Origin of the sequence: Micromonospora sp. DT229, from assembly GCF_049844505.1 — a bacterium.
Lineage (GTDB): Bacteria > Actinomycetota > Actinomycetes > Mycobacteriales > Micromonosporaceae > Micromonospora.
This window is the reverse complement of sequence record NZ_JBNCLD010000021.1, coordinates 8,874-60,792: the sequence shown is the minus strand read 5'-3', so window position 1 is coordinate 60,792 and position 51,919 is coordinate 8,874. Positions and strand designations below refer to the sequence as shown.

48 protein-coding genes are annotated in these 51,919 nt (G+C 71.3%); 30 read left to right on the top strand and 18 right to left on the bottom strand.

Translation table 11 applies throughout. The features are described 5' to 3' along the window. Window positions 1–100: 100 nt before the first annotated feature. The 4 genes from ACLQ2T_RS25345 to ACLQ2T_RS25330 form a co-directional block, all read right to left on the bottom strand. Entirely contained in the window at window positions 101–1,720 is a 1,620-nt protein-coding gene (locus ACLQ2T_RS25345; protein ID WP_425768863.1) for a cytochrome b N-terminal domain-containing protein, read from the bottom strand. Further along, complete coding sequence (locus ACLQ2T_RS25340; protein ID WP_425768862.1) at window positions 1,717–2,793, bottom strand: ubiquinol-cytochrome c reductase iron-sulfur subunit; 1,077 nt, start codon at window positions 2,791–2,793, stop codon at window positions 1,717–1,719. Before ACLQ2T_RS25340 ends, ACLQ2T_RS25345 begins: the two co-directional genes overlap by 4 nt. 70 nt (window positions 2,794–2,863) lie before the next feature. Continuing rightward, window positions 2,864–3,703, bottom strand: a complete 840-nt coding sequence (locus tag ACLQ2T_RS25335; protein ID WP_425768861.1) for a cytochrome c — start codon at window positions 3,701–3,703, stop codon at window positions 2,864–2,866. A gap of 67 nt (window positions 3,704–3,770) precedes the next feature. Then, the gene (locus tag ACLQ2T_RS25330; protein WP_327024767.1) at window positions 3,771–4,370 is read right to left on the bottom strand and encodes an aa3-type cytochrome oxidase subunit III; all 600 of its coding nucleotides are present in this window, start codon (window positions 4,368–4,370) and stop codon (window positions 3,771–3,773) included. A 108-nt stretch (window positions 4,371–4,478) separates the two neighbouring features. On the opposite strand from ACLQ2T_RS25330, the gene ACLQ2T_RS25325 reads away from it, so the two are divergent. The 4 genes from ACLQ2T_RS25325 to ACLQ2T_RS25310 all read left to right on the top strand — a co-directional run bounded on the left by ACLQ2T_RS25325 (window position 4,479) and on the right by ACLQ2T_RS25310 (window position 7,682). Beyond that, entirely contained in the window at window positions 4,479–5,462 is a 984-nt protein-coding gene (locus tag ACLQ2T_RS25325; protein WP_425768860.1) for a cytochrome c oxidase assembly protein, read from the top strand. Window positions 5,463–5,637: 175 nt separating this feature from the next. Beyond that, window positions 5,638–6,033, top strand: coding sequence for a hypothetical protein (locus ACLQ2T_RS25320; protein ID WP_425768859.1), 396 nt, complete (start codon window positions 5,638–5,640; stop codon window positions 6,031–6,033). An 80-nt stretch (window positions 6,034–6,113) separates the two neighbouring features. Next, window positions 6,114–7,160: an anthranilate phosphoribosyltransferase gene (trpD, locus tag ACLQ2T_RS25315; protein ID WP_425768858.1), complete on the top strand. Its 1,047-nt coding sequence runs from the start codon at window positions 6,114–6,116 to the stop codon at window positions 7,158–7,160. Window positions 7,161–7,487: 327 nt separating this feature from the next. After that, window positions 7,488–7,682, top strand: a complete 195-nt coding sequence (locus tag ACLQ2T_RS25310; protein ID WP_425768857.1) for a hypothetical protein — start codon at window positions 7,488–7,490, stop codon at window positions 7,680–7,682. A 242-nt stretch (window positions 7,683–7,924) separates the two neighbouring features. Here ACLQ2T_RS25310 and ACLQ2T_RS25305 read toward each other — a convergent pair whose 3' ends face one another. Both ACLQ2T_RS25305 and coxB read right to left on the bottom strand, forming a co-directional pair. After that, a complete protein-coding gene (locus ACLQ2T_RS25305; protein ID WP_425768856.1) occupies window positions 7,925–8,353 on the bottom strand; it encodes a cytochrome c oxidase subunit 4 in 429 nt (142 codons plus the stop codon). A gap of 10 nt (window positions 8,354–8,363) precedes the next feature. Next, window positions 8,364–9,335 (bottom strand): cytochrome c oxidase subunit II, encoded by a 972-nt coding sequence (coxB, locus tag ACLQ2T_RS25300; protein WP_425768855.1) that lies wholly within the window; start codon window positions 9,333–9,335, stop codon window positions 8,364–8,366. A 198-nt stretch (window positions 9,336–9,533) separates the two neighbouring features. Here coxB and ACLQ2T_RS25295 point away from each other — a divergent pair, with 198 nt between their 5' ends. Beyond that, the gene (locus ACLQ2T_RS25295) at window positions 9,534–10,685 is read left to right on the top strand and encodes a cysteine desulfurase family protein (protein ID WP_425768854.1); all 1,152 of its coding nucleotides are present in this window, start codon (window positions 9,534–9,536) and stop codon (window positions 10,683–10,685) included. Next, the gene (locus ACLQ2T_RS25290; protein ID WP_425768853.1) at window positions 10,682–10,906 is read left to right on the top strand and encodes a sulfurtransferase TusA family protein; all 225 of its coding nucleotides are present in this window, start codon (window positions 10,682–10,684) and stop codon (window positions 10,904–10,906) included. Before ACLQ2T_RS25295 ends, ACLQ2T_RS25290 begins: the two co-directional genes overlap by 4 nt. Window positions 10,907–10,953: 47 nt before the next feature. On the opposite strand, the gene ACLQ2T_RS25285 is transcribed toward ACLQ2T_RS25290, so the two are convergent. The 3 genes from ACLQ2T_RS25285 to ACLQ2T_RS25275 all read right to left on the bottom strand — a co-directional run bounded on the left by ACLQ2T_RS25285 (window position 10,954) and on the right by ACLQ2T_RS25275 (window position 13,783). Continuing rightward, window positions 10,954–11,931 carry a carbohydrate kinase family protein gene (locus tag ACLQ2T_RS25285; protein ID WP_425768852.1) on the bottom strand — a complete coding sequence of 326 codons (978 nt, stop codon included), beginning with the start codon at window positions 11,929–11,931 and terminating at the stop codon, window positions 10,954–10,956. 191 nt (window positions 11,932–12,122) lie between these two features. After that, complete coding sequence (gene erpA, locus ACLQ2T_RS25280) at window positions 12,123–12,491, bottom strand: iron-sulfur cluster insertion protein ErpA (RefSeq protein ID WP_425768851.1); 369 nt, start codon at window positions 12,489–12,491, stop codon at window positions 12,123–12,125. 152 nt (window positions 12,492–12,643) lie between these two features. After that, window positions 12,644–13,783, bottom strand: coding sequence for a glycerate kinase (locus tag ACLQ2T_RS25275; protein ID WP_425768850.1), 1,140 nt, complete (start codon window positions 13,781–13,783; stop codon window positions 12,644–12,646). 68 nt (window positions 13,784–13,851) lie between these two features. Between ACLQ2T_RS25275 and nadA the strand changes: the two genes are divergently transcribed. The 3 genes from nadA (at window position 13,852) to ACLQ2T_RS25260 (ending at window position 17,289) form a co-directional block, all read left to right on the top strand. After that, window positions 13,852–15,027 carry a quinolinate synthase NadA gene (nadA, locus tag ACLQ2T_RS25270; protein WP_425768849.1) on the top strand — a complete coding sequence of 392 codons (1,176 nt, stop codon included), beginning with the start codon at window positions 13,852–13,854 and terminating at the stop codon, window positions 15,025–15,027. 224 nt (window positions 15,028–15,251) lie between these two features. Continuing rightward, window positions 15,252–16,607, top strand: coding sequence for a UDP-N-acetylglucosamine 1-carboxyvinyltransferase (gene murA, locus ACLQ2T_RS25265; RefSeq protein ID WP_425768848.1), 1,356 nt, complete (start codon window positions 15,252–15,254; stop codon window positions 16,605–16,607). Between the two features lie 76 nt (window positions 16,608–16,683). After that, entirely contained in the window at window positions 16,684–17,289 is a 606-nt protein-coding gene (locus tag ACLQ2T_RS25260; protein ID WP_425768847.1) for a DUF3043 domain-containing protein, read from the top strand. Window positions 17,290–17,365: 76 nt separating this feature from the next. On the opposite strand, the gene ACLQ2T_RS25255 is transcribed toward ACLQ2T_RS25260, so the two are convergent. Together ACLQ2T_RS25255 and ACLQ2T_RS25250 are read right to left on the bottom strand one after the other, a co-directional pair. Beyond that, on the bottom strand, window positions 17,366–17,674 hold the full coding sequence (locus ACLQ2T_RS25255) for an AzlD domain-containing protein (protein ID WP_425768846.1): 309 nt from the start codon (window positions 17,672–17,674) through the stop codon (window positions 17,366–17,368). Further along, the gene (locus ACLQ2T_RS25250; protein ID WP_425768845.1) at window positions 17,668–18,429 is read right to left on the bottom strand and encodes an AzlC family ABC transporter permease; all 762 of its coding nucleotides are present in this window, start codon (window positions 18,427–18,429) and stop codon (window positions 17,668–17,670) included. Before ACLQ2T_RS25250 ends, ACLQ2T_RS25255 begins: the two co-directional genes overlap by 7 nt. Before the next feature lie 67 nt (window positions 18,430–18,496). Between ACLQ2T_RS25250 and ACLQ2T_RS25245 the strand changes: the two genes are divergently transcribed. From ACLQ2T_RS25245 to ACLQ2T_RS25235, 3 genes are all read left to right on the top strand, one after another. Then, the gene (locus tag ACLQ2T_RS25245; protein ID WP_425768844.1) at window positions 18,497–19,057 is read left to right on the top strand and encodes a helix-turn-helix domain-containing protein; all 561 of its coding nucleotides are present in this window, start codon (window positions 18,497–18,499) and stop codon (window positions 19,055–19,057) included. A 383-nt stretch (window positions 19,058–19,440) separates the two neighbouring features. Next, entirely contained in the window at window positions 19,441–23,739 is a 4,299-nt protein-coding gene (locus tag ACLQ2T_RS25240; RefSeq protein ID WP_425768843.1) for a WG repeat-containing protein, read from the top strand. Between the two features lie 86 nt (window positions 23,740–23,825). Next, window positions 23,826–24,824, top strand: coding sequence for an aldo/keto reductase family protein (locus tag ACLQ2T_RS25235; RefSeq protein ID WP_425768842.1), 999 nt, complete (start codon window positions 23,826–23,828; stop codon window positions 24,822–24,824). A 53-nt stretch (window positions 24,825–24,877) separates the two neighbouring features. Here ACLQ2T_RS25235 and ACLQ2T_RS25230 read toward each other — a convergent pair whose 3' ends face one another. Beyond that, window positions 24,878–25,666, bottom strand: coding sequence for a site-2 protease family protein (locus ACLQ2T_RS25230; RefSeq protein WP_425768841.1), 789 nt, complete (start codon window positions 25,664–25,666; stop codon window positions 24,878–24,880). Next, entirely contained in the window at window positions 25,666–25,866 is a 201-nt protein-coding gene (locus ACLQ2T_RS25225) for a hypothetical protein (protein ID WP_425768840.1), read from the bottom strand. Before ACLQ2T_RS25225 ends, ACLQ2T_RS25230 begins: the two co-directional genes overlap by 1 nt. A 208-nt stretch (window positions 25,867–26,074) precedes the next feature. Between ACLQ2T_RS25225 and ACLQ2T_RS25220 the strand changes: the two genes are divergently transcribed. From ACLQ2T_RS25220 to ACLQ2T_RS25205, 4 genes are all read left to right on the top strand, one after another. Further along, window positions 26,075–26,281, top strand: a complete 207-nt coding sequence (locus tag ACLQ2T_RS25220; RefSeq protein ID WP_425768839.1) for a hypothetical protein — start codon at window positions 26,075–26,077, stop codon at window positions 26,279–26,281. 64 nt (window positions 26,282–26,345) lie between these two features. After that, the gene (locus ACLQ2T_RS25215; RefSeq protein WP_425768838.1) at window positions 26,346–28,193 is read left to right on the top strand and encodes a bifunctional adenosylcobinamide kinase/adenosylcobinamide-phosphate guanylyltransferase; all 1,848 of its coding nucleotides are present in this window, start codon (window positions 26,346–26,348) and stop codon (window positions 28,191–28,193) included. After that, window positions 28,183–28,959 (top strand): adenosylcobinamide-GDP ribazoletransferase, encoded by a 777-nt coding sequence (locus tag ACLQ2T_RS25210; protein WP_425768837.1) that lies wholly within the window; start codon window positions 28,183–28,185, stop codon window positions 28,957–28,959. Before ACLQ2T_RS25215 ends, ACLQ2T_RS25210 begins: the two co-directional genes overlap by 11 nt. Before the next feature lie 66 nt (window positions 28,960–29,025). After that, window positions 29,026–30,315 carry a DUF2314 domain-containing protein gene (locus ACLQ2T_RS25205; protein WP_425768836.1) on the top strand — a complete coding sequence of 430 codons (1,290 nt, stop codon included), beginning with the start codon at window positions 29,026–29,028 and terminating at the stop codon, window positions 30,313–30,315. A gap of 188 nt (window positions 30,316–30,503) precedes the next feature. Here ACLQ2T_RS25205 and gcvT read toward each other — a convergent pair whose 3' ends face one another. Continuing rightward, entirely contained in the window at window positions 30,504–31,628 is a 1,125-nt protein-coding gene (gcvT, locus tag ACLQ2T_RS25200) for a glycine cleavage system aminomethyltransferase GcvT (protein ID WP_425768835.1), read from the bottom strand. Between the two features lie 162 nt (window positions 31,629–31,790). On the opposite strand from gcvT, the gene ACLQ2T_RS25195 reads away from it, so the two are divergent. Then, window positions 31,791–33,359 (top strand): leucyl aminopeptidase, encoded by a 1,569-nt coding sequence (locus ACLQ2T_RS25195; RefSeq protein ID WP_425768834.1) that lies wholly within the window; start codon window positions 31,791–31,793, stop codon window positions 33,357–33,359. Between the two features lie 62 nt (window positions 33,360–33,421). Here the strand turns inward: ACLQ2T_RS25195 and ACLQ2T_RS25190 are convergent, their stop codons facing one another. Then, window positions 33,422–33,751, bottom strand: a complete 330-nt coding sequence (locus tag ACLQ2T_RS25190) for a hypothetical protein (protein WP_425768833.1) — start codon at window positions 33,749–33,751, stop codon at window positions 33,422–33,424. Window positions 33,752–33,932: 181 nt separating this feature from the next. Here ACLQ2T_RS25190 and lpdA point away from each other — a divergent pair, with 181 nt between their 5' ends. From lpdA to ACLQ2T_RS25170, 4 genes are all read left to right on the top strand, one after another. Continuing rightward, a complete protein-coding gene (gene lpdA / locus ACLQ2T_RS25185; protein ID WP_425768832.1) occupies window positions 33,933–35,324 on the top strand; it encodes a dihydrolipoyl dehydrogenase in 1,392 nt (463 codons plus the stop codon). Between the two features lie 73 nt (window positions 35,325–35,397). After that, complete coding sequence (gene sucB, locus ACLQ2T_RS25180; protein ID WP_425768831.1) at window positions 35,398–37,224, top strand: 2-oxoglutarate dehydrogenase, E2 component, dihydrolipoamide succinyltransferase; 1,827 nt, start codon at window positions 35,398–35,400, stop codon at window positions 37,222–37,224. A gap of 361 nt (window positions 37,225–37,585) precedes the next feature. After that, complete coding sequence (locus ACLQ2T_RS25175; RefSeq protein WP_425768830.1) at window positions 37,586–38,914, top strand: low temperature requirement protein A; 1,329 nt, start codon at window positions 37,586–37,588, stop codon at window positions 38,912–38,914. Window positions 38,915–39,343: 429 nt separating this feature from the next. Next, window positions 39,344–41,113: an LVIVD repeat-containing protein gene (locus tag ACLQ2T_RS25170; RefSeq protein WP_425768829.1), complete on the top strand. Its 1,770-nt coding sequence runs from the start codon at window positions 39,344–39,346 to the stop codon at window positions 41,111–41,113. A 181-nt stretch (window positions 41,114–41,294) separates the two neighbouring features. Here ACLQ2T_RS25170 and ACLQ2T_RS25165 read toward each other — a convergent pair whose 3' ends face one another. Then, window positions 41,295–41,933 (bottom strand): DUF305 domain-containing protein, encoded by a 639-nt coding sequence (locus tag ACLQ2T_RS25165; protein ID WP_425768828.1) that lies wholly within the window; start codon window positions 41,931–41,933, stop codon window positions 41,295–41,297. A 259-nt stretch (window positions 41,934–42,192) separates the two neighbouring features. Here ACLQ2T_RS25165 and ACLQ2T_RS25160 point away from each other — a divergent pair, with 259 nt between their 5' ends. Together ACLQ2T_RS25160 and ACLQ2T_RS25155 are read left to right on the top strand one after the other, a co-directional pair. Further along, window positions 42,193–42,462 carry a type II toxin-antitoxin system Phd/YefM family antitoxin gene (locus ACLQ2T_RS25160; RefSeq protein ID WP_327024734.1) on the top strand — a complete coding sequence of 90 codons (270 nt, stop codon included), beginning with the start codon at window positions 42,193–42,195 and terminating at the stop codon, window positions 42,460–42,462. Continuing rightward, window positions 42,452–42,868: a type II toxin-antitoxin system VapC family toxin gene (locus tag ACLQ2T_RS25155; RefSeq protein ID WP_327024733.1), complete on the top strand. Its 417-nt coding sequence runs from the start codon at window positions 42,452–42,454 to the stop codon at window positions 42,866–42,868. The genes ACLQ2T_RS25160 and ACLQ2T_RS25155 overlap by 11 nt, the downstream gene beginning before the upstream one ends. A gap of 415 nt (window positions 42,869–43,283) precedes the next feature. On the opposite strand, the gene ACLQ2T_RS25150 is transcribed toward ACLQ2T_RS25155, so the two are convergent. Beyond that, a complete protein-coding gene (locus tag ACLQ2T_RS25150) occupies window positions 43,284–43,514 on the bottom strand; it encodes a winged helix-turn-helix domain-containing protein (RefSeq protein ID WP_327024732.1) in 231 nt (76 codons plus the stop codon). Between the two features lie 319 nt (window positions 43,515–43,833). Between ACLQ2T_RS25150 and ACLQ2T_RS25145 the strand changes: the two genes are divergently transcribed. From ACLQ2T_RS25145 to ACLQ2T_RS25135, 3 genes are all read left to right on the top strand, one after another. Beyond that, complete coding sequence (locus tag ACLQ2T_RS25145) at window positions 43,834–44,217, top strand: hypothetical protein (RefSeq protein ID WP_425768827.1); 384 nt, start codon at window positions 43,834–43,836, stop codon at window positions 44,215–44,217. A gap of 239 nt (window positions 44,218–44,456) precedes the next feature. Beyond that, window positions 44,457–44,813 carry a hypothetical protein gene (locus tag ACLQ2T_RS25140; RefSeq protein WP_425768882.1) on the top strand — a complete coding sequence of 119 codons (357 nt, stop codon included), beginning with the start codon at window positions 44,457–44,459 and terminating at the stop codon, window positions 44,811–44,813. 76 nt (window positions 44,814–44,889) lie between these two features. Next, window positions 44,890–45,792, top strand: coding sequence for a TIGR01777 family oxidoreductase (locus ACLQ2T_RS25135; protein ID WP_425768826.1), 903 nt, complete (start codon window positions 44,890–44,892; stop codon window positions 45,790–45,792). A gap of 12 nt (window positions 45,793–45,804) precedes the next feature. Here the strand turns inward: ACLQ2T_RS25135 and ACLQ2T_RS25130 are convergent, their stop codons facing one another. Then, entirely contained in the window at window positions 45,805–47,043 is a 1,239-nt protein-coding gene (locus tag ACLQ2T_RS25130) for an extracellular catalytic domain type 1 short-chain-length polyhydroxyalkanoate depolymerase (protein WP_425768825.1), read from the bottom strand. 174 nt (window positions 47,044–47,217) lie between these two features. Between ACLQ2T_RS25130 and ACLQ2T_RS25125 the strand changes: the two genes are divergently transcribed. From ACLQ2T_RS25125 to ACLQ2T_RS25110, 4 genes are all read left to right on the top strand, one after another. Continuing rightward, entirely contained in the window at window positions 47,218–49,035 is a 1,818-nt protein-coding gene (locus tag ACLQ2T_RS25125; RefSeq protein WP_425768824.1) for a DUF2079 domain-containing protein, read from the top strand. Between the two features lie 58 nt (window positions 49,036–49,093). After that, a complete protein-coding gene (gene lipB / locus ACLQ2T_RS25120; protein ID WP_425768823.1) occupies window positions 49,094–49,732 on the top strand; it encodes a lipoyl(octanoyl) transferase LipB in 639 nt (212 codons plus the stop codon). Between the two features lie 107 nt (window positions 49,733–49,839). Further along, the gene (gene lipA / locus ACLQ2T_RS25115; RefSeq protein ID WP_425768822.1) at window positions 49,840–50,886 is read left to right on the top strand and encodes a lipoyl synthase; all 1,047 of its coding nucleotides are present in this window, start codon (window positions 49,840–49,842) and stop codon (window positions 50,884–50,886) included. Between the two features lie 80 nt (window positions 50,887–50,966). Further along, entirely contained in the window at window positions 50,967–51,653 is a 687-nt protein-coding gene (locus ACLQ2T_RS25110) for a DUF4191 domain-containing protein (protein ID WP_425768821.1), read from the top strand. The last annotated feature ends 266 nt before the right edge of the window (window positions 51,654–51,919 follow it).

Below are 51,919 nucleotides of genomic sequence, written 5' to 3'. Positions count from 1 at the left end.
GGGGGGGGCCACGCCGCGCGGGGGGGGGCCACCCCCCACCCGGGGGGGGCCGCCGCCGGTATCCCGGGGGCGGCCCCCACGTCCCACTATGCGCTTCGACTCAGCTGCGGCTGTCTCCGCTGCCGATCTCCTCCCGCTCGGCGCGGGACTCGACCGGGGGGTGTCCCGGGGAGACCGGCGCCTCGGCAGGCTTCTCGATCGGGTAGAAGAAGCCCCGGATGGCCGGGCCGAGGGCCCCCAGCCGGTTCATCTTCTTCGGCACGACCCAACCGGCGTACGGCAGCTCACCGTGCTCGCCGCCCGAGCTGAGCGGCTGGTGCACCTCGACGAACCGGCCGTCCGGCAGCCGTCGGATGATGCCGGTCTCCACACCGTGGGCCAGCACCTCCCGGTCGTGCTGTTGCAGACCCAGGCAGATCCGATACGTGAGGTAGTACGCCACCGGCGGCAGGACCAGCAGACCGATCCGGCCGGCCCAGGTCATCGCGTTCAGGCTGATGTGGAACTTGTCGGCGATGACGTCGTTCGCACCGGTCAGCGTCAGGATCACGTAGAAGGTGATGGCCATCATGCCCAGGGCGGTGCGGAACGGCACGTCCCGGGGACGCTGGAGCAGGTTGTGGCTGCGGTAGTCCTTCAGGTAACGCGCCTCCATGAACGGATAGAACAGGGAGAGCATCACCAGGATGCCGGGTAGCACCACGGTCGGCCAGAACAACGGCGGAATCACGTAACCGTCGCCGATCGGGATGAAGATCTCCCAGTCCGGCATCAACCGGGTCGAGCCGTCGAGGAACATGACGTACCAGTCGGGCTGGCTGGCCGCGGAGACCACCCAGGCCTCGTACGGGCCGAACAGCCAGACCGGGTTGATCTGGAACAGACCGCCCATCAGCGCGATCACGCCGAAGACGACCATGAAGAAGCCGCCCTGCTTGATCGCGTACCGGGGGAACATCCGCTCGCCGACGACGTTGCCGTTGGTCCGGCCCGGGCCCGGCCACTGGGTGTGCTTCTGCTTGAACACCAGCCCCAGGTGGGCGCTGATCAGCGCGATCAGCAGACCCGGTACGAGCAGCACGTGGGCGATGAAGAACCGGCTGATGATGATCGTGCCGGGGAACTCCCCGCTGAACACCGAGGAGGTCACCCAGGAGCCGATCACCGGGATGGACAGCATGATCGCCGAGGCGATCCGCAGACCGGTGCCGGACAGGCCGTCGTCCGGCAGCGAGTAGCCGGTGAAGCCGGCCAGGAAGCCGACCCAGAACAGCAGCGAACCGATGATCCAGTTGGTCTCGCGCGGCTTGCGGAACGCGCCGGTGAAGAAGACCCGCAGCATGTGCACCACGATCGCGGCCATGAACAGCAGCGCGGACCAGTGGTGCATCTGCCGCATGATCAGGCCGCCCCGGACGTCGAACGAGATGTCCAGGGTCGAGGCGTACGCGGCCGACATCGGGGTGCCCCGCAGCGGGGCGTAGCTGCCGTTGTAGATGACCTCGGTCATCGCCGGCTCGAAGAAGAAGGTCAGGAAGACACCGGTCAGCAGCAGGACGATGAACGAGAAGAGCGCGATCTCGCCGAGCAGGAAGGACCAGTGGTCCGGGAAGACCTTGTTCAGCAGCCGGCGCAGCGGGGTAGCCACCTGGAAGCGCTCGTCGACCGCCCGGCCGGTCTTGCCGGGCAACGCTGCCATGTCAAACTTGCGCCGCTTCACGGCCGCTCCCAGAAGTCGGGCCCGACGGGTTCGGTGTAGTCGGACTTGGCCACGAAGTAGCCCTCAGCGTCCACCTCGATCGGCAACTGCGGCAGTCGCCGGCTGGCCGGACCGAAGATGGGCTTCGCGTTGTCGGTGATCAGAAACTGCGACTGGTGGCACGGGCAGAGCAGCCGGTTGGTCTGCTCCTCGTACAGACTCGCCGGGCAGCCGGCGTGCGTGCAGATCTTCGAGTAGGCGGCGTAGTTGCCCCACATGTAGCCGCCGTGCCCCACCCGCTCGTTGTTGCGGCGCGACATCTCCGCATCGGCCTCGCGCAGGTGGATCAGCAGGGTGGGCGAGTCGGCGTGCAGGTTGCTCACCCCGTGCTCGATCCCGGGGAAGACCGTGATCTGGCCACCGGCGCTGATGTCCGCCGGCCGGATCGGGCGGCCGTCCTCGCGTATCAGTCGGATCTTCTGACCGTCCTGCGGGCTGAACCCGGTGGTCATCATCTGGTTGTTCTTGTGCGGGTTGGAGATCAATCCACCCACCAGCGGCGCTGCGGCGACCGCACCGACCGGCGCCAGGCCGGCCAGCAGCGACACACCGAGCAGCGGACGACGCTTCACGCCCAGTTCGTCGGCCATGTAGGCCATGGTCTGCCCGGTGATCCGCTGGTCGTCGCTGGAGACCGCGCCCTCGTGCCGATCCTGGATCGACACCTCCTTGGGCAGCAGCTTCTTGCCCCAGGTGAGGATGCCGAAGCCCAGTCCGAGCAGGGCCACGCCGAGGGTCAGACCGAGCAGCGGGGTGTAGAGCTTGTCGCCCCCGCGACCCATCTCGTACTCCCACGGCCACCAGATGTAGACCACCAGGAAGGCCGTCGCGGCCAGGCCGGTGAGCAGGAACATCGCGGCCACCGTACGGACCAGCCGGCGCTCGGCCTTGCTGCCCGGCATGACCTGCGGCTCGTAGTGGACGATCTCGATGTCGTCGCGACGGGCGCCCTCACGGACGATGTCGAACTGACTCAGCCGAGGGTCGTGCACGTCGACCTGCTCGTGACCCGGGTGGGCCGTGTGGGTGCTCATGCCGCCACCTCGCTCCGCTCGGCACCGGCCCGTGGCGGCACCACAGCACTGACTCGGGAGATCAGCTCGCTCACGACTTGCCTGCGATCCACAGGCTGGCGAAGACCAGCGCGACCATGCCGACCAGGAAGATCGCCACACCCTCGGTGGAGGGGCCGTAGCGGCCCAGGTTGAACAGACCGCCCGGGTCGGCGTCGTTGTTCAGCGACTTCTGGATGTAGGCGATGATGTCCGCCTTCTGCTCCGGGGTGATCTGGTTGTCGCCGAACACCGGCATGTTCTGCGGCCCGCTCAGCATCGCGGCGTAGATCTGCCGGTCGGTGGCCGGCGAGAGGCTCGGCGCGTACTTGCCGGAGGAGAGGGCACCGCCGCCGCCGCTGAAGGCGTGGCACTGCGCGCAGTTGATCCGGTACAGCTCGCCACCGAGGGCGACATTGCCGTCGGCGTGCAGGTTGTCACCCGCCGGCATGGTCGGACCGCCACCCAACTGCTGGATGTACGCGGCCAACTGGTCGATCTCGTCGGGGCTGAACACCTCGGGCTTGCGCTGCGCCTGGGCCTCCTGCCGAGCCATCGGCATCCGGCCCGTGCTGACCTGGAACTCGACCGAGGCCGCGCCGACGCCGATGAGGCTCGGCCCGCGCCCCTCGACCCCCTGCGCGTTGCGACCGTGGCAGGTCACACAACTCACGTCGAACAGCGCCTTGCCGTCGGCGGCGGCACCACTCAACGGCGGGTTGTCCTGCGCCGACGCGCTCGGAGCCAGAAGCGTGTACGCGCCGCCGGCGAGCATCAACGCGGCCACCAGCCGGACCGCGGCGCCCAGCCGACGGCGGCCCCTGCTGCGCGCCACGGGCCGCCCGCGCAGCCGCGCGAGCAGACCGCGTCGGCGGTCGTTGTCAGAAGTCATGAGCTGTGTCCTTAACCGGTTTGGACCTTGTCTCAGGGGGTGGAGCGACGGCGCGCGGGCGCCAAGATCACTGGAGCCAGTAGATCATGGCGTAGAGCCCGATCCACACGACGTCGACGAAGTGCCAGTAGTACGACACGACGATCGCCGAGGTGGCCTGCGCCGGGGTGAACCGGCCCATCGTGGTACGGATCATGAAGATCACGAAGGCGATCAGTCCACCGATCACGTGCAGGCCGTGGAAGCCGGTGGTCAGGTAGAACATCGAGCCGTAGCCGTCTTCGTTGATCTTGATGCCGTGGTGCACCAGCTCGCGGTACTCGTTCGCCTGGCCCATCACGAAGATCAGGCCCATCACGAAGGTGATCGTGAACCAGCGCCGCAGCGCGTGCACGTCACCCCGCTCCGCCGCGAACACGCCGATCTGGCAGGTGATCGAGGAGAGCACCAGGATCGCCGTGAAGGTCGTCGCGTACGGGACGTTGAGTACCGCGGTGTGCTTCTCCCACTGCTCCGGCGCCGCCGCGCGGATGGAGAAGTACATCGCGAACAGCGCCGCGAAGAACATGAGTTCACTGGAGAGCCAGACGATCGTCCCGACGCTGACCATGTTGGGACGCGTCAGAGAGTGGATCCGGCTCTTGTCAATGGCTGGGGCCGCAGTCACGCGGTCATTATTGCCCTTGACCACGGCACGCGATCAGCGGGGTGGCCAAACCCAGGTACAGATGGCCCGATCGGTACCGTCCGGTTCGCCTGACCTAGGCTGATTGGCGTGCTGCACGTCGATCCGATCTTCCCGGCCGTACCGGCCGCGCCGCAGCTCACGGCGGGCCTGACCGGCCCGGGTGGGGCCGCGACGCTGGCCGCCGAGGCCACCCCGCCACCCTTCTCGGTGACCACCGTGTTCACCGAGGCCAAGTTGGACAACTGGCTGGCCGTGGTCCTGGTGCTGGCCGCCGGTCTCTACCTCTACGGGGTACACCGCCTGCGGATACGCGGCGACCGGTGGCCGATCGCGCGTACGGTCTTCTTCCTCGGGCCCGGCCTCGGCGGCATCGCCTCGGTCACCCTCAGCGGGCTGCACGCCTACGACACCACCCTGCTGTCGGTGCACATGGTCCAGCACATGGTGCTGTCCATGATCTCGCCGATCTTCCTGGCCCTGGGCGCCCCGGTGACCCTGGCCCTGCGGACCCTGCCACCGGTCCCCCGCAAGCGGCTGCTCGCGGTGGTGCACAGCCGGATCGCGCGGATCTACACCTTCCCGCTGGTGGCCTTCGCCATCTTCGTGGTCAACCCGTTCGCGCTCTACTTCACCGACCTGTACCGCTACACCCTGGAACACGTCTGGGCGCACGAGCTGGTGCACGCGCACTTCATCATGACCGGCTGCGTGTTCTTCTGGCCGCTGCTCGGCCTGGACCCGCTGCCGGGCCGCTGGCCGTACCCGGCCCGGGCCCTGCTGATGCTGCTGTCGGTGCCGTTCCACACCGTGCTCGGCCTGACCATCATGCAGAGTTCCACCCTCTTCGGCGGCGACTGGTACCCCTCCCTGGGGTTGACCTGGGCCGATCCGTGGGAGGACCAGGTGCTCGCCGGGGGCATCCTGTGGGCCGGTGGCGAGTTCGTCAGTGTGACGATGCTCGCCGTACTGGTGGTGCAGTGGATGCGGCACGCCGAACGGGAGGCCCGGCGGGTCGACCGCGACCTGGACCGTCAGGAGGCCCGCGAGCGCGCCGCCGAGGCCGCCGGCTGACCTGTCCGCCCCTTGCCCGACCTCAGCGGGGGGCGTGCGGTGCAGGGCACCCCGACCGGTACGATCGGCCACGCAGCTACGAGGGGAAAGCCGTCTCGAAGCCATCAGCGGGCGGGTCATCCGGCTCGCCGCGATCGTCGGTGGCGAGCGGCAGGAAGCGAAGCGGAGTGTCGGCATGAGCGATCGTCTGTGCACCGTCCTGCTCTACAGCGACGACCCGCAGGTACGGGACCGGATGCGGCTCGCCGTCGGCACCCGCCCCGCGGCCGATCTGCGCATCGAGTACGTCGAGGCGTCCACCTACGCCGAGTGCGTCCGACTGGTCGACGACTACGAGATCGACCTGATGCTGCTCGACGGTGAGGCCTCCCCCGGTGGCGGCATCGGCATCGCCCGGCAGATCAAGGACGACTTCGAGAAGGCTCCCCCGACCTGCGTGGTGATCGCCCGCGCCGCGGACCGCTGGCTCGCCGCGTACGCCGAGGTCGACGCCACCCTGGTGCACCCCCTCGACCCGGTGACCGCGGCCGCCACGGTGACCGAAGTACTGCGGACCCACACCCCCGCCTGAGGCACCACACCGGCACCGCCACGGCGCCGGAGGAGCCGGCGCCGGTCCCCACCCGCACTCGTCTGCTCGGGAGGCCCGCTATGGGCGAACGGACCTGGCCGCACCTGCTCACCGCGCTGCTGCGCGGGGAGGAACTCTCCGCCGCCGACACATCCTGGGCGATGGGCGAGATCATGTCCGGCTCGGCGGCACCCGCCCAGATCGCCGGGTTCGCGGTGGCGCTGCGGGCCAAGGGCGAGACACCGGCCGAGGTGGGTGGGCTGGTGGAGGCGATGCTGAGCCGCGCCGTCCCGGTCGAGCTGCCCGAGCAGGTACGCGCCGGCGCCCTGGACGTGGTCGGCACCGGCGGGGACCTGGCTCACACGGTGAACATCTCCACGATGACCGCCCTGGTCGTCGCCGGGGCCGGGGTCACCGTGGTCAAGCACGGCAACCGGGCGGCCTCCTCCTCCTGCGGCACCGCCGACCTGCTGGAGTTCCTCGGCGTACCGCTGGATCTCGGTCCCGAGCAGGTGGCCCGGTGTGTGGCCGAGGCGGGCATCGGCTTCTGCTTCGCCGCCCGGTTCCACCCCGGGATGCGCCACGCCGGCCCGGTGCGCCGGGAGCTGGGGGTGCCGACCGCGTTCAACTTCCTCGGCCCGCTGACCAATCCGGCGCGCCCCCGAGCCGGTGCGGTCGGCTGCTTCGACGCCACGATGGCTCCGGTGATGGCCGCCGTGTTCGCCGCCCGGGGCGACTCCGTGCTGGTGATGCGCGGCGAGGACGGCCTGGACGAGTTCAGCACCGCCGCGCCGACCCGGTTCTGGGTAGCCCAGGGCGGCACCGTCAGGCAGGCCGTGGTCGACGCGACCGACCTGGGGGTACCCCGGGCCACCCTGGCCGACCTGCGCGGCGGTGACGCCGCGTACAACGCCCAGGTGGCCCGTCGCCTGCTGGCCGGTGAGCCCGGCCCGGTACGCGACGCCGTCCTGGTCAACGCCGCTGCGGCGCTGGCCACCCAGGGACCGCTGGACGGTGACCTGACCACCGCGCTGCGTCCCGGTCTGGAACGGGCCGCCGAGTCGATCGACTCCGGCGCCGCCGCCCGTACCCTGGACCGTTGGATCGAGGTCGCCCGCACCGCCTGAGCACCGGTGATTCCCACCTCAGCCGGCACCGGGCCGGACCGCAGCGACCACCCCCGGTGGACCCGCAGCGGTTGTCCCCGGTGTGGTCCGCAGCGGTTGTCCCCGGTGTGGTCCACGGCGGGTCATCCCGCAGTGGACCGCAGCGGGCTGCGGGGTGTACCGGCCGGCCTGGTCCCGGTGGTGGCCACGGCAGAAGTGTCAGGGCCGCGTGGGAAACTGCAGGTGAGTAATTCCCACGATCGTCGGCGGTGGTCGCCGCGACAGCCGGCCCGAGCGTCCCGCTGGGCGGCAGGCAAGGTCGCGGCCCAGCCGAACGGAGGAGTCATCATGGCCGAGCGTGAGCTGCACTGCGACACCTGCGGGGATCGCCAACTGTTCGAGGCCCCGCCCTGCCTCGACGGCCACGGCTCGACCTGCCCCGAACTGGCCTGCACCCGCTGCGGCAGCGCCCTCCTCCTAGCCCCCCTCCCTCCGATCACCCGCACCCTCCTCCCCCGCATCACCCCCCGCCAAGCCGCCTAACCCCACCCCCACCCCCACCCAACCCACCCTCCACACCCTCGCGCCTCCGCTTGCACGTCGATCTTGCACTTTCTGTCCCCGCAAAAGCCTCATATCACGACAGATAGGCGACCGAAAGTGCAAGATCGACGGGTGAGTGCGCGCCCTGGGCGCCTGCTGGCGGGGCGGGTGGGGTGGGTGTGGATGTGCGAAGGCCCGCCTCCCTGGGGAGGCGGGCCTTCGTGGGTGTCGGGAAGGGTGGGTCAGTGTTCGGCGGTGCGGCGGGTGCCGGTGTAGTACTCGAACAGCAGGCCACAGGCGGCGAAGATGACCGCTATCGCGCCGAGGCCCAGCAGCCACATCTGCCAGAACACCAGGCCCAGGCCGGCGATCGTGGCGGCCAGCGCCAGACCGAACGGCCAGTAGCTGCCGGGGCTGAAGAAGCCGATCTCGCCCGCGCCGTCGGCGATCTCACCGTCCGGCCGGTCCTCCGGACGCAGGTCGATGCGGCGGGAGACGAACCAGAAGAAGCCACCGCACATCGAGCAGAGCAGGAACGACAGCAGCAGAGCCACCGTACCGATCCACTCCACGCGGCCATCCGAGTCGGCCCAGGTCCAGCCGCCGTACAGGAAGGCCGCGAAGAGCAGGAACGCGGCAATGATCGAGAAGATGCGCCACTCGGTCTTCATGGCCGCCGCCTCAGCTTCCCGCGCCCAGCGGCGCGCTGCCCTGGTTGAAGTTGTCCTGGGTACGCCGCGTCTCGAACGGCTTGGTGGTGATCGCGTACGGCTCCTCACCGATCGCGGTCAACGCCTCCTGGGTGGTGGCACCGTCCTGCTTGGCCGCCAGGAAGCGGTCGAAGTTCTCCGGCGAGACGACCCGCAGCTCGAAGTTCATGAAGGCGTGGTAGCTGCCACACAGCTCGGCGCAGCGGCCCACGTAGGCACCCTCGGACTCCAGCGAGGAGACCTCGAAGACGTTGCGGATGCTGCCCGGGAAGACGTCCCGCTTGAACAGCATCTCCGGCACCCAGAACGAGTGGATGACGTCCTTGCTGGTCTCCTCGAACCGGATGGACCGGTTGCTCGGCAGCACCAGGATCGGGATGACCTCACTGGTACCCAGCACCGAGGCGGTGGTGTTGGCGTCCACACCCTGACCGTCGCGGTAGTTGAACTGCCAGTTCCACTTGAAGGCGACCACCTCGACGGTCACGTCGGGGTTGCGGGTGGTCTTCACCACGTCGGTCTGCACGACCGCGGTGTAGTAGAAGAGCACCGCGACGATCAGCACCGGGGCGATGGTGTAGAGGAACTCCATCGGCAGGTTGTAGCGGGTCTGCACCGGCAGCTCGTTACCGCGCTTGCGGTACCGCACCACGCACCAGAAGATCAGGCCCCAGACGAAGACACCGACCGCCAGCGCCGCGATGCACGAGGCGATCCACAGGTCGTACATCCGCCGGGCCTCCGGGGTGATGCCACCCTGCGGCCAGCCGAAGCCCCCGAACGCCGCTCCGACATCACAGCCCGTGAGCAGGACCAGCAGCGCCGCCCCACCGAATCCGAGCCCGGCGAGACGCCCGGCACGACGCCCCCGCCGCGCACCGGCTGGCGGAGATGCGCTGCGCCGTACGGCCGTCGGCCGTACCTCCGAACTCCTTGCGACCACCTGGTCCTGCCTCCCTAGCGCGCCGCGGTGTCTTTCTCGATCGGGCCGGCTCCGCCGAGCGGAGCCGCCACACCAGCGGCAAAGGCGTCACCGACGGTCGCAGATTACTCGACCATGACGGGCTCGACCCGGTTGGGGTCAGTGTCCGCCCCCAGATGGGGGATCTTGTCGCGGCCGAGGGCGATAGCGTGGGTAGATGTGATTCCATCCCCGGTCTACCTGGACGCGGCCACCGCCGCGCCGCTGCACCCGGTCGCCCGACAGGCGCTACTGGCCGCCCTCGATGACGGCTGGGCCGACCCCGACCGCCTCTACACCTCCGCCCGGCGGGCCCGTCAGTTGCTCGACGCCGCCCGCGAGGCCGCCGCGCAGACCCTGGGCGTACGCCCCGACGAGCTCTCCTTCACCAGCAGCGGTACGACCGCGGCCCACTCCGCCGTGCTCGGCGGCCTGCTGGGGCGACGACGGGCCGGTGGCGTGCTGGTCCACTCCGCGATCGAGCACTCCGCCGTGCTGCACGCCGCGCAGCGCCACACGGCGGGTGGCGGTGTCGCCGTCGAGGTGCCGGTGGACCGGCTGGGCCGACTGGATCCGGCGGCCTGGTCGACGGCGGTCACCGGCCCCGGGGTGGCGCTGGCCGCCCTGATCGCGGCCAGCCACGAGGTGGGCACGATCCAGCCGGTGGAGGCAGCGGCGGCGGCCTGCGCCGAGGCGGGGGTGCCGCTCTACATCGACGCTGCTCAGATGGTGGGGCGGATGCCGATACCGCAGGGCTGGTCGGTGTTGACCGCCAGCGCCCGAAAGTGGGGTGGCCCGCCCGGGGTCGGCCTGCTGGTGGTCCGCAAGGGCACCCGGTGGGAGTCGCCCTGGCCGGCCGACGAGCGGGAGTCGGGGCGTACCCCCGGCACGGTGAACCTGCCGGCGGTGGTCGCGGCGGCGGCCAGCCTGCGCGCGGCGGCGGCCGACGCGGCGGCCCAGGCGGCCCGGCTGGCGCCCCTGGTGGACCGGATCCGGGCCCGGGTGGCCGCCGAGGTGCCGGACGTGGAGGTGGTCGGTGATCCCGAGCACCGGCTGCCGCACCTGGTGACCTTCTCCTGCCTGTACGTCGACGGTGAGGCGCTGCTGCACGCGTTGGACCGGCGCGGCTTCGCGGTCTCGTCCGGCTCCTCCTGCACCTCCTCGACCCTGCGACCGTCGCACGTCCTGGAGGCGATGGGGGTGCTCTCGCACGGCAACGTCCGGGTCTCGCTGCACTCCGGCAGCACCGAGGCGGAGGTGGAGCGGTTCCTCGCCGAACTGCCCGGCATCGTCGCCGACCTGCGGGCCCAGGCCGGGGTGGTCGGGCTGTGACGGACGAACCCGACGAGGTCCTCGACTGTCTCGGTCAGCGGTGCCCGTTGCCGGTGATCGCGCTGGCCCGCCGACTGCCGGAGCTTCCGGTCGGCGCGGTGCTGCGGGTGTTGGCCGACGACCCGGCGGCGGCGGTGGACATTCCGGCCTGGTGCCGGATGCGCGACCAGGAGTTCCTCGGCACCACCGGCACCGCCCACCACATCCGCCGCCGACAGTGAAAGCAAGGGCACCTTGCTGACGAGGCCGAGAAACCGCGCGGCGGCCGTCAGGGCAGCAGGTGCGGGCGGATCTCGTCGGCGGCCTCGTCGCCGTACGACTCGGCCAGGCGCTTGACGAACAGGTCCCGCCGTACCTGGTACTCCTGGGTGCCGACGGTCTCCAGCACCAGGGCGGCGAGCAGCGAACCGACCTGCGCGGCGCGCTCCAGCCCGACCCCCCAGGACAGGGCGGTGAAGAAGCCGGCGCGGAACCCGTCCCCGACCCCGGTGGGGTCGACCGCCTGGGCCTCCCGGGCGATCGGCACGTGGATCGGGTCGATCTCCCGTCCCGCGATCTCCACCCCGTGCTTGCCCAGGGTGGTGACCCGGATCCGGACCCGGTCCAGCAGTTGATCGTCGCTCAGCCCGGCCTTGCTCTGTAGCAGCGACTTCTCGTAGTCGTTGGTCATCAGGTACTCGGCGCCGTCGATCAGCCCCACCACATCCCCGCCGTCCATCCGGGCGAGTTGCTGTGAGGGGTCGGCGACGAACGGGTAGCCGCGCTCCCGGCACTCCTCGGAGTGGCGCAGCATCGCCTCCGGGTCGTTGGCGCCGACCAGCACCAGGTCGAGCCCGCCGAGGCGCTCGGCGACCGGCCGCAGCTCGATGTTGCGCGCCTCACTCATCGCGCCGGCGTAGAAGGAGGCGATCTGACACATGTCGGTGTCGGTGGTGCAGACGAAACGGGCCGTGTGGGCCACCTCGCTGACGTGCACGGAGTCGCAGTCCACCCCGTGCCGCTCCAGCCAGGAGCGGTAGTCGGCGAAGTCGGCGCCGACGGCACCGAGCAGCACCGGCCGCATACCCAGCTGCCCCATGCCGAAGGCGATGTTGGCCGCCACCCCGCCCCGACGCAGCACCAGGTCGTCCACCAGGAAGGAGAGCGACACCTTGTGCAGTTGGTCGGCGATGAGCTGGTCGGCGAACCGACCCGGGAAGCTCATCAGGTGATCGGTGGCAATCGAGCCGGTCACTGCGATCTTCATGGCAGCCCTCAGGGTCGGCGGCAGAGCTCGAACAGCCTATCGCCCTCCGGCCCCCGACCTACCACTCCGTACGAGCCCAAGCTCCGGCCCTGGTCAAGATCCTCAGAGCCTCGCCATCGGCCCTCCGCCGAGACCAGGAACGACTGAGGGGGCCGGCCCGATGGACCGTCCCCCTCAGTCGTGAAGTCGACTCAGTTGAAGGAGTCCCCGCAGGCGCAGGAGTTGCCCGCGTTGGGGTTGTCGATGGTGAAGCCCTGGGCGTCGATCCGGTCGGCGAAGTCAATGGTGGCGCCGGCCAGGTACGGAGCGCTCATCCGGTCGACGACGACCTCTACACCGTCGTAGTCGGTGACGACGTCACCGTCGAGGGAACGCTCGTCGAAGAAGAGTTGGTATCGCAGGCCGGAGCAGCCGCCTGGCTGCACGGCGACCCGGAGCCGCAGGTCGTCGCGGCCTTCCTGCTCGATCAGGGCCTTGACCTTCTGCGCCGCGACGTCGGTGAGGACGACGGACGTGGGGGCCTGGGCCTCGGTCGACTCGGTCTGCGCTGGCGTGGTCACGTGGAATTCTCCCTGCGCGCGTTCGGTGTGGTCTTCCCCTGGCCAACATCAGTCGCCGGTCAGCGATTCCCACAGTGGTCCAGTTTTCGATTGTAGGCCGCTCGCGGTCCGCCCACCCGACGGCGTGACCAGCCGCAGCGGCGTCGAACCCGTCAGCGGCTCCATTGGCGGGCCAACCGGGCACCCAGGGCCCGTAGTCCCTCCCCCGGGCGGTCCAGCGCCGCGGCCAGGCCGCCGCGCTCCTCGCCGCCGAAGTGTTCCACCAGGCTGTACGCCTCGGTAACCCCGACCGAGGCCGCCTCCCGGCGCCCGGTGCTCACCTGACCGGCGAGCACGACACACGGTACGCCCCGGTCCCGCGCTGCACCGGCGACACCGGCGACCACCTTCCCGCGCAGCGACTGGTGGTCGAACTTGCCTTCCCCGGTGATGACCAGATCCACCTCGTCGAGGGCGACATTCAGGTCGACGGCCCGGCTGACCAGCCCGATCCCGGACTCACATCGGCCACCGAGGGCCAGCAGGGCGGCCCCGATGCCCCCGGCCGCACCCCCGCCGGGCAGCGCACCCAACCCACTGGGACAGCCGGGCAGATGCTGCTGGAGCACCTCGGCCCAGCGTTGCAACGCGGCGTCGAGCAGCAGCACATCGGCCCGGTCGGCGCCCTTCTGCGGCCCGAAGACGTTGCTGGCCCCGTGCAGTCCGAGCAGCGGGTTGTCGACATCGGTGGCGGCGATCAGCCGTACGTCGCGCAGCCGGGGTGCGCCGTCGAGGGCGGCCACCGCCGCCAGCGCGGCACCCCCGTACGGCAGGGCGGTCCCGGTGTCGTCCAGGGCCACGGCCCCCAGCGCGGCGAGCATCCCCGCGCCCCCGTCGTTGGTCCCCGAGCCACCCAGCCCGACCACGACCGTACGGGCGCCGGCCTCGACCGCGGCGGTGATCAGCAGCCCCAGCCCGTACGAGGTGGTCGTCTTCGGGTCGCGTTCTCCGGCATCGAGCAGATGCAGCCCGCACGCCTGGGCGCTCTCCAGCCAGGCGGTCGCGCCCTCGTCGGTGAGCAGGATCTCACCGGCGGCCGGACGGCCCAGCGGGTCGAGGGTGGCCACCGGGACCCGCCGTCCGGGCAGCGCCTCGGCGAGCACGTCGAGGAAACCGGGACCGCCGTCGGCCAGCGGCCTGACCAGCAGGTCGTCGTCGGGGGCTACCTGCCGCCAACCGTCGGCCACGGCGGCGGCCACCTGGGGCGCCGGCAGGGTGCCGGCGAATTTGTCCGGGCAGAGCAGTACGCGCATGTCTGGCAGTGTGGCAGCCCACAGCGGCGCGGGCTGCGCGCGTGCCCCGCTGTGGGACCATGGGTGGCGTGACGTCGACCTGGGTTGAGCCCTCGAACACCGCCACCGCGTTGCTGCTGCTGGGCCGCGGTGCCGACCCCGCCACCGAGCGCGGCGTGGAGTGTCCGGGTGATCTTCCGGCACCTAGCGACCCCGACCTGGTGGAGCGGGCCAGGGCTGCGAAGGCCGCCCTCGGCGACAAGGTCTTCGTGCTGGGCCACCACTACCAGCGCGACGAGGTGATCCAGTTCGCCGATGTGACCGGCGACTCGTTCAAGCTGGCCCGCGAGGCCGCCGCCCGGCCGGACGCGGAGTACATCGTCTTCTGCGGTGTGCACTTCATGGCCGAGAGCGCCGACATCCTCACCTCGGACACCCAGCGGGTCGTCCTGCCGGACCTCGCGGCCGGCTGCTCGATGGCGGACATGGCGGCGCTGCCCCAGGTCGAGAGCGCCTGGGAGGTGCTGACCGACCTGGGCATCGCGGCGCAGACCGTGCCGGTCACCTACATGAACTCCTCGGCCGACATCAAGGGCTTCGTCGGCCGCAACGGCGGGGTGGTCTGCACCTCGTCGAACGCCAAGCGGGCCCTGGAGTGGGCCTACCAGCAGGGTGAGAAGGTGCTCTTCCTGCCCGACCAGCATCTGGGCCGCAACACGGCGGTGCTGGAGATGGGCCTCACGCTGGACGACTGTGTGCTCTACGACCCGCACAAGCCGGGCGGTGGGCTCACCCCCGAGCAGCTCCGCGACGCCCGCATGATCCTGTGGCGGGGGCACTGCTCGGTGCACGGGCGGTTCACCCTGGAGAGCGTCAACGACGTCCGGGAACGGGTCCCCGGGGTCAATGTGCTGGTGCACCCGGAGTGCCGACACGAGGTGGTCAACGCCGCCGATCTGGTGGGTTCGACCGAGTACATCATCCGGACCATCGAGGCCGCACCGGCCGGTTCCGCGTGGGCGATCGGCACCGAACTGAATCTGGTACGCCGACTCGCGCTGGCCCACCCGGACAAGCAGATCATGTTCCTGGACCGGGCGGTCTGCTACTGCTCGACGATGAACCGCATCGATCTGCCGCACCTGGTCTGGGCGCTGGAGGAGCTGGTCGCCGGCCGGGTGGTCAACCAGATCACGGTCGACCCCGACACCGCACGCCACGCTCGCACAGCCCTGGATCAGATGCTCGCCCTGCCCGGCGCCTGACCCGGAACAATCATCACCCTCAGTAACAAACCTGGTACGCCAAAGTGCCGGATCGCCGATAAATACCCTCGTATGTGGTGTGACGGGATCCATTCTCATCACGGAGGGCTATGCTGCCGGGCGACGAGAAACGTGGCGCGTGAGTTTGCGCGCGACCGCTGCCCGGGTAGCGACCCGTGGTGTCCCCACATCGAAACGACAGCACGCACGCGCTGGAGGTTGCGTTGACCGACGACGTCCTGGTCGTACACGGAGGCTCCCCCTTGCAGGGACGGATCCGCGTGCGCGGCGCGAAGAACCTGGTCTCCAAGGCGATGGTCGCCGCCCTGCTCGGCGACAGCCCGAGCCGACTGTTCGACGTGCCGAAGATCCGTGATGTGGAGGTGGTCCGGGGCCTGCTCGGGCTGCACGGCGTCAAGGTCAGCGACGGGGTCGAGGACGGCGAACTGGTCTTCGATCCGGCGAACGTGGAAAGCGCCAGCACCGACCAGATCAACGTGCACGCCGGGTCCAGCCGGATTCCGATCCTGTTCTGCGGGCCGCTGCTGCACCGCCTCGGCCACGCCTTCATACCGGACCTGGGCGGCTGCCACATCGGGCCGCGACCGATCGACTTCCACCTTCAGGCGCTGCGCGAGTTCGGCGCGACGGTCGAGAAGACCCCGGAAGGGCTGCACCTGTCCGCGCCGAACGGCCTGCACGGCACCAAGTTCGCCCTGCCCTACCCGAGCGTGGGCGCGACCGAGCAGGTGCTGCTCACCGCGGTGATGGCCGAAGGGGTCACCGAGCTGCGCAACGCCGCCGTGGAGCCGGAGATCATCGACCTGATCTGCGTCCTGCAGAAGATGGGCGCGATCATCAAGGTGCACACCGACCGGGTGATCGAGATCCAGGGCGTACCGAAGCTGCACGGCTACACCCACCGGCCGATCCCGGACCGGATCGAGGCGGCGAGTTGGGCGGCGGCGGCGCTGGCCACCCGAGGTCACGTGGAGGTGCTCGGTGCCGAGCAGGCCGACATGATGACCTTCCTGAACGTGTTCCGCTCGATCGGCGGCGAGTACGAGGTCACCGACACCCGGCCGCCGCGCCCGGGACAGCCGGGCCAGGAGGGCGGCATCCGCTTCTGGCACCCGGGGGGCGAGCTCCAGGCCACCGCGCTGGAGACCGACGTGCACCCGGGGTTCATGACCGACTGGCAGCAGCCGCTGGTGGTGGCGCTGACCCAGGCCCGCGGCCTGTCGATCGTGCACGAGACGGTCTACGAGCAGCGGCTGGGCTACACCGAGGCGCTCAACTCGATGGGCGCCAACATCCAGGTCTACCGGGACTGCCTGGGCGGCACCCCGTGCCGCTTCGGTCGGCGCAACTTCAAGCACTCCGCGGTGATCGCCGGGCCGAGCAAGCTGCACGCGGCCGACCTGGTCATCCCGGACCTGCGGGCCGGCTTCAGCCACCTGATCGCGGCGTTGGCCGCCGAGGGCACCTCCCGGGTGTACGGCGTCGACCTGATCAACCGGGGCTACGAGGACTTCGAGGCCAAGCTCGCCGACCTCGGCGCCCACGTCGAGCGGCCGTAATCCCTGCCACACCACGCCCGTGGCCGTCGCACCCCGCGATGTGCGGCGACCACGGCGCGTTGGCTACCCTTGCCGCGTGCCGTCGCTGTTTCGTCGTAAGTCCGCCGACCTCGTCGACCCCGCCTCCGAGCCGCTGACCCCGGCCGAGGAAGAGGCGTCCGAGGCCGGTCGTCCGCGCAACTACACCCCGAGCAAGGGACGTGAGACGCCGAAGCGCCCCAGCAGTGGCCGTCGCCCACCAGGTACGACCAAGCCGCTGTCCAAGGATGAGGCCAAGGCCCTGCGGCGGCAGCGGCGGGCCGAGGCGTCAGCGGAGTTCCGACGCGAGGGCGGCCCCCGCGACCGGGGCCCGGAGCGGCTACTGGCCCGCAACGTGGTCGACTCCCGGCGTACCGTCGGCACCTGGTTCTTCGGTGGCGCGTTGATCGTGCTGATCGGGTCCAACCAGGCGATGCCCCCGGGAATCCGGCTGGCCGCCAACCTGCTGTGGGGTGCCCTGGCCCTCGGTGTGGTGATCGACTCGGTGTTCATCTCGCGCAAGATCAAGAAGCTGGTCCGGTCCCGCTTCCCGCAGTCCACCCAGCGGATGGGGTCGCTGTACCTCTACGCGATCATGCGGGCGATCACCTTCCGGAAGCTGCGTACCCCGGAGCCTCGGGTCTCCATCGGCGACCCGGTCTAGCGCCACCGACCGGTCTAGCGCCACCGACCGGCCTGGAACCACCGGCCGGTCCAGGACCATCGGCCCGGGCTGCGCCTCAGGGCACGCCGAGCAGGCGCAGCAGGGCGGTGGTGGCCGCCGCGGCGATCACCACGAGCACGAACGGCGCCCGCCGCCAGGCCAGCAGCACGCCCACCAGCACCCCGGTCGGCCGGGCCCAGCCGGCGAAGGCGCCGGCCTCGGTCAGGGTCGCGGTCGCGGCCAGGGCCGCCAGCAGGGCCGCCGCGGCGACCGGCAGCAGTTGCCGGGCCCAGGTGGGCAGGTCCAGCCGGTCCCGCAGCAGCACCCCGGCGACCCGGAAGGTGTACGTCCCGACGGCCAGCGCCACGATCACCGCGATCAGCACGACGACTCCTTCCGGCCGGCCGGCACCGTCTCGGGCGAGACCGGGGACTCCTCGACGACCTTCGGGTCCGGGCTGACCGCCGGCCGCCGGAGCCGGTGCACGGCCAGCAGCGCCGGGCCGGCCAGCGCCAGCAGGACCGGCAACCCGGCCGGCAGCATCGGCGTGGTCAGCACCGCCAGGGCCGCGCCGCCCACGGCCGCCCGTCGGGTGTCCCGGTCCCGCAGGGCGGGCAGCAGCAGGGCGATCAGCCCGGCCGGGAAGGCGGCATCCAGTCCGAGGGCGGCGGGGTCTCCGGCCGCCCCACCGGCCAGTGCGCCGAGCACCGTACCGGCGTTCCAGGCCACGAAGAGCAGGATGCCGGCCAGCCAGAAGGCCTTGCGCCGCAGCTCACCGGCCGGGCGGGCGAGGGTGAAGGCGGTCGCCTCGTCGGTCATCAGGTGACTGCCGAGCAGTCGTTGCCACAGTCGGCGGCCCAGGGTGTCGCCGAGGGCCAGCCCGAAGGGCAGGTGTCGGGCGTTGAGCAGCAACCCGGCCAGTACGGCGGCCACCGGGTTGCCGGCAGCCGCCAGCCCGACCGCCATGAACTGCGCACCACCGGCGTAGACCAGCAGGGACATGGCGATGACCGCCCAGACCGGCAGCCCTGCGGCCACGGCCACCGCCCCGAACGAGGCGCCGACGGCGACCATCGCCGCCCCGATGGCCGCGACGTCGCGGAGCATCCCGGCCCCCGCTGTTCGCTCTGGCGTACGCATAGTCCATCATGATGAACACGCCCCCTCATGTTCGTCAAATAGAACAACTTGACCGACGGAGCGAACAATGTCCGCGGATCCTTCGCCCCCGCTGGCCACCATCGCCGCTGCCCTCCGCCAGGAACGGCAGCGGGTCGGCATCTCCTTGACCGAACTGGCCCGCCGGGCCGGGATCGCCAAGTCGACCCTGTCGCAACTCGAGGCCGGGCTGGGCAACCCGAGCGTGGAGACCCTGTGGGCTCTGGGTGTGGCGCTCGACATACCCTTCAGCCGCCTGGTCGAGCCACCGGCGAACGCCGTACGGGTGATCCGGGCCGGCGACGGCCCCCGGGTCCGCTCCGAGCACGCCGACTTCACCGGCACCCTGCTGACCGCCGGTGCGGCCCATGCCCGCCGGGATGTCTACCTCATCGAACTGGAGCCGGGGCGGGGCCGCAGCGCGGAACCACACACCCCACGCACCGTGGAACACCTGGTGGTAGGGGCCGGCCGACTGCTCTGCGGTCCCGAACACGAACAGGTGGAACTCGGTCCGGGCGACTACGCCACCTTTCCCGGGGACGCACCGCACCGCTATGAGGCTCTCGAACCGGGCACCTTCGTCGTACTGATCATGGAACACCCCTGAGCTTTGGCTCACCTGGTTCAGCCTGGTAAGTCTGATCTGGCCGAAGGCCCCCACATGCCCGGATCCACTGGATAACGTTTGGGCCCGGCGCGAGCGCCACAGTGGCGTTGACCAAGCTCGCGCCGCTACCCTCCATCAGCAGCCATTCGATGCCGGGACGAGCAAGTTTGGCCGATTCCGGGCGGGTGCCCAGCGACCATTTCCGACGAGGTGACATTCGCCGTGAGCGAGCGGACGCGAGCCGACCATCGGGGCGCGGCCGTGAGCGAGCGGACGCCGACCCACCGGCTTCGCGTGGCCGCCTGCGAGCAGCCGGGCCCGGCCGTGGCCGAGTGTCAACCGACCCGCCGACCAGGTCCTGGCCGGTACGACGGGTTCGGCGGATGAGTCGCGGCTACGACCGGTGGGGCGATCCCCCCGAGCCGTCCTGGGTGGTCGAGCCGACGACCGAATGGCAGCCGCAGTTCCCGGGCCAGCGCTATCCGGGCGACGACGGCACGGACCGTCACCAGCCACGAGCCAGGGGCCGGGCGAGCGCGGTCGGGCGGGCCGAGGTGCCGCCCTTGGCACCGACCAGACCGGACGGCACCTATGTGGGTCGGTCCTGGGAGGACGAGCCCGAGGGCTGGCCGGGTCGGCAGGAGGCCGCCGGCCACCGCCGTCCCGACGGGGGCAACACCACACCTGCGTACGACCGGCCCCCGTACCCGGGGCGACCGGATGAGCGACGGTCGGCCGAGCCGGTACGCGGCCGCGACGGGGTCACCTGGTCCGACATGGGTCCGCAGGCGACCGGTGGCACCGGAGCGCCGATCCACCGCACCCCCGACCGGTACGCCCAGCCCGAGGGGCACCCCTCGCGCCACGATCGCCGGGACCGGGGCGGCTTCCCGCCGCACGAGCGACGCGGTCCCGACCGGTACTCCCGAGGTGAACCCGAACCCGACCGGCACCAGGCCGACCGGCGTGAGCCGGACCGGTATCCGCACCGCGAACCACAGTGGCGCGACCACGACCACGACCCGGACCGGTACCCCCGACGGCCATCTCGGCCCGAACCGCCGGATCGGGATCAGTACCGGCGTGGCGCGCCCGTGTCGCCAGCCGGACAACCGGAGCGCGGCTGGGTGACCGAGCCGGGTCAGGACGCCCAGCGTCCCGCCGCGTACCGGCCGACCGAGGAGGTCGAGCGCCGGTCAGACGACCCCTCACGACGCCCCCGCTACCAGTGGAGCAGCCATCCCGGCCACCCCGGCCACGAGGACGAGCCCCGCGTCGAGGGTTACCGGGAGCAGTTCGGTGTCGGTGACCCGGAGGCCGCCCCGTACCCGGACGGTTACCTCGACGACGAGCCGGTCCGGAGGCCGCGCGACGAGTGGACCCGCTCACCGGAGCGGTCCCGCACCGAGCCGGTTTCCCAGGACCCACAGCGGCACCCTGAACCACCCCGCCGCGACCTGCCCTGGCCGGAGCCGGGCCCGATGCGCCCCGGTACCGGTCGAGGCCACCGGGAGTACCAGCGACCCGTGGTTCCGGGCCCCGGCGACCAACCCGGACGCGACGACCGGCGAATCCCCGAGCGGCCCGGGCCGGACCGGTTCATGGACCGCCCGGCCGCGCAGCGACCCGACGCCGACCACCCCGTCTCCCCCGCGGCCGACCACCCTTCCCGCCGGCACCTGTCCGTGGTGCCCGAACAGCCCGTCTCCCCCGCCCCCGAGCGGACCGTCCACCCGGTCTCCCCGGCCCCCGAGCACCCCGTCTCCCCCGCCGCCGGGCGGGCTCGTCCGGTCTCCCCCGCCCCGGGCCAGGAACGGCCCGACAGCTTCCCCCCGCATCGCGACCGGCCCTCGGTCCCGGCACCCGGCTGGCCGGGCACCCCCGGCCCGAGCTCGCAGCGTCCCAGCTTCCCGCGCCCCGACCAGCACCAACCTTCCCGGCCGAGCCAGGAGCGGCCCGTCGCCTCGGGGCCCGACCGGGCCGCGCCGGGGGAGACCGTACGACCCGCGCCGCTGCACCAGCACGAGGTACGCCCGGCGCCGCTGCATGACCATCAGGTCCGGCCCGCCCCCCTGCACGACCAGCCGATGGTGGCGACCCCGCCCCCGGTCCCCACCTCGACGGTCGCCTCAGCACCCCCGGCCGCTCACCGACCGGTCTCCGCGCCGCCCAGCCACCGGCCAGTCTCTACGCCACCCGCCACCCCGCCGGTCGCTGCGCCACCCACCCATCGGCCGGTCTCCGCGCCGCCCAGCCACTGGCCGCTCGGTGGCTCTCGATTCGAACACCTCGACGCGCCCGTGCCTGCCCCGACCGGCGACCGTCCTGCGTCCACCCCTTCCTCCGGCCCGCCGGTCACCCCGCCGCCCAGCCGGTACGTCCCGCCAGCGCCGGAGACGCCCGCCTCCGCAGGGGTCAACCCGCTGCCGGAGGGCCCTCAGGGATGGTTCGGCTCGCCCGCGCCCAGCCCTGTCGTCGCCCCGGAGACCACGGCAGGCCGCCCGGCACAGCCCGTCCCGCCGGTGTCCGTGTCGCCCGCGACCGCGCCGGTCTCCGCACCGCCCGCGTCAGCTTCCGCACCCCTGATCGCAACGCCACCCGCATCGGCACCGCCTTCCACACCGTCCGCCGCGGCCACCTCCACATCGGCGCCCACCCGGGAGCCCGCAGCACCACCGCCCACAGCACCCCCTGTCGCGCCGTCTTGGCTCACGGCACGGCCCGACACAGCACCAGAGCCCACCGAAGCACCGCCGCCACCCACCACGACGCCGGCCACGGCACCGCCGCCGCCCACGGCACCGATCTCCGCGCCGCCGGCCGTGTCCACACCGGACTCCCTCGCCCCCGCGGCGTCCGTACCGGCTTCCGCATCGCCCGCGGCACCCGAGCCCGAACGACCCTCCGACTCGGCGCCCGCCACGCTGGCAGCGGCACCGACCTCCGCACCGCCTGCCACCCGGGAGCAGCCGTCACCCCCCACGGCACCGATCTCCGCACCGCCGGCCACCGCCACACCGCATTCCTTCACACCGGCCGCGAGCGCACCGGTCTCCGCACCACCCGCAGCGCCGATCTCGGCAGCACCGGCCACCGACACACCACCAGCCGAGGTAGCACCACCAGCCGACGTGGTACCACCGGACAGCGACGTGCCAACGACCAAGGACGCACCACCGGCTGAGGACGCACCGCCGGCCGACATCGCCTCGGCGGCCGAAGCAGCACCGACTGAGGTCGTACCACCAGCCGACATCGCCTCGGCGGCCGAAGCAGCACCGACTGAGGTCGTACCACCGGCCGACGGCGCCTCGGCGGCCGAAGCACCAGCGGCCGACCATGCTCCTGCGACCGAGACGGTCGTGGACGAGGAGCAGCAGCCGCCGGCTGACCCTGAGCAGGTGCTGGCCGGTTACCGCTGGCCGCTGGACCCGGAGCAGCTGCGCGAGGTCGTGGAGGACCCGCAGGAGCTGCGGACGGTACGGGACCGGTTGACCGACAAGCTCGCCTCGGCCCTGGACAACCGCTCCCGCGCCCGACTGCTGAGTTTGCGGGCGGTGGCCTCCCGGGTGCTCGGTGACCTCGACGATGCGCTGGACGACGGTCGACTGGCCCTGACCTACGCCGAGGCGACCGGGGAGTTGCGCCGGGTAGCGCTGGCCCAGGCCCGGTTGGCGCACGTGCTGCGCTGGCGTGGTGAGTTCGCCGAGGCCGATCGGCTGTTCGCGGAGGCGAACTCGGTCGAACTGCCGGATCGGTTGCGGGCTGCTCTGCACGAACACGCCGCGCGATGCTGCTACGACCAGGGCCGGTTGATGGAGGCGTGTCACCACTTCGAGCGGGCTCTCGACCTGCGCGGGGAGGGTGACGCCGAACTGCTCGCCCGGGTCCGGATCGGACTGGACGCGGTGGCGACACGAGCCGCCCTACGGGGCTTCGGGCCGTACCCCCGGAGTGCCGACGAGGTGCTGGACCGGGAGCGCGGTCCGGTGCCGGCCCGCGACGGTGATCAGGGTCTGTGGGGGTACGCGGACGCCGCCGGTGACCTGGTCGTCCCGGCGCGCTACGCCGAGGCCCAGCCCTTCTCCGACGGCCTGGCCTGGGTGCGTGGCCCGGAGACGGAGCACTGGTCGTTGATCGACCTGACCGGTGAGGTCGTGGTCGAGCCGACCTATCTGGCCGCCCGGCCGTTCTCCGACGGCCTGGCCTGGGTGGTACGGGACGACAGCGGTTGGCTGGCCGTGGACGCCACCGGCGAGGTCGTCGTACCCCCTGGTTTCGCCGAGGTGCGGCCTTTCCGCAAGGGAGTGGCGGCCGTCCGCCGCGAGGGCTGGGGGGCGGTCGACATGACCGGCCAGATCGTGGTGCCGACCCGCTACCACGGTTTCCACACCATGCTCGCGGACGGCCGGTACGTCGACGGCTTCACCGAGGAGGGCCTGGCCGTGGTCGACCTGGCCGGGCGCAAGGGTGTGGTGGACCGGACCGGTCAGGTGGTCGTCGCCCCCGCCCACCCGGCGCTGCTCATCCACCCGGTCGCCTTCCTGGCCACCAACGGGGTCGGCCGGTGGGGTGCCCTGGACCGGCGGGGCGGGCCGCTGATCGACCCGGTGTTCGGCAACCCGAACGATGTCATCGCCGAGATCGAAGCGCTGCTCACCGACACGACTCCCCTGCTCTGACGCAGGCGATGGCGTTCGCCACTCGGCGAGCCCTTGCGAGGTGGTCAACCCGGCGGACCTGGGCCGGGGCGCATTAGGCTCAGGGAATGGAATTCCGACACCTGGGCCATTCCGGCCTGATGGTCAGCGAGATCTCGTACGGCAACTGGATCACCCATGGCTCACAGGTCGAGGAGGACGCCGCCTTCTCCTGCGTCCGAGCCGCCCTGGACGCCGGCATCACCACCTTCGACACCGCGGACGTCTACGCCGGCACCCGGGCCGAGGACGTGCTCGGTCGGGCACTGGAGGGCCAACGGCGTGAAGGTCTGGAGATCTTCACCAAGGTGTACTGGCCCACCGGTCCGGGCCGCAACGACCGGGGCCTGTCCCGCAAGCACATCATGGAGTCGATCAACGGTTCGCTGCGCCGGTTGCGCACCGACTATGTGGACCTCTACCAGGCCCACCGGTACGACTACCACACCCCGCTGGAGGAGACGATGGAGGCTTTCGCCGACATCGTGCACTCCGGCAAGGCCCACTACATCGGGGTCTCCGAGTGGAAGGCCTCGCAGATCCGCGAGGCCCACGCGCTGGCCCGTGACCTGCGCATCCCGCTGGTCTCCAACCAGCCGCAGTACTCGATGCTCTGGCGGGTCATCGAGAGCGAGGTCATCCCCACCAGTGCGGAGCTCGGGGTCGGGCAGATCGTCTGGTCGCCGATGGCCCAGGGGGTGCTCTCCGGCAAGTACCTGCCCGGTCAGCCGCCGCCCGCCGGCTCCCGGGCCACGGACGAGAAGTCCGGGAAGAGCTTCATCGCCGAGTGGCTGACCGACGACGTGCTGACCCGGGTCCAGCAGTTGCGCCCGCTGGCCGACCAGGCCGGGCTGAGCATGGCGCAGTTGGCCATCGCCTGGGTGTTGCAGAACCGGAACGTCTCCTCGGCCATCATCGGTGCCTCCCGCCCGGAGCAGGTGCACGACAACGTCAAGGCGGCCGGGGTCAAGCTCGACGCCGACCTGCTCAAGGCGATCGACGAGATCGTCGAACCGGTGACCGAACGGGACCCGGCCCGTACCGAGTCGCCGGCCGAGCGGCCCTGAGCGAATCCGGGCCGGTCGACCTGTCAGGGTCGGCCGGCCCGGTCACTTCGGGGTCAACTCCAGAAACGGACCAGGTCCAGGCCGGTGGCGTAGAGCCACGGCGGTAGGCCGAGGAAGTCGGCAATCGCGAAGACCGCGGAGAAGAACCAGCCACCGATACGCGGGTTCCACAGCAGGGCGAAGAGCAGGATGAAGCCGTACGGGGCGAACAGGTCGTACATCCGCCGCCACTGCGGGTTGAGCCACGGCTGGATCATGTTGCCGCCGTCCAGACCGGGCACCGGCAGCAGGTTGAGCACACTCGCGGTGAGCTGAAGGAAGCCCAGCAGGGCCACGGCCGCCCAGAACTCCACCGGACCGCCCCCGGGGGCACCGATCCGCAGCACCACCACCAGCACCAGGGCGAACACCACATTGGTGGCCGGGCCGGCGAGGCTGACCAGGGTGTGGCGGAGCCGCCCCGCGATCACGTGCCGATCCACCCAGACCGCACCGCCCGGCAGGCCGATGCCGCCGAGCAGTACCACCACCACCGGCAGCGCGATCGACAGCAGTGGGTGGCTGTACTTGAGCGGGTTCAGGGTCAGGTAGCCGCGATGGGCCACCCCCCGGTCGCCGAACCGGTACGCCACCACCGCGTGCGCGTACTCGTGCAGGCAGAGCGAGACCACCCAGCCGGTGACCACGAACCCGAAGACGGCGAGCCGGACGTTGCCGATGCCGTGCCAGGTCGACACCCCGCAGGCGACCAGCAGCGCGACCAGGGCCAGGAAGATCGGGGACGGCCGGAAGGCGGCCCGCGGCACCCCTAGGACCAGCGGTTCGCCGTCCCGGGCCGACATCACTCCGCCGTGGGCAGCAGGCTCATCCGGTACTCCACCCGGTCGTCCTCCAGAAGGGTGACCGAGGTGACCCCGGAGGCCGCGAGTTCGCGCCAGGTCTGACCGATCCAGGACTCGGCGTCCGCCTGGCTGCTGAACGACTCGGCGGGCCCCTCGACCGACTCACCGTTCGCGCCCTCGTACCGCCAGCTCCACGCCATCTGCGCGTCTCCCCTCACCGCTCCAGGTCCCGGACGGACCTTCGCCAGCGTAGTCGGCCGTGGATGCCTCGGCCCTGCCACGGGGCCTTCGACCGGTGGGCGGCAGGCGGATCCGGCCGCCCGGACCCCGGCGGATGCCGGTCGCCGAAGGTTCACCCGCGCGCCGTCGGGTAAGTCCCTGGCATCCGAACCTGGACAAGGAGGGGTGATGACGAGGCCGATCCCGGAGATGGACACGGCGGAGCTACGCGACATCGCGGTACGTGGCGGCATCGAGGGTGCCCGGGACATGGACCGGGAGGAACTGATCGACGCCCTTGTCGCCCGCCCCGGTGAGGGTGCCTGGCAGCAGGACACCAAACCCGCCGACGTCAACCCGAACGACTACTACTATCAGCCCCCGCACGGGCGGTGAGGGCCTCGGGCCGCGCGGTGCACCTGCGACGACCGAGCCGGTCGGCTGGTCGTAAGGTACGAGCATGTCCCTCGACGGGTGGAACCGGGTCCTGGTGCTGGGCGGCATCCGCTCCGGCAAGTCGCAGTACGCCGAATCCCTGGTGGCCGACGCGGCCACGGTGCGGTACGTGGCCACTGCCGCCGGTGACGACGGCGCGGAGTGGGCGGCCCGACTCGCCGCGCACCACGCCCGTCGACCGGCCAGCTGGAGCACCGAGGAGACCGCGAGCGACCCACGCCGGCTAGCCGACGTGATCGCCACCGCCCGGGCGGACGAGACCCTGCTCGTCGACGACCTCGGTGGCTGGGTGACGGTCCTGCTGGACCCCGCCCACCAACCGGCCGACGACACCACCACGATCGAGGAACTGGTCACCGCCGTCCGGGACTGTCCGGCGCGGCTGGTGCTGGTCAGCCCCGAGGTCGGGCTCAGTCTGGTGCCGACGACGCCGCTGGGCCGGGCCTTCACGGATGCGCTGGGGCTGGTCAACCGGGCCGTGGCGGAGGTCTGCGACACCGTGCTGCTGGTGGTCGCCGGCCAGCCGTGCCGACTCAAGCCGGCCGCCACCGCGCCCGCTCTCCACCCGGCCGGTGCGGAAGTGCCCGCCCAGACCGGTCCGGTCGGCGATGTCAGTGTGCCCGCCTCCCCGTCGGTGACGACGCCGCAGGCAAGGCGCGCATCGCCGGCTGTTGCGACCCTTCCCGCCGGGTCCGTGCCGGTAGCGGCCGATGGACCGGAGATCCGGCCCGGGATGGAACTGCCCATGCCCGACCTGGACGCCGGGCCGCAGGCCCTGGAGCGACTGGCCGGTCTGGACCTGCCGGGCCGTGGGTTCGGCGTGCTGGAGCAGGTGGTCTCGTTCGCCGCCACCACCCAGGGCACCTCGACCCCGCAGCCCTGGGAGTCCGTACGGGTGCTGCTGCTGCACGGTGACCACGAGGGCGGTTCGGCGGCCGGCACCCTGCCCGGTGATTCGGCTCGCCGCGCCGAGCAGGCCCGTTCCGGTCAGGGGGTGCTCGCCCGGCTAGCCGCCGAGAGCGGAGTGGCTCTCCAGGTGATCGAGGCCCCGACGGCCGCACCGATCGAACACGGGCCGGCCCTGACCGCCGAACAGGTCGAGTCGGCGCTGCGTTACGGCTGGCGGCTGGCCGAGGAGGCCGTCGACGCCGGCGTACAACTGCTGGTGCTGGCGGCGTGCGGCGCCGGCACCGAGGCCGCGGCGGCTGCCGTCCTGGCGGCGACCGCCGGGGCGGAGGCCCCCGCCGTGCTGGCCCGGGTGATCAACCGCGGCGAGTACGACGATGTGGCCTGGATGGCCCGGTGCGCGGCGATCCGGGACGCCATTCAGCGTTGCCGGGGTTCCGCCCGGGAGGCCAAGGACGTGCTGGCCCAACTCGGCGGTGGCGACATCGCCGTGGCCACCGGGGTCCTGCTGGGCGCCACCGCCCGCCGCACTCCGGTGCTGCTGGACGGGCCGGTCGGCATGGCTGCGGGGCTGGTCAGTCGGGATCTCGCCGGCCAGGCCCGGCACTGGTGCCTGTTGGCCGACCACGGCGGGCAGCCCGGCATCCGGCTCGCCGCCGACGTGCTCGGCCTGACCCCGCTGGCGGAGCTGAATCTGGACCTCGGCGAGGGCGCGAACGCGCTGACCGTGCTGCCGATGCTGCGCTCGGCGCTGACGCTGGCCGCCGCGCTACCGGCCCGCCCGGACCCGGCCGACGAGGGCCCGCAGCAGACCGACGAGGTCCCGGCCGAACAGGTCGAGCCCGACTCCCCCGAGCCCGACTTCCGCGAGCCTGAGCCCCAGGGGCCCGGGCCGACCAGCACCTCACCCGCGTCGGCGGACCACTCCGGCTCGCGTGCCGGCTGACCTGCGGCTGCTCGGCGACGGGGTCCGGCTGGCCCTGACCACCCTCACGGTGGCGCCGGTGCGCGCCGGTCGCGTCGACCGACGCACGGCGGGTACGGCGATGGCCCTCGCCCCGGCCGTCGGCGCGCTGCTGGGACTGCCGGCCGCCGGGGTTCTGCTGCTGCTCGGCGCGCTCACCGCACCACTTGTCGCCGCCGGGGTGGCCGTCGCGGTCAGCGCCCTGCTCACCCGGGGCCTGCACCTCGACGGGCTGGCCGACACGGTGGACGCGCTGGGGTCGTACCGGCGGGGACCGGCCGCCCTGGAGATCATGAGGCAGCCGGACGTCGGCCCCTTCGGGGTGGTCGCGCTGGTGCTCGTCCTGCTGGTGCAGGCGGCGGCGCTGGCCGAGTTGGCCGGCGGCGAGGCTCCGACCGTACTCGCGGCGATCGTCACCGCCACCGCAGCCGGTCGCCTGGGCGTGACGGTCGCCTGTCGACGGGGGGTGCCGGCCGCCCGCCCGGAAGGCCTCGGCGCGCTGGTGGCCGGCACGGTCGGCCCGGCAGCCCTGACCGCCGGCATCGTCGCGGTCACCCTGCTGGCGGTGGCCGCGGTGCCGGGCCGTCCCTGGCAGGGGCCGCTGGCCGTGCTCACCGCGCTCGCCGTCGCGGTCGCGGTGCTGCGACATGTGGTACGCCGACTCGGCGGGATCACCGGCGACGTGCTCGGCGCCGAGGTCGAACTCGTCACCACGCTGGTCTACCTGGGACTGGTGCTGTCCGGCTGAACCGGACCATCGGTGGCGGGTAGCGTTTCCCCACGACAGCACCGGCACGCCTGGCAGGGGAATCTCATGCTCATCACCGACGACTTCCTGCCCGTACCGGTCCCCGAGTCACTGAACGCGACCTACCTGGTGCCGACCACCGGACTGCCGGCGGTGAGCGCCCGCACGGCGGTACGAGGGCTGGCCGGTCGACTGGCCGAACCGGTGCACGGGCTGGCCAGGCAGATGCTGGACAGTCCACTGATGAGTGTCGACGTACGCCCGATCAGTGAATTCCCGGAGCTGCCGCCGGACCTGCTCACCGCCTTCGGCGCCAGCCAGGCCCAGCTGGATCGGCTGGCCGCGGCCAGCCATCTGGTGGTGGTGCAGGCCGAGTACCGACCGGGGTGGCCCCCGGCCCACGAGTGGGCGGCCCGGGCGGTGGCCGCGGCGATCGCCGAGGCGGTCGACGGTGACGTGGTCGACGTGTTCGGGTTGCAGTTCCTGGACCCGGTGGCGGCGCTGCGGTCGTTGCCGGACGAGCGGGGCCGGATCCGCCTGGTCGACTGGGTGCTGGTGCCCTACTCCTCCGACGCCGAGGGGCTGTGGTTCACCACCAAGGGGCTGCGCCGCTTCGGTCTGCTGGAGTTGCAGACCCAGGGGGTACCGGACCATCTGACCCGGGCCTGGGGTGCGGTGATGACCGGAGCCGCCCGCCGGCTGCTACGCGACTGGACCGACGGACTCAGCGGCGAGGAGGTACCCGCCTTCGTGCAGCTTCCCGTACTGGCCACGGTGACCGGGCATGACATCGCGGTGGCGTACGGCAATCCGGAACAGCACGGGGCGACCGCGCCGGTGCTGCTGCGGCTGGAGCTGGACCCGGCCACCGACCCGGAGGCCGACTCGTTCCTGAGCCTGCGCCCACCGGCCGGGCACCCCGGCCCGGACGGGCGCTACTTCGCCGCCGCCTGCGCCACCCTCTTCGCCGGCATCCAGCCCGATGTGCGGTACGCCCGCTCCGGGGACGCGATGAGCCGGGCGATCGCCACCGCCCGCGCCGGCCTGGGCGACATCCGGGCCCGCTTCCGCGCCGACCAGCTGCCACCGGAGACCCAACTGGTGGTCAAGTACGGGCTGCCCGGCGAGGACGGTCCCGAGTACGTCTGGGCAGGGGTGACCTCCTGGGACACCCCGGAGCGGGTGGTCGGCGCCAGCGCCAGCGACGCCAACACCGACCCCACCGTACGCATCGGTTCCCCGGTGGTGATCGAGGCCGCCGACATCGTCGACTGGGCCCTGCTCGACTCCACCGGCGTCATCGAAGGCGGCTGGACCCAAGCCGTCCTGGACGCCGGCGAAAAACCCACCCCCTGAACCCCCACCCTCCCCCGCCGCGCTGCCGCCTCCCCACCGCCTCCCGCCTTGTTGATCAAGAAGTTTGCGTCTGGAATCGCATCGATCCAGACGCAAACTTCTTGATCAACAGCGCTGAGCGGGACGGGCGACGGCGGGTGGGGGTGGGTGGGGGCGGGTGGGGGCGGGTGAGTGGGCGGTGGGGTGGGTTACTTGACGGAGGGGTGGGTGAAGGGGGGGCGGGTCAGGTGGGCGGGGGTGCGGCGGCCTCGGATGTCCACCTGGAGTTCGGCGCCGTCGGGCAGGGCGGGGGCGGTGTCGATCAGGGCCAGCGCGATGCCCTGCTTGTTCGTGGGGCTGAAGGTGCCGCTGGTGACCGTGCCGACCCGGGTGTCGCCGTGGAAGACGGCCATGCCGGGGCGGGGAATGCCCCGACCGGCGATGGTCAGGCCGCGCAGCGTACGCCCGGGACCGGCGGCCTTCTCCGCGAGCAGGGCCTCGCGGCCCCAGAAGGCCGGCTTGTCCCAGCCCACCGCCCACCCGGTGCGGGCCTGCACCGGGGTGATCTCCAACGACAGGTCCTGCCCGTGCAGGGGGTACCCCATCTCGGTACGCAGGGTGTCCCGGGCGGCCAGCCCGCAGGCCTGGGGGGTCGGCTCGGCGGCGAACAGTGCGTCCCAGACCGCTACCGCGTCGGCGGCCGGGATGACCAGCTCGTAGCCGCGCTCGCCGGTGTAGCCGGTACGGCACACGGTCAGCTCGACGCCGTCCAGGGTCGCCGGGGAGAAACTCATGTACTCGTGCCCGGTGGGCAGACCCAGGGCCGCCAGCAGATCCGCCGAGCGGGGCCCCTGCACCGCCAGGACGGCGTACGCCTCGTGCTCGTCGGCGATCGTGATCTGCGGCGGGGCGGCGGCGCGCAGCCGGCGTACCACCTCGGCGGTGTTCGCGGCGTTCGGGATCAGGAAGACGTGGTCGTCGGCGTACCGGTAGGCGATGATGTCGTCGACCACCCCGCCGGTGGCCTCGTCGCAGCAGAGGGTGTACTGCGCCCGGCCCGCCTCGATCCGGTTCAGGTCGTTGCTGAGGCAGGAGTTGACGAACTCCACCGCCCCCGGGCCGGTCACCCGCACCTTACCCAGGTGCGACACGTCGAACACACCGACCTCGGTCCGTACCGCGGTGTGCTCCCGCAGCACCCCGCCACCGGCGTACTCCAGGGGCATCTCCCAGCCACCGAAGGGGGCGAACTTGGCGCCCAGGGCGGTGTGCCGCTCGGCCAGCGGGGTACGACGCAGCCGGGTCTCGACGGCGTCGGTGGTCACGTCGGTCATGGGTCGCAACTTACCGGGAACCACCGGTCTGGTTAGCATCGGCGGGACCCCCGGGGATGATCCGGCGGGCAGCATGAACGCCCGGCGGGTGACCATCCGCCGCCAACTCCATCGCCGGTACGCCACGATGCGACCGGCCCGGCCTGCCCGGGAGCAGCTTCCGTGACATCGTCCAGCACCACCCTGAGCCTGGTCGACACCGACCCCGCCGAACTCGCCGTCGACGCGATCGTGATCGGTGTGCACAGTACGACCGGCGAGGACGCCACCACCGGTCCTGCCGGCAGGCTGCTGCTCGCCAGCGGCGCGGAGAGCATCGCCGCCGCCTTCGACGGCAAGTTGACCGAGACCCTGGCGCTGCTCGGCACGACCGGCGGCCCGGGTGAGGTGATCAAGCTGGCGACCCTGGGCACCATCACCGCCCCGGTGATCGCTGCGGTCGGCCTCGGCCCGGAGCCCAGCGGTGCGGCGCCGGCCCCGGAGACCTTGCGCCGGGCCGCGGGGGCCGCGGTACGGGCACTGGCCGGTGCGACGAAGGTGGCGCTGGCCCTGCCGCTGCCCGACGACGCCGACGCGTGCGCCGCGCTGCGTGCCGTCGCCGAGGGGACCCTGCTGGGCGGGTACCGGTTCGCCGGCTACAAGACCCGGCCGCAGCCGGCCCGGCGGGAGCCGGTGGCCGAGGTGCTGATCGCCGTGCCGGACGCCGCGGACGCCGGTGCCCGGGCCGAGGTGAACCGGGCCGTGGCGGTGACCGACGCGGTGCGGCTCACCCGGGACTGGGTCAACACCGCCCCGAACGACCAGCGTCCGCCGGTCTTCGCCGAGGCCGTCGCCGAGGCCGCCAGGGCAGCCGGGCTCGGGGTGGAGGTGCTCGACGAGGTCGCGCTGCGCGAGGGTGGCTACGGCGGCATCACCGCCGTCGGGCAGGGCTCGGAGGCCCCGCCTCGGCTGGTGAAGCTGACCTACACCCCCGCCGAGGGTGGCACCGGTAAGCGGGTGGCGCTGGTCGGCAAGGGCATCACCTTCGACACCGGCGGCGTCTCGATCAAGCCGGCTCAGGGCATGTGGGAGATGAAGTCCGACATGGCCGGGGCGGCGGCGGTGGCCGCGACCATGCTGGCGGTGGCCGACCTGAAGCCGCCGGTGGCGGTGACCGCGTACGTGCCGATGGCGGAGAACATGCCCTCGGGCACCTCGTACCGGCCGGGCGACGTGATCACCATGTTCAACGGCAAGAAGGTGGAGGTGCTCAACACCGACGCCGAGGGCCGGATGATCCTCGGCGACGCGATGGCCCGTGCCTGCGCGGACGGCACCGACTACCTCTTCGAGACCTCGACCCTGACCGGCGGGCAGGTGGTCTCGCTGGGCAAGCGGATCTCCGGTGTGATGGGTACCCCGGAGCTGTGCGAGCGGGTCCGTACCGCCGGCGACACCGTCGGCGAGCCGGCCTGGCCGATGCCGCTGCCGGAGGACGTACGCAAGGGCATGAACTCCGATGTAGCGGACATCTCGCAGGTCAACGCGGGTATGGAGCGGGCCGGGCACATGTTGCAGGGCGGGGTGTTCCTGAGCGAGTTCGTCACCGACGAGGTGGCGTGGGCGCACATCGACATCGCCGGCCCGGCCTACCACTCGGGCGAGGCCACCGGCTACTGGACCAAGGGCGGCACCGGGGTACCGGTGCGCACCCTGCTGCACCTGATCGAGGACATCGCCGCCAACGGCTGAGCTGCGAGGAAGGGCCCCTGCCCGGCGCGATGCGTCGAGCAGGGGGCCCTGTCACATGTCGGTCAGTACAGCTCCGGGCGGCGTTTGCGGCGCTCGTTGTAGTCCCGCATGCGCTGCGGGTAGCCCATCAGCGCCACGTCGTAGACCGGGATGCTCAGCCGGTAGGCGAAGCGCCGCGCCCCGTCCGGCCCGTTGATGCGCCGCCGGGTCCACTCGCCGTCGTCGGCGATCAGGATGACAGTGGTCTCGGTGACCGTGGTACGCGGCTCGATGAACGCCTCCACCCCTTTACGGGTGCGGACGAAATTCTCAAGATGCTCCAGATCGGCGCGATTGGCCGTACGGTCAGGTTCGGCCGCTCGTGCCCGCTTGCGTCGCCGGAACAGTCCCACTGAGCCGTCTCCCCACCTGTCCGCGTCATCGAAGGCAGTGCCAAGGGTACGTGGCACCAACGTGTCATTGGGCACCTCGGTACGCGCTCTCGACCCGGTGGTGACAAGATGGCCGAGGTGGGGTGTATCCCTGTTACCCCGCCGTGACCCCCGATGCAGCGAAGCGACCTGGGAGTTGAACGTGAGCGAGCCGAACGACGCAACCTTCGACATCGTCATCCTCGGAGGTGGTAGCGGCGGCTACGCGACCGCGCTGCGCGCCGCCCAACTGGGGCTGTCGGTGGCACTGGTGGAGAAGGGCAAGCTCGGCGGCACCTGCCTGCACAACGGCTGCATCCCCACCAAGGCGCTGCTGCACGCCGCCGAGATCGCCGACCAGACCCGTGAGTCCGAGCAGTTCGGTGTCAAGGCCGAGCTGGTGGGCATCGACATGGCGGCGGTCAACTCGTACAAGGACGGGGTGGTCTCCCGGCTCTACAAGGGCCTGCAGGGTCTGGTCACCGGCAACAAGGCCATCACCTTCGTCGCGGGCGCCGGCAAGCTGGTCGCGCCGAACGCGGTCGAGGTCGACGGCAAGCGGTACACCGGTCGCAACATCGTGCTGGCCTCCGGGTCGTACGCCAAGAGCCTGCCGGGCCTGGAGGTCGACGGCGAGCGGGTGATCACCAGTGACCACGCCCTGGTCCTGGACCGGGTACCCAGCTCCGCGATCGTGCTGGGCGGCGGCGTGATCGGCGTGGAGTTCGCCAGCGTGTGGAAGTCCTTCGGGGTGGACGTGACCATCATCGAGGCGCTGCCCCGCCTGGTCGCCGCCGAGGACGAGGAGTCCTCGAAGGCGCTGGAGCGGGCCTTCCGCAAGCGGAAGATCAACTTCAAGGTCGGCAAGCCGTTCGAGAAGGTCGAGAAGACCGACAACGGCGTCAAGGTGACCATCGCCGGCGGCGAGACCGTCGAGGCCGAACTGCTGCTGGTCGCCGTCGGTCGGGGCCCGAACACCGCCAACCTCGGCTACGAGGAGCAGGGCGTCAAGATGGACCGCGGCTACGTGCTGACCGACGAGCGGCTGCGCACCAGCGTGCCGAACGTCTACGCCGTCGGCGACATCGTGCCCGGCCTCCAGCTCGCGCACCGGGGCTTCCAGCAGGGCATCTTCGTCGCCGAGCAGATCGCCGGACAGAACCCGGCGGTGATCGACGAGGCGGGCATCCCGCGCGTCACCTACTGCGACCCGGAGCTGGCCTCGGTCGGCCTGACCGAGGCGAAGGCCAAGGAGCAGTACGGCGCCGACAACATCAAGACCTACAACTACAACCTCGGCGGCAACGGCAAGAGCCAGATCCTCAAGACGACCGGCTTCGTCAAGCTGGTCCGAGTCGCCGACGGTCCCGTGGTCGGCGTGCACATGGTCGGCGCCCGGGTCGGCGAGCTGGTCGGCGAGGCCCAGCTGATCTACAACTGGGAGGCGTACCCGGGCGAGGTCGCGCAGCTGGTGCACGCCCACCCGACGCAGAATGAGGCTCTGGGCGAGGCGCACCTGGCCCTCGCCGGCAAGCCGCTGCACGCACACGCCTGACCCACGACGTATCCGCGGCGTCCGGCGACGGGCGATGATCCCCCCACCAGGGAAATGAAGGAGTCTGGAGAACATGCCGGTATCGGTCACCATGCCCCGGCTCGGCGAGAGCGTCACCGAGGGCACCGTCACGCGCTGGCTCAAGCAGGAGGGTGACACCGTCGAGGTCGACGAGCCGCTGCTCGAGGTGTCCACGGACAAGGTCGACACCGAGATCCCGTCCCCGGCGGCCGGTGTGCTGACCCGCATCGTGGTGGGCGAGGACGAGACGGCGGAGGTCGGCAGCGAGCTGGCGGTGATCTCCGGCGAGGGCGAGTCGACCGGCGGCCCCTCCGAGCGGCAGGCCCCCGCCGAGCACCAGGAGTCACCGCCCGCCGAGCAGGCCGCCGAGGCCGCCGCGGAGCCGCAGGCCGAGGCGGAGCAGTCGGCCGTCGAGGAGCCGGCCGAGCAGCCGGCCCCGGCCGCCGCCGGGTCGGGCGAGGGCACCCCGGTGCAGATGCCCGCGCTGGGCGAGAGCGTCACCGAGGGTACGGTCACCCGCTGGCTCAAGCAGGTCGGCGAGACCGTCGAGGTGGACGAGCCGCTGCTGGAGGTCTCCACCGACAAGGTCGACACCGAGATCCCCTCGCCGGTGGCCGGTACCGTCCTGGAGATCAAGGTCGCCGAGGACGAGACCGCCGAGGTCGGCGCCACCCTGGCCGTGGTCGGTGCCGCCGGTGCCGCCCCGGCCGAGGCCGAGGCCAAGCCCGAGCCGAAGCCGCAGGCGGAAGCCAAGCCCGAGCCGAAGCCGGAGCCGAAGGTGTCCGAGCCGACGCCCGGCATGTCGTACAACGAGCCGGCCGCGGAGGCCGAGACCTCGGCGGAGCCGGCCAAGGCCGAGCAGGCCGCCACTCCCCCGGCCCCGACCGCCAAGCCCGCCCCGGCGCCCAGCGCCAACGGCGAGGCGGCCGGCTACGTGACCCCGCTGGTGCGCAAGCTGGCCGGCGAGCACGGGGTCGACCTGGCCTCGGTCAACGGCACCGGTGTCGGTGGCCGGATCCGCAAGCAGGACGTGCTGGACGCGGCGGAGAAGGCTCGCGCCGCCAAGGCCGCACCTGCTCCGGCCGCAGCCCAGCCGGCCCCGGCCCCGGCCCCGGCCGCTCAGGCCCAGCCGGCCGCCAAGCCGCAGCCGAGCGCCAAGCGGGGCACCACCGAGAAGCTGCCCCGGATCCGGGCCGCCATCGCCAAGCGGATGCACCAGTCGCTCCAGGAGACCGCGCAGCTGACCACGGTCGTCGAGGTGGACGTCACCAAGGTCGCCAAGCTGCGGGCCCGGGCCAAGGACTCCTTCCTCCAGCGGCACGGGGTCAAGCTGTCCTTCCTGCCGTTCTTCGCCCTGGCGGCCATCGAGGCCCTCCAGACGTACCCGATCGTGCAGGCCCAGATGGACCTCGACGCCGGCACGATCACCTACCCGGACACCGAGAACCTCGGCATCGCGGTGGACACCGAGCGGGGCCTGCTGGTGCCGGTCATCCACAACGCCGGTGACCTGAACCTGGGCGGCATCGCCAAGCGCGTCGCCGACCTGGCCGAGCGCACCCGGACCAACAAGATCAGCCCGGACGAGATCGCCGGTGCGACCTTCACGCTGACCAACACCGGCAGCCGGGGCGCACTGTTCGACACCCCGATCGTGCCGTCGCCGCAGTCGGCGATGCTCGGCACGGGTGCCGTGGTCAAGCGTCCGGTCGTGGTCAACGACCCCGAACTGGGCGAGGTCATCGCGGTCCGCTCGATGGTCTACCTGGCCATGTCGTACGACCACCGCATCATCGACGGTGCGGACGCGGCCCGCTTCCTGACCGCGGTCAAGGAGCGGCTCGAGGCCGGCAACTTCGAGGCCGAACTGGGTCTCTGATCTCACCCACCCGAACACCACGAAGGGCGCCCCCCGTCACCCGGGGCGCCCCCCCCCCCCCCCCCCCCCCCCCCCACCCCCCCCCCCCGCCCCCCCCCCCCCCCCCCCCCCCCCCCCCCCCCCGCCCCCCCCCCCCCCCCCCCCCCACCCGCCCCGTCGATCATGCAGTTTTGGTCGCCGAATGGCCCGTATACGCCCCTTTTGCGGCGACCAAAACTGCATGATCGACGAGAGAATCGGTGGCGGGCTCGGTGGCGGAGGTGCGGGGTGGGGTGGGCAGGGGTGGGGTGGGGTGGGGAGGACGGGCTGGGTGGGGGTGGATTTTGGCGCGGGTAGGGGGTGAGCTTGGGAAACTCGGGCGGTGAGTGACAGGGGGCGGCGAGGGCGGCTGGGATCGGCCGTCGGGATTGCGCCGGGGGCCCGGGTCGACAAGTTCGAGATCTTCTTCGACCTGGTCTTCGTCTTCTCGTTCTTCAACATCGCCCGGACCACGGCCACCGAGATCACCGGACGCAGCCTGTTCCACGCCCTGCTCGTGCTGGCGGTGCTCTGGTGGTGCTGGGTGGTGCACACCGTGGTGGCCACCCGGGTACGGATCGGCGAAGGCTTCGTGCCGGTGCTGATGGTGGCCGGCATGGCCGCGCTGTTCTCGTTCGCCCTGGCCCTGCCGCAGGCCTTCCAGGACGCGCGTGGCACCCAGGCCGGGCCGGTCGTCGTGGCGGTCAGTTACGTGGTCATCCGCGCCGTGCACCTGGTCCTGTTCGTGCACATCCTCCGGGACAACCCGGCGGAACGTCGGCAGCTCATCCGGTACGCCCCCGAACTGGGCCTGAGCACCGCTCTGCTGCTCGTGGCGGCGCTGCTGCCCGGCCAGCTCACCGACTCGGGTCTGGCCGAGGTGATCCGCGACGGGCTGTGGGTCACCGTCATCCTGCTCCAGTACGGCACCGGCCTGCTGGCCAGCAGTTGGGGCTGGGAGGTCACCTCCGCGGAGCACTGGACCGAACGGTACGACCTGATCCTGATCATCGCCCTGGGTGAGTCGGTGATCTCCGTCGGGTTGGGCAGCAACCTGATCGGCCAACCGCCCACCTGGCCGGGGATCACGGCGGCCATCCTGGGGATCGTCTTCACCGCCGCCCTGTGGTGGCTGCACTACGACGTGATCGGCCCGGCCGCCCGGATCGCCCTGCACGCCACCCTGGGCCGTCCCCGGGTGCTGATGGCCCGCGACGCGTACGCGTACCTGTACCTGCCGATGATCGCCGGGATCATCCTGTTCGCCCTCGGTGCCGAGGGCATCGTGCACGACATCGCCGAACCGGGGGTGCCCTTCAGCGAGCCCGCACAGGGCCCGGACGTGCCCCTGCTGTACGGCGGAGTGATCTGCTATCTGGCCGGCAACATGCTGTTCCAGCTGCGTACCCTGCGCACGCTGTCCTGGCTGCGACTCGGCACCTTGGCGGTGCTGGCGGCCAGCATCCCGGTGGCCATGCGGCTGCCTGGGCTGGTCACCATGGGTCTGCTCACCGCGATCTGCCTCGGCCTGATCATCGCCGAGGTGGTGTTGATGGCGGAGGGCCGGCAGGCGCTTCGCGCGGTGGTCTACGAGGAGCGGACCGCACACGAAGCCCATGAGGCCGCCTACCGGGCCCGCTGGCACGACAACCCACCCGACGCGACACTGTGATCCCTCTTGCTCCACAAACGACTGTTCGAAAGCATCGATTGCCACCCGGCCTGGTGCCCTCCGGAGGGCACCAGGCCGCGACCCGACAACCGCCCGGGAGACACCCTCTCCCGACCCGAAAGCCCGCCGCGATATACCGGGTCGCGACCCGGCAACCGTCCGGAAGACACCGGATCCTCGACCCGGGACCGTCCGGAAGACACCGACTTGCGCCCCGGTGAGCATTCGACGAATGGCGGATGATCCACGGGGATTCCCCGGACTGTTTCCGGTACCTGACGAAAGCCGTCTGCTTGCGCTCCCACCTGGCGTTTTCTTCACCCGTTCGGCGGAGACGGCACGGGAGCTGTGATCGGTACGGTCCTACGCACACGACGCGTCCTTCCTTATGGAACCCCCCGCGTCGGTCGTTCCACCGAAAGGCAGGCAATGACACTTCGATCCCCCTCTCGGCCCCGCCGGGGCCGGCAAGCCCTCGGCGTGATCGCCGCCGGGCTGCTCCTTGCCGGTGCCCTGCCGGGCACCGCGTCGGCTGCGGAGCCCGATCCGCGAGTCGGGCTCGGGGCCGGTTGGCTCGACGCCGAAACGGCGATCAGCAACCTGGAGCACCTGGCCAACCGTCCCAAGCCGGCTGGCTTCGTCGACCCCAACAACCCGGGCGCCGGCTCCTTCATCGCCTCGGACCTCGGTTTCGGCGACAAGTACGCCGTCCTGGGCAACTACAACGGTTTCAACATCGTCGACATCTCGAAGCCGGCCGACCCGACGCTGGTCACCAGCGTGGTCTGCCCGGGTGGCCAGGGTGACCCCTCGGTCTTCGGCAACCTGGTCTTCATGTCGGTCGAGGAGACCCGCGGGCGCGTCGACTGTGGCACCAACAGCAGCGTCGGCACCCGTTTCCAGGGCGTTCGGATCTTCGACATCAGCGACGTGCGCAACCCGGTGCAGGTCGCCGCGGTGCAGCTCTGCCGCGGTTCGCACACCCACACCGTGGTGACGGACCCCAAGGACAAGAACAACGTCTACATCTACAACTCGGGTACCGCCGGGGTGCGGCCGGCCAACACCATGGAGGGCTGCAACAACAACCCGGCCGACGGTGACAACCCGTCGCGCTGGCGCATCGAGGTCATCAAGGTTCCGCTGGCCGCTCCCCAGCAGGCCGCCGTGGTGAACGCGGCTCGCCTGTTCACCGACCCGGCGACCGGCCGGATCGACGGCCTGCAGAACGGCCCGACCACGCCGCGTCACCCGTCCGGTGGCACCTGGTCGCCGTCGCCGAACACCAACACCTGCCACGACATCACCGCCTACCCGGAGATCGGGCTGGCTGCTGGTGCCTGCCAGGGCAACGGCATCCTGGTGGACATCTCGGACCCGGCGAACCCGGTCCGGATCGACGAGGTCTCCGACCCGAACTTCGCGTACTGGCACTCGGCGACGTTCAACAACGACGGCACCAAGGTCATCTTCACCGACGAGTGGGGTGGCGGTAGCGGTGCTCGCTGCCGCGACATCGACCAGCCGGAGTGGGGCGCCAACGCCATCTTCGACATCGTCGACGGCAAGATGGAGTTCCGCAGCTACTACAAGCTGCCGGTTCCGCAGTCGACGGCGGAGAACTGCGTTGCGCACAACGGTTCGCTGATCCCGGTTCCCGGCCGTGACATCATGGTGCAGGCCTGGTACCAGGGCGGTCTCTCGGTGTTCGACTTCACCGACTCCGCCAACCCGACCGAGATCGCGTTCTTCGACCGCGGTCCGATCAACGCGGACCGGATCGTCAGCGGTGGCTACTGGTCGGTGTACTGGTACAACGGCAACCTGTACGGCAACGAGATGGCTCGTGGTCTCGACGTCTTCGCGCTGAAGCCCAGCCAGCACCTGTCGGCGGCCGAGATCAAGGCGGCCTCGCAGGTGAAGCTGCCCGAGTTCAACGCCCAGCACCAGCCGAAGATCGAGTGGACCCCGAGCTTCGCGGTTGCTCGCGCCCACTACGACCAGGCGGTCCGTGCCAACACCCTGGGTAAGCAGATGACGTCCCAGGTGGACAAGTTCCTGGAGCGGGCTGAGAAGTTCGCTGCCGAGGGCAAGCGTTCCGCGGCGGTGGCCCAGCTCGGTGCCATCTCCAACCAGATCAATGGTGCTGAGCACCAGGCGCTGAAGCAGGCGATCCTCGACCTGCGCGCCTCGCTCTGATCCGTTCCTGAAGTAGAGGGGCACCTCAGCTCGAAACCATTCGAGCCGAGGTGCCCCTCGCCTTTGCGTCACCTCACCGTGCCTGGCCGAAACCGAGCCGACGGTACGCCGTGGTCCTGGCCGGAAACGACCTGACGGTACGCCGTGGTCCTGCTCGGACAGCAGGACCACGGCGAAGACGTCAGCGCATCGCGGCCAGCATCTTCTGCATCCGGGTGATCTCGATGCTCTGGTCGGCCTCGAACTCCCGGGCGAACTGGTCGGCGGCCGGCTCCAGCCCGCCACCGGAGGCGTACAGCTCCTCCACCATCGACACCGCCCCCTCGTGGTGGCGGATCATCAGGGTGAGGAACAGCCTGTCGAACTCCGTGTCCCGAGCCTGCTTGAGCTCTTCGAGCTGCTCGGGGGTGAGCATGCCCGGCATCAGCTTGTGCCCGGAGTGACCGGCGTTCGGCCCGCTGGTCGGCACGTTCCGCTCCTCCAGCCACTGCTTCATCAGCGAGATCTCGTCACGCTGGGAGACGTCGATCCGCTTGGCCAGCAGCCTGATGTCCGGGTTCTTCGTACGGTCCGTCACCAGGGCCGTCATCGTCAGCGCCTGCTCGTGGTGCGGGATCATGCCCTGAATGAACATGGTGTCCGCGGCGGTGAACTTGGGTGGCGAAATCTTCGCCACCTCTTCCTCGGAGAGGGTCTTACCCACCTGGCCCGGGGCACCCGGCTGGACCACATGAGAGCTCGGCGGCTGGTACGGCGGTGGTTCGCTGTCCGGCCAGGCGGCGTACGCCACCCCCGAACCGACCACGGCCGTGAGGGCCACGGCCGAAATGATCATGCGACGAGACAGCGCCATGACTCACGTACCCAATCTCAGCTTGAGCTGCACAGATATGAAGGCCATAGTGCCTCATGCCGCAGGAGGTCACCAGGGACCGGGCGGCTGTTGGTGGGTCAACCACGGGTCAGCGGACGGCTGGCTGGTCGGGTAACGGAGGCGGTGGTCTCGTGGCTTGAGCGCCGTCATCTCGACCCGCGACCAATCTGTAGCACCTTGTAGCACGTCGGGTTAGAATCTGTCCGTGGCTGAGCACGCTCATCGGGAGATCACGCAGCGAGAGCTGCGCAACGACTCGGGCACGATCATGCGCGGCGTGGAACGGGGTGAATCCTTCATCATCACGCGTAACGGCACCCCGATCGGGAAGCTGATCCCGCTCCGGCGGCGCACTTTCGTACCGCGCGCCGAGGTGATGGCCGCCTTCGCCACCGCTCCTGTGCTCGACGTCGAGAAGTTCCGTCGGGACATCGACGCGACGGCTGACCAGGATCCGTTCAGTCGTGAGTGGTGATTCTCCCGTCCGGGGCCTGATCGACACCAACATCGTCATCCATCTCGCTGCCCTCGACCCCGACGAACTGCCCGAAGAGATGGTGATCAGCGCCGTGACGCTCGCGGAGCTGTCCGCCGGCCCACACCACGCCGACGACCAGGCCGAACGGGCCCGGCGGACCAGCGTGCTGCAACACGTCGAGGCCACCTTTGATCCACTACCGTTCGACGCCGAGGCAGCGCGAGCCTTCGGCATGCTCACCAGCGCGGTCCTGGCCACCGGCCGCACCACTCGCCGCCGGCTCGCCGACCTGATGATCGCCTCAGTGGCCCAAGCCAACGGTCTACCGCTCTACACGACCAATCCGAACGACTTCGCCGGACTGGAGGACCTGGTCCGCGTCCAGCCGGTACGCCGCCCCTGACCACACCCACGGCCGCCGGCCGAGCAGCGCCCGCGGAGAGCACCATCCACGGGAGCCGTGGCGCAGGCCCTTGCGGTAGTCCGAGGCGAACTCGTCGTCACTTCGCACCGGCTGAGGGCCCCGCGATACGGCCAGTCTGGACCTATCGCACGCGCGTGATCGCGCTCGATCCTGGATCGAGTGGCGTCGGCGTCGCTGCGAGGCCACTCGATCCAGGATCGAGCGCGATCATGGCTGCGCCGACCGGAACATGTCCCGGACACGGGAGAAAGCTGAAGGCAGACCTGGCCGCCAGCACTGTTCAAGGTGCAGGCAGCTTGGTGGCGCCGTGGAGCTTCGCCCTCGACTCTTCGATCCCGTCAGCCCGCTGAGGGAAGCTCGATCCCGTCAGTCCGCCAGGCGAAGCTCGATCCTGTCAGTCCGCCGGGGGACGCTCGGTCACGAAGACGCCGACGCCGTGCACACCTTCCACCAAGCCTTGCATCTGCAGCACGAGAATCGCCTGGCGCACGACGGTCGCGGAGACATTGTGCTCCTGTTTGAGCTGCGCGGTCGACGGCAGCTTCGCTCCCGGCGCGAGCTCGCCGGATTCGATCTGCGCCCGAATCCCATCGGCCAACTGCGCCCACTTCGCTTTGGCGGGCATACACACACTCCCAGGTCTGCACCGCCATTCGACCACGAACAACTTTGTAGGACAAGCAAGGAGTAGTCCGGCCTTGCTTTACACAACAAGTCGTGTAAAGCTCCCAATGACTGGTTCCCAGGTCTGCAAACCGGAGCTGGTCGTCCTGCAGGACCGCCCGGCCGACCGCTTCCCCCGAGGGTCGGCCGGGTGACCGCCCATGCCCGTCACCCGACAGACGGGCTTCAACAGCAGGCCCGGGGTGGGTGCCGGGCTCCGGTCGGCTGCGCACCGGCCGCCCCCGCCCGCCTCGGCGCCGCATCCTGTCTGGAGGTACGACGTGCAACCGGTAACCGAACCCGTCGACGCGGTGCAGAAGGTGCTCGGGGACATTCCGGTGCCGCGCTACGTCACCGCAGAACACGTCCGACTCGCCGTGAAGGCGGTGGTCGTGCACGCCCCCGAAGCCTGGCCCGCCGGTCCGCTGTGCCGGGCCGACCGGACGCCCCACCCCTGCCGCCTGCACCGCTGGGGACGCCGGGTGTTACGTACCCGCAGCCTGACCGACCCTGCCGTGGCCGAGCTGACGGCACGCGGCCAGGCGGCCCGGACGAACCCGCCCGCAGCACGCCGTCAGGCAGCCCGGACGAACCCGCCGGCAGCACACGGCCAGGCAGCCCGGACGAACGCGCGGGCGGCCCGCGTACCAGAGCGGCGGCGCTGACATGGCGACGATCCGGCGGCGAAACGACAAGCCGGTGCCGCTCGCGCCCCGGCACCGACGGACCTGGCGCGGGCTGCGTCGCTGGTGTTCGTGCGGGCTGCGCTAGCGCGACTGCCCGGACCGGTACGCGCCGGTGCCCACCGAGCCACCGACACCGCCGCGCACCGCCCGCTGGTGGAACGAGGTGACCCGCGCCAACCCCCAGGTCGGCCGAGTCGGCCGACTCACCCCGCACAGACCTGGCGGGCCAACGGCGGCCGGTGGCGACCGCAAAGCCGCACACCCCGCTGCGCCCGCTGTGGCTGTGCCGGGCCTGCGCCGCACCGTGGCCATGCGGGTCCGCGCGGGTGACGCTGCTGCGGGAGTACGCGCAGGACCGGGTGGCGCTGCTGGTCTACCTGGGCGGGCTGCTGCACGACGCGGCCGACCAACTGCACACGCTCAACCCGCACGGCGGTTCGGCGCCGGCGCAGCTCTTCGACCGCTTCGTCGGCTGGGCGCTGATCCGACGAACGGTGGACGGCTCGACCCCACACCCGGCGCCGGGAGCGCCGGAAGGTCGACCTACTCCGGACGCGAGCTGTTCCGCCGCGTGACCGACCAGACAGGGTCGGGAACAGAAACTGAGCAGGCTGGGCGGCCGGACTGCCCGGCGTACCCGAAGATATTAGGATGCGGATCCTCATGGCCGGCGCGTCCGGCTTCCTCGGCACCCGGCTGGTCGACCTGCTCGTCGCCGACGGGCACCAGGTGACCCGGCTGGTCCGGCGGCCACCGCGTACCCCGGACGAGCGGCAGTGGTCACCCTCGGCGGGCCAACTGGACCCGGCCTTGGTGGCCGAGGCCGACGCGGTGGTCAACCTGGCCGGTGCCGGGGTGGGTGACCGGCGCTGGAACGACCGGTACAAGCAGCTGATCCGGACCAGCCGGGTGGACACCACGAGCACCCTGGCAATCACCATCGCCGGGTTGCCGGCCGCGGACCGACCCGAGGTGCTGCTGAACGCCTCCGCGATCGGCTGGTACGGCAACACCGGCGACCGGGTGGTCGAGGAGGACGCCCCGGCCGGGGAGGGCTTCCTGGCCGACGTGGCCCGGGTGTGGGAGGCGGCGACCCGGCCGGCCGAGGACGCCGGGGTACGGGTGGTGCGGCTGCGCACCGGGTTGCCGCTGCACCGCGAGGGTGGGCTGCTCAAGCCGATGCTGCTGCCGTTCAAGCTGGGCATCGCCGGACGGCTGGGCAGCGGACGGCAGTGGATTCCGTGGATCTCGATGGTCGACTGGCTGAACGCCACCACCTACCTGCTCGCCCGCGCCGACCTGGCCGGGCCGGTGAACGTGGTCGGCCCGGCCCCGGTCACCAACGCCGAGTTCACCCGGGAACTGGCCCGGCAGGTGCACCGTCCCGCCGTCATCCCGATCCCCGCCCTGGCCCTGAAGGTGGTCCTGGGTGGCTTCGCCCAGGAGGCCCTGACCAGCACCCGGGTGCTGCCCGGCGTCTTGACCCGGGCCGACTTCACCTTCCGCCACCCCGACCTGCCCAGCGCTCTGCGGGCCGGGTTGCAGGAGGACTGAACCCGGCCCGGTTCAGCAGCCGATGGTCCAGTGGTTGGCGGCGATCTGGCGCAGGGCGGTGGTGTAGAAGGTGTTGTAGAGCCCCATCCGCTGATTCGAGCCGTTGGCGTAGGCGTACCCACCGGAGTGGTAGGCCCGGCCGGCGGTCACATGGGCGTAGTTGCTGGCGGTGACACAGGTCGGCGCACCGGTCGGGCTCGGTGAGACGGTCGGGCTCGGGGTCGCGGTCGGGCTCGGCGACACCGTCGGGCCAGGGGTGGGCGGGGGCGTGCCACCGCCGTCCAGGCCGAAGAAGAGCGCGTCACGGTACGCCGAACAGATGGTGTCCAGGAAGTACGCGGCTGCGGTGCCGCACTGGTCCACCGCCGCACCCGGGTCGACCGGGGTGCCGTGGCCCATGCCGGAGACCCGGTACAGCCGTACCGCGTCCTTGCCGTACACCTCCAGGCTGGTGCCGCCGGGCAGTTGGGCGGTGCTGGTCGGGGTCTGCGCCACGCCGAGCACATCGGTCCACTGGTCGCGGGACTCCACAGCGTTGGCCGGCGCCACGGTGTAGTCGGCGGTGCCGTGCCAGATCGCCACCCGGGGGCGCGGGCCCGAGTGACCGGGGTGGGCGGCGCGCACCAGGTCACCCCACTGCGCCGGGGTCTTGTCCACGCCCGGGTTCATGCAGGAGAAGGCGTTGACCATGCCGGTGGCGCAGCGGTACGGCAGGCCGGCGATGACCGAGCCGGCGGCGAAGACCTCCGGGTAGGTGGCCAGCAGGGCCGCGCTCATCGCCCCGCCGCCGGACAGCCCGCTGACGTACACCCGGTCGGCGGCCGTGCCGTAGCGGGACCGGGCGTGGTCGACCATCTGCCTGATGGACAGCACCTCACCCTGCCCCCGGCTGGTGTCGCCGATCTCGAACCAGTTGAAGCAGGCGCTGGAGTTGTTGGCCGACCGCTGCTCGGGCACGATCACGGTGAACTTCCACTGGTCGGCGTACTTGCGCCAGCCGGAGTTGGTGAAGTAGCCGGTGGCGTCCTGGGCGCAGCCGTGCAGCAGGACGACGGCCGGGGCCCCGGCGGGCAGGTTGTCCGGCCGGTAGGCGTACATGGCCAGGTTGCCGGGGTTGGTGCCGAAGCCGGTGACCTGGGTCAGGGAGGCCGCCTGGGCGGGGACGGCTACCGCCATCGGGACGGTGGCGGCCAGGACGAGAGCGGCCAGCACGCCGGCCAGCCGGCCGAAGGGGGTACGGATGCGGCGCACGGGACCTCCCGGGGAATGTGATCTGGATCACCGATCATTGCCGCGAGGTTACGCAGCTGGGTCCGTGCGATGACATGGCGAGGATGCACACATTCGTCGATGTCCGGGTGTGGTACCCCGGCTTGCACCCGGAAGGTGCCGGCGGGTCCGGACGCGGTTGGTAACGTCCGCTAGGTGCCCACCTCGCCGTCCGTGGCGTCCGCGCCCACCTCACCGGTACCTGTCACCCGTGATCGTCGCGCCGACCTGATCGTGACACTCGTCGCGCTGGCGCTCGCCGTCTGGGTGACAAGTGGGCTGTGGCGGGACCCGAACGGTCGCGCGATCACGGTCAACTCCAGCGACCAGGCGCTGTTCGAGTGGCTGCTGGCCTTCGGCGGGCACGCGGTGAGCCACGGGGACAACCCCCTCTACACGTACCTGATCAACGTCCCGGACGGGGTGAACCTCGCGGTCAACACCTCGATCACGGTGTACGCGGTGGTCTTCGCCCCGCTGACGTACCTGATCGGGCCGCCGGCCACCTTCCTGGTGATCCTCACCCTGAACCTGGCCGCCACCGCGGTCGCCTGGTACTGGCTGCTCTCCCGGCACCTGGTCCGCAGTCCGCTGGCCGCCGCGGTCGGCGGGCTGTTCATCGGCTTCTCCCCCGGCATGGTCTCGCACGCCAACGCCCACCTGAACTGGACCGCCGGCTGGCTGGTGCCGCTGCTGGTGTGGCGGCTGTTCGCGCTGCGCCGTCCCGGGCACTGGCTGCGCGACGGGGTGATCCTGGGGCTGCTCGTCGCGGTCGCGTTCTCGATCGCCGCCGAGGGGCTGTTCTTCACCGCCCTGGCGCTCGGCCTGTTCGTGGCCGTGTGGGCGCTGCACCCGGCCAACCGGGCCGAGGCCCGGGCGGTGCTGCCGTCGTTCCTGCGGGGCCTCGCGGTGACCGCGGTGGTCGCCGGGCTGCTGCTGGCGTACCCGTTGTGGTTGCACTTCGCCGGGCCGCAGCGCTTCCACGGCACCGGCTTCGACCCGGTGATCCACTCCGAGGACATCGCCGCCTACGCGGCCTTCCCGCGCCGCTCCCTGGCCGGTGAGGCCGGCCTGCGTACCTCGCTGGCGCCCAACCCCACCGAGGAGAACTCCTTCTTCGGGTGGCCGCTGCTGGTGCTCACCCTCTGCTGCTTCGTGCTGCTGTGGCGCCGGGCGGATCCGCGTCGGCGGGCCACCCTGTGGGCGCTGGGCATCCTGGCGGTGGTCTTCACCGTGCTCTCCTTCGGGCCGGTGGCCAAGGTCGACGGCCGGCGTACCGACCTGCCGATGCCCTTCGACCTGCTCGGGCACCTGCCGGTGGTGAACGCCGCGCTGCCCGCCCGGCTCGCACTGGTGGTGACGCCGGTGATCGGCCTGCTGCTGGCGTACGCCATCGACCAGCTGCGGCAGCGACCACCCCGCCGGGTGACGGCGGTGGCCTGGACCCTGGGTTTCGTGGCGGCGTTGCTGCCGCTGTTCCCGACCCCGCTGCTGACCAGCGAACGGGAACCGATCCCCCGCTTCATCACCTCGGGGGCCTGGCGGGAGTACGTCTCCCCCGGCGGGGTGCTGACCCCCGCCCCGCTGGCCCTGGACGTCTACCCCGACGGTCAACGCTGGCAGGCGTACGCCCTGGCCAACCGGCAGGGCGAGTTCGCCATCCCGTCCGGGTTCTTCCTCGGCCCCGGCGGTCCGGACGGTCGGGGCCGGATCGGGCCGGTGCCCCGGCCCTTCAGCGCCCTGCTCGACCAGGCCGCCCGTACCGGCCTGCCCCCGATCGTCACCGCGGGCACCCGCGAGGAGGTCCGGGCCGACCTGGAGCACTGGCGCATCGAGACCGTGGTGCTCCCCGACGAGGTGCACGGCGCCAAGTGGCCGGTCGACGAGGAGGCGCTGCGCCGGACCCTGACCTTGCTGCTCGGCGAACCGGAGCGGGTCGAGGACGTCTGGCTCTGGCGGGTCCGCGAGAACTGACCGCAGGTGACCTGGCTCACCGCAGGTGACCAGCGAGTACGGGTCTAGGCTGGAATACGTGACCACGACGACCTCCGGCCTGACGGCCGTGCGCGCCGGTGTCCTCGACTACACCGCAGCCTGGGACGAGCAGCGCCGCCTGCACGAGGCGGTGGTCTCCGGCGAGTCCGGCGACACCGTGCTGCTGTTGGAGCACCCGAGCGTCTACACCGCCGGCAAGCGCACCGAACCGTGGGACCGCCCGATGGACGGCACCCCCGTGGTCGACGTGGACCGGGGCGGCAAGATCACCTGGCACGGTCCGGGGCAGTTGGTCGGTTACCCGATCCTGCGGCTGCCCGACCCGATCGACGTGGTCGCGTACGTGCGGCGGGTCGAGCAGATGCTGATCGACGTGTGCGCCGAGTTCGGGCTGACCGCCGGCCGGGTCGAGGGGCGCAGCGGCGTCTGGGTGCCGGAGGACGACCGGGGCCCGGCCCGCAAGGTGGCCGCGATCGGCATCCGGGTCGCCCAGGGCGTCACCCTGCACGGCTTCTCGATCAACTGCGACTGCGACCTGACCCACTTCGACAAGATCGTGCCCTGCGGCATCCGCGACGCCGGAGTCACCTCCCTCTCCGCCGAACTGAACCGCCCCATCACCATCACCGAGGTCCTCCCCGTCGTCGAGACCCACCTCCCCACCCTCCTGGCCTGACCCGCTTTCGCTGTTGATCAAGAGGTTTGCGTCAGGATTCGCGCCGGTGCCGACGCAAACCTCTTGATCAACATTGCGTGGGTGGGGGGATTCACAGGGGTTGAGGGGTGACGGGGGTCGCCTGCTGTTCATCGACGGCGACCGTCCGGCGTAGGCTCGTTTTCGTGACGATCGAGCACACCGCACCGACGACCGGCCAGGCCACGCGCAGCGCGACGCCCGCCCCAGAAGGGCGACGGCTGCTGCGCATCGAGGCTCGCAACGCCGAGACGCCGATCGAACGCAAACCCCCGTGGATCAAGGTCAAGGCCAAGATGGGCCCGGAGTACACCCAACTGCGTGGGCTGGTCTCGCGCGAAGGGCTGCACACCGTGTGCCAGGAGGCCGGCTGCCCCAACATCTACGAATGCTGGGAGGACCGGGAGGCCACCTTCCTCATCGGTGGTGACCAGTGCACCCGCCGCTGCGACTTCTGCCAGATCGACACCGGCAAGCCGGCCGAGTTCGACGCCGACGAGCCGCGCCGGGTGGCCGAGTCCGTGGTCTCGATGGGCCTGCGGTACGCCACCATCACCGGCGTCGCCCGTGACGACCTGCCCGACGGCGGCGCCTGGCTGTACGCCGAGACCGTCCGGCAGATCCACGCCCTCCAGCCCGGCTGCGGCGTCGAACTGCTGATCCCCGACTTCAACGCCGTACCGGAGCAGCTCGCCGAGGTCTTCGGGGCGCGACCGGAGGTGCTCGCGCACAACGTCGAGACGGTGCCGCGGATCTTCAAGCGGATCCGGCCGGCCTTCCGCTACGAGCGGTCCCTGGACGTCATCCGACAGGCCCGCGCCGCCGGTCTGGTGACCAAGAGCAACCTGATCCTGGGCATGGGCGAGAAGCGCGCCGAGATCTCCCAGGCACTGCGCGACCTGCACGACGCCGGCTGCGAGCTGATCACTATCACCCAGTACCTGCGCCCCTCCCCCCGGCACCACCCGGTGGAGCGCTGGGTCAAGCCGGAGGAGTTCGTCGAGCTGAGCGCCGAGGCCGAGGAGATCGGCTTCGCGGGAGTGATGAGCGGGCCGCTGGTGCGCTCGTCGTACCGCGCTGGACGGCTCTACCAGCAGGCCCTCTCCGCCCGCGAAGGCGCCGCCCAGGTTGCCTGAGGTCCAGGCCGATCCGGCCGCCCGGGTGGAGCACCCGGGCGCGGATCGGCCCTGGGTCGCCGACCACTAGACTCGGACCCATGGCAAAGCCCCAGGAGAAGGTCTCGTTCGGTCAGCGGCTGAAGCAGATCGGGTTGGTGTTCAAGTTCACCGCCAAGCAGGACAAGTGGTTCGCGCCGCTGGCCGCCGGCGCGGTGCTGATCCCGCTCGCGCTGACCGTGGTCGGGGTCATACTCTGGAGCTGGCTGTGGCTGCCGCTGGGCATCCTGTTGGCCCTGCTCTGCCTGCTGATCGTGCTCAACCTGCGCTCCAACCGGGCGATGATGAACGCCGCCGAGGGCCAGCCGGGCGCCGCCGCGCAGATCATGGAGAGCATGCGCGGCGACTGGCGGGTCTCCCCCGCGGTCAGCTCGACCACCCAGATGGACATGGTGCACCTGGTCATCGGCCGGCCCGGCGTGATCCTGTTGGCGGAGGGGAACCCGCAGCGGGTCCGTGGCCTGCTCGGCCAGGAGAAGCGCCGACTGGCCAAGGTGATCGGCAACGCCCCGCTCTACGACTACGTGATCGGTCAGGAGGAAGGCGAACTGCCCATCCGCAAGCTGCGGATGACGCTGATGCGGCTGCCCCGCAACCTCAGCGGCAAGGACGTCAACTCCCTGGACAAGCGACTCAAGGCGCTCACCGCCCGCCCACAGATGCCCAAGGGCGCGATCCCCAAGAACCTCCGCCCGCCGCGCGGCGCCCGCCAGATGCGCGGCCGCTGACCGACCCGGCCCCGCACCACCCCACTGCACCACCACCCGCCGCGTCCGCCAGCCTGCGCGTGCATGACCCCGCTCGCGCCCCCGCGTCACGTCGGCGGGTGCCCCCTGTGCGGCTACCCGCGTGCGGGTCACCCGTGGGCCGAGGCGAGGCCTCAGCCCAGGCGAGCGGGCTACATCCCAGCACCCCGCAGCACCCCGCAGCACCCCGCAGCACCCCGCAGCACCCCGCAGCACCCCGCAGCACCCCGCAGCACCCCGCAGCACCC

Bases quoted from the DNA above. Each gene is read 5' to 3' on its own strand.
- ACLQ2T_RS25220 (WP_425768839.1), top strand. From the start codon at position 26,075: ATGACGAGGCCGATCCCGGAGATGGACACGGCGGAGCTACGCGACATC.
- ACLQ2T_RS25230 (WP_425768841.1), bottom strand. From the start codon at position 25,666: ATGTCGGCCCGGGACGGCGAACCGCTGGTCCTAGGGGTGCCGCGGGCC.
- ACLQ2T_RS25245 (WP_425768844.1), top strand. From the start codon at position 18,497: ATGTCCGCGGATCCTTCGCCCCCGCTGGCCACCATCGCCGCTGCCCTC.
- ACLQ2T_RS25240 (WP_425768843.1), top strand. From the start codon at position 19,441: ATGAGTCGCGGCTACGACCGGTGGGGCGATCCCCCCGAGCCGTCCTGG.
- ACLQ2T_RS25135 (WP_425768826.1), top strand. From the start codon at position 44,890: ATGCGGATCCTCATGGCCGGCGCGTCCGGCTTCCTCGGCACCCGGCTG.
- ACLQ2T_RS25235 (WP_425768842.1), top strand. From the start codon at position 23,826: ATGGAATTCCGACACCTGGGCCATTCCGGCCTGATGGTCAGCGAGATC.
- ACLQ2T_RS25215 (WP_425768838.1), top strand. From the start codon at position 26,346: ATGTCCCTCGACGGGTGGAACCGGGTCCTGGTGCTGGGCGGCATCCGC.
- ACLQ2T_RS25310 (WP_425768857.1), top strand. From the start codon at position 7,488: ATGGCCGAGCGTGAGCTGCACTGCGACACCTGCGGGGATCGCCAACTG.
- ACLQ2T_RS25305 (WP_425768856.1), bottom strand. From the start codon at position 8,353: ATGAAGACCGAGTGGCGCATCTTCTCGATCATTGCCGCGTTCCTGCTC.
- ACLQ2T_RS25285 (WP_425768852.1), bottom strand. From the start codon at position 11,931: ATGAAGATCGCAGTGACCGGCTCGATTGCCACCGATCACCTGATGAGC.
- ACLQ2T_RS25170 (WP_425768829.1), top strand. From the start codon at position 39,344: ATGACACTTCGATCCCCCTCTCGGCCCCGCCGGGGCCGGCAAGCCCTC.
- trpD (WP_425768858.1), top strand. From the start codon at position 6,114: ATGGGCGAACGGACCTGGCCGCACCTGCTCACCGCGCTGCTGCGCGGG.
- ACLQ2T_RS25320 (WP_425768859.1), top strand. From the start codon at position 5,638: ATGAGCGATCGTCTGTGCACCGTCCTGCTCTACAGCGACGACCCGCAG.
- ACLQ2T_RS25335 (WP_425768861.1), bottom strand. From the start codon at position 3,703: ATGACTTCTGACAACGACCGCCGACGCGGTCTGCTCGCGCGGCTGCGC.
- ACLQ2T_RS25205 (WP_425768836.1), top strand. From the start codon at position 29,026: ATGCTCATCACCGACGACTTCCTGCCCGTACCGGTCCCCGAGTCACTG.
- ACLQ2T_RS25250 (WP_425768845.1), bottom strand. From the start codon at position 18,429: ATGCGTACGCCAGAGCGAACAGCGGGGGCCGGGATGCTCCGCGACGTC.
- ACLQ2T_RS25275 (WP_425768850.1), bottom strand. From the start codon at position 13,783: ATGCGCGTACTGCTCTGCCCGGACAAATTCGCCGGCACCCTGCCGGCG.
- gcvT (WP_425768835.1), bottom strand. From the start codon at position 31,628: ATGACCGACGTGACCACCGACGCCGTCGAGACCCGGCTGCGTCGTACC.
- sucB (WP_425768831.1), top strand. From the start codon at position 35,398: ATGCCGGTATCGGTCACCATGCCCCGGCTCGGCGAGAGCGTCACCGAG.
- ACLQ2T_RS25150 (WP_327024732.1), bottom strand. From the start codon at position 43,514: ATGCCCGCCAAAGCGAAGTGGGCGCAGTTGGCCGATGGGATTCGGGCG.
- ACLQ2T_RS25340 (WP_425768862.1), bottom strand. From the start codon at position 2,793: ATGAGCACCCACACGGCCCACCCGGGTCACGAGCAGGTCGACGTGCAC.
- ACLQ2T_RS25225 (WP_425768840.1), bottom strand. From the start codon at position 25,866: ATGGCGTGGAGCTGGCGGTACGAGGGCGCGAACGGTGAGTCGGTCGAG.
- ACLQ2T_RS25110 (WP_425768821.1), top strand. From the start codon at position 50,967: ATGGCAAAGCCCCAGGAGAAGGTCTCGTTCGGTCAGCGGCTGAAGCAG.